This is a genomic window from Roseomonas populi, from assembly GCF_024594815.1.
Lineage (GTDB): Bacteria > Pseudomonadota > Alphaproteobacteria > Acetobacterales > Acetobacteraceae > Roseomonas > Roseomonas populi.
Genome location: NZ_JANJOU010000027.1, coordinates 1 through 57,671, shown reverse-complemented (window position 1 = coordinate 57,671; position 57,671 = coordinate 1). Strand labels below are relative to the sequence as shown.

45 protein-coding genes and 2 pseudogenes (1 of these 47 running past the window's edge) are annotated in these 57,671 nt (G+C 69.0%); 34 read left to right on the top strand and 13 right to left on the bottom strand.

What is annotated here, in order from left to right; translation table 11 throughout:
• The 8 genes in view from NRP21_RS23325 to NRP21_RS23290 are tightly spaced (at most 44 nt apart) and all read left to right on the top strand, a layout consistent with a single transcriptional unit that may run on beyond the window.
• A protein-coding gene (locus NRP21_RS23325; RefSeq protein WP_257718642.1) for a Bug family tripartite tricarboxylate transporter substrate binding protein crosses the window boundary here: on the top strand, positions 1-957 show its 3' portion. Its footprint begins 30 nt before the window's first position; the window shows 957 of its 987 coding nt (coding positions 31-987); its start codon lies beyond the left edge, outside the window; its stop codon occupies positions 955-957.
• The gene (locus tag NRP21_RS23320) at positions 954-1,592 is read left to right on the top strand and encodes a nuclear transport factor 2 family protein (protein ID WP_257718641.1); all 639 of its coding nucleotides are present in this window, start codon (positions 954-956) and stop codon (positions 1,590-1,592) included. Before NRP21_RS23325 ends, NRP21_RS23320 begins: the two co-directional genes overlap by 4 nt.
• A complete protein-coding gene (gene mhpA, locus NRP21_RS23315; RefSeq protein ID WP_257718640.1) occupies positions 1,589-3,064 on the top strand; it encodes a bifunctional 3-(3-hydroxy-phenyl)propionate/3-hydroxycinnamic acid hydroxylase MhpA in 1,476 nt (491 codons plus the stop codon). Before NRP21_RS23320 ends, mhpA begins: the two co-directional genes overlap by 4 nt.
• Positions 3,065-3,088: 24 nt before the next feature.
• A complete protein-coding gene (locus NRP21_RS23310) occupies positions 3,089-3,937 on the top strand; it encodes a fumarylacetoacetate hydrolase family protein (protein ID WP_257718639.1) in 849 nt (282 codons plus the stop codon).
• A gap of 2 nt (positions 3,938-3,939) precedes the next feature.
• Entirely contained in the window at positions 3,940-4,923 is a 984-nt protein-coding gene (locus NRP21_RS23305; RefSeq protein ID WP_257718638.1) for a VOC family protein, read from the top strand.
• Between the two features lie 36 nt (positions 4,924-4,959).
• Positions 4,960-5,916 carry a tripartite tricarboxylate transporter substrate binding protein gene (locus NRP21_RS23300; RefSeq protein WP_257718637.1) on the top strand — a complete coding sequence of 319 codons (957 nt, stop codon included), beginning with the start codon at positions 4,960-4,962 and terminating at the stop codon, positions 5,914-5,916.
• Positions 5,913-6,869: a tripartite tricarboxylate transporter substrate binding protein gene (locus NRP21_RS23295; protein WP_257718636.1), complete on the top strand. Its 957-nt coding sequence runs from the start codon at positions 5,913-5,915 to the stop codon at positions 6,867-6,869. The genes NRP21_RS23300 and NRP21_RS23295 overlap by 4 nt, the downstream gene beginning before the upstream one ends.
• 44 nt (positions 6,870-6,913) lie before the next feature.
• Complete coding sequence (locus NRP21_RS23290) at positions 6,914-7,882, top strand: tripartite tricarboxylate transporter substrate binding protein (RefSeq protein ID WP_257718635.1); 969 nt, start codon at positions 6,914-6,916, stop codon at positions 7,880-7,882.
• 84 nt (positions 7,883-7,966) lie between these two features.
• Here the strand turns inward: NRP21_RS23290 and NRP21_RS23285 are convergent, their stop codons facing one another.
• Positions 7,967-8,938, bottom strand: a complete 972-nt coding sequence (locus NRP21_RS23285) for a LysR substrate-binding domain-containing protein (protein WP_257718634.1) — start codon at positions 8,936-8,938, stop codon at positions 7,967-7,969.
• 129 nt (positions 8,939-9,067) lie between these two features.
• Between NRP21_RS23285 and NRP21_RS23280 the strand changes: the two genes are divergently transcribed.
• Entirely contained in the window at positions 9,068-10,012 is a 945-nt protein-coding gene (locus tag NRP21_RS23280) for a Bug family tripartite tricarboxylate transporter substrate binding protein (protein WP_257718633.1), read from the top strand.
• Positions 10,013-10,700: 688 nt separating this feature from the next.
• Here the strand turns inward: NRP21_RS23280 and NRP21_RS23270 are convergent.
• Positions 10,701-13,682 carry a hypothetical protein gene (locus NRP21_RS23270; protein ID WP_308219929.1) on the bottom strand — a complete coding sequence of 994 codons (2,982 nt, stop codon included), beginning with the start codon at positions 13,680-13,682 and terminating at the stop codon, positions 10,701-10,703.
• A 127-nt stretch (positions 13,683-13,809) separates the two neighbouring features.
• Positions 13,810-14,472 carry a glutathione S-transferase family protein gene (locus NRP21_RS23260; protein WP_257718632.1) on the bottom strand — a complete coding sequence of 221 codons (663 nt, stop codon included), beginning with the start codon at positions 14,470-14,472 and terminating at the stop codon, positions 13,810-13,812.
• Positions 14,473-14,594: 122 nt separating this feature from the next.
• On the opposite strand from NRP21_RS23260, the gene NRP21_RS23255 reads away from it, so the two are divergent.
• The gene (locus tag NRP21_RS23255; protein ID WP_257718631.1) at positions 14,595-15,497 is read left to right on the top strand and encodes a LysR family transcriptional regulator; all 903 of its coding nucleotides are present in this window, start codon (positions 14,595-14,597) and stop codon (positions 15,495-15,497) included.
• A gap of 121 nt (positions 15,498-15,618) precedes the next feature.
• Here NRP21_RS23255 and NRP21_RS23250 read toward each other — a convergent pair whose 3' ends face one another.
• On the bottom strand, positions 15,619-15,885 hold the full coding sequence (locus tag NRP21_RS23250; RefSeq protein WP_408639653.1) for a transposase: 267 nt from the start codon (positions 15,883-15,885) through the stop codon (positions 15,619-15,621).
• Positions 15,886-17,302: 1,417 nt separating this feature from the next.
• Here NRP21_RS23250 and NRP21_RS23245 point away from each other — a divergent pair.
• The 3 genes from NRP21_RS23245 (at position 17,303) to NRP21_RS23235 (ending at position 20,086) form a co-directional block, all read left to right on the top strand.
• Complete coding sequence (locus NRP21_RS23245) at positions 17,303-18,568, top strand: AAA family ATPase (RefSeq protein WP_257718630.1); 1,266 nt, start codon at positions 17,303-17,305, stop codon at positions 18,566-18,568.
• A gap of 13 nt (positions 18,569-18,581) precedes the next feature.
• Positions 18,582-19,766 (top strand): ParB/RepB/Spo0J family partition protein, encoded by a 1,185-nt coding sequence (locus NRP21_RS23240; RefSeq protein ID WP_257718629.1) that lies wholly within the window; start codon positions 18,582-18,584, stop codon positions 19,764-19,766.
• A gap of 113 nt (positions 19,767-19,879) precedes the next feature.
• Positions 19,880-20,086, top strand: a complete 207-nt coding sequence (locus NRP21_RS23235; RefSeq protein WP_257718628.1) for a hypothetical protein — start codon at positions 19,880-19,882, stop codon at positions 20,084-20,086.
• A 652-nt stretch (positions 20,087-20,738) separates the two neighbouring features.
• On the opposite strand, the gene NRP21_RS23230 is transcribed toward NRP21_RS23235, so the two are convergent.
• From NRP21_RS23230 to NRP21_RS23220, 3 genes are all read right to left on the bottom strand, one after another.
• Positions 20,739-21,197, bottom strand: a complete 459-nt coding sequence (locus NRP21_RS23230; RefSeq protein WP_257718627.1) for a helix-turn-helix domain-containing protein — start codon at positions 21,195-21,197, stop codon at positions 20,739-20,741.
• 1,334 nt (positions 21,198-22,531) lie between these two features.
• Positions 22,532-22,942 carry a DUF2000 domain-containing protein gene (locus NRP21_RS23225; RefSeq protein WP_257718626.1) on the bottom strand — a complete coding sequence of 137 codons (411 nt, stop codon included), beginning with the start codon at positions 22,940-22,942 and terminating at the stop codon, positions 22,532-22,534.
• A 30-nt stretch (positions 22,943-22,972) separates the two neighbouring features.
• Positions 22,973-23,848: an AraC family transcriptional regulator gene (locus NRP21_RS23220; RefSeq protein WP_257718625.1), complete on the bottom strand. Its 876-nt coding sequence runs from the start codon at positions 23,846-23,848 to the stop codon at positions 22,973-22,975.
• 2,933 nt (positions 23,849-26,781) lie between these two features.
• Here NRP21_RS23220 and NRP21_RS23215 point away from each other — a divergent pair.
• Positions 26,782-27,780, top strand: a complete 999-nt coding sequence (locus NRP21_RS23215) for a hypothetical protein (protein ID WP_257718624.1) — start codon at positions 26,782-26,784, stop codon at positions 27,778-27,780.
• Positions 27,781-28,063: 283 nt separating this feature from the next.
• Here the strand turns inward: NRP21_RS23215 and NRP21_RS23210 are convergent, their stop codons facing one another.
• Positions 28,064-29,452, bottom strand: coding sequence for a CoA transferase (locus NRP21_RS23210; RefSeq protein WP_257718623.1), 1,389 nt, complete (start codon positions 29,450-29,452; stop codon positions 28,064-28,066).
• Positions 29,453-29,507: 55 nt separating this feature from the next.
• Here NRP21_RS23210 and NRP21_RS23205 point away from each other — a divergent pair, with 55 nt between their 5' ends.
• Entirely contained in the window at positions 29,508-30,665 is a 1,158-nt protein-coding gene (locus NRP21_RS23205; RefSeq protein ID WP_257718622.1) for a citrate/2-methylcitrate synthase, read from the top strand.
• Positions 30,666-30,878: 213 nt separating this feature from the next.
• Here the strand turns inward: NRP21_RS23205 and NRP21_RS23200 are convergent, their stop codons facing one another.
• Positions 30,879-31,328: a mannitol dehydrogenase family protein gene (locus tag NRP21_RS23200; protein WP_257718621.1), complete on the bottom strand. Its 450-nt coding sequence runs from the start codon at positions 31,326-31,328 to the stop codon at positions 30,879-30,881.
• A gap of 199 nt (positions 31,329-31,527) precedes the next feature.
• Between NRP21_RS23200 and NRP21_RS23195 the strand changes: the two genes are divergently transcribed.
• Together NRP21_RS23195 and NRP21_RS23190 are read left to right on the top strand one after the other, a co-directional pair.
• Positions 31,528-33,567: a D-(-)-3-hydroxybutyrate oligomer hydrolase gene (locus NRP21_RS23195; protein ID WP_257718620.1), complete on the top strand. Its 2,040-nt coding sequence runs from the start codon at positions 31,528-31,530 to the stop codon at positions 33,565-33,567.
• Between the two features lie 80 nt (positions 33,568-33,647).
• Positions 33,648-35,294: a tannase/feruloyl esterase family alpha/beta hydrolase gene (locus tag NRP21_RS23190; protein WP_257718619.1), complete on the top strand. Its 1,647-nt coding sequence runs from the start codon at positions 33,648-33,650 to the stop codon at positions 35,292-35,294.
• Positions 35,295-35,636: 342 nt separating this feature from the next.
• Here the strand turns inward: NRP21_RS23190 and NRP21_RS23185 are convergent, their stop codons facing one another.
• Positions 35,637-36,569 (bottom strand): LysR family transcriptional regulator, encoded by a 933-nt coding sequence (locus tag NRP21_RS23185; protein ID WP_257718618.1) that lies wholly within the window; start codon positions 36,567-36,569, stop codon positions 35,637-35,639.
• Between the two features lie 88 nt (positions 36,570-36,657).
• Here NRP21_RS23185 and NRP21_RS23180 point away from each other — a divergent pair, with 88 nt between their 5' ends.
• The 5 genes and pseudogenes from NRP21_RS23180 to NRP21_RS23160 all read left to right on the top strand — a co-directional run.
• A complete protein-coding gene (locus NRP21_RS23180; RefSeq protein ID WP_257718617.1) occupies positions 36,658-37,827 on the top strand; it encodes a mandelate racemase/muconate lactonizing enzyme family protein in 1,170 nt (389 codons plus the stop codon).
• Positions 37,828-37,855: 28 nt separating this feature from the next.
• Positions 37,856-38,842: a Bug family tripartite tricarboxylate transporter substrate binding protein gene (locus NRP21_RS23175; RefSeq protein WP_257718616.1), complete on the top strand. Its 987-nt coding sequence runs from the start codon at positions 37,856-37,858 to the stop codon at positions 38,840-38,842.
• Positions 38,843-38,849: 7 nt separating this feature from the next.
• Positions 38,850-39,512 (top strand): HD domain-containing protein, encoded by a 663-nt coding sequence (locus NRP21_RS23170; protein ID WP_257718615.1) that lies wholly within the window; start codon positions 38,850-38,852, stop codon positions 39,510-39,512.
• A gap of 31 nt (positions 39,513-39,543) precedes the next feature.
• Complete coding sequence (locus NRP21_RS23165; RefSeq protein ID WP_257718614.1) at positions 39,544-40,512, top strand: Bug family tripartite tricarboxylate transporter substrate binding protein; 969 nt, start codon at positions 39,544-39,546, stop codon at positions 40,510-40,512.
• A gap of 57 nt (positions 40,513-40,569) precedes the next feature.
• Positions 40,570-41,217 (top strand): annotated as a pseudogene (locus NRP21_RS23160) (integrase core domain-containing protein); the annotation flags it as partial.
• Between the two features lie 54 nt (positions 41,218-41,271).
• On the opposite strand, the gene NRP21_RS23155 reads toward NRP21_RS23160, so the two are convergent.
• On the bottom strand, positions 41,272-42,192 hold the full coding sequence (locus NRP21_RS23155; RefSeq protein WP_257718613.1) for a LysR family transcriptional regulator: 921 nt from the start codon (positions 42,190-42,192) through the stop codon (positions 41,272-41,274).
• A gap of 121 nt (positions 42,193-42,313) precedes the next feature.
• On the opposite strand from NRP21_RS23155, the gene NRP21_RS23150 reads away from it, so the two are divergent.
• From NRP21_RS23150 to NRP21_RS23115, 8 genes are all read left to right on the top strand, one after another.
• Positions 42,314-43,264 carry a ketopantoate reductase family protein gene (locus tag NRP21_RS23150; protein WP_257718612.1) on the top strand — a complete coding sequence of 317 codons (951 nt, stop codon included), beginning with the start codon at positions 42,314-42,316 and terminating at the stop codon, positions 43,262-43,264.
• A complete protein-coding gene (locus NRP21_RS23145) occupies positions 43,261-43,647 on the top strand; it encodes a VOC family protein (protein WP_257718611.1) in 387 nt (128 codons plus the stop codon). The genes NRP21_RS23150 and NRP21_RS23145 overlap by 4 nt, the downstream gene beginning before the upstream one ends.
• 13 nt (positions 43,648-43,660) lie before the next feature.
• On the top strand, positions 43,661-44,119 hold the full coding sequence (locus NRP21_RS23140; protein WP_257718610.1) for a MaoC family dehydratase: 459 nt from the start codon (positions 43,661-43,663) through the stop codon (positions 44,117-44,119).
• Positions 44,120-44,151: 32 nt separating this feature from the next.
• Positions 44,152-45,390 (top strand): CaiB/BaiF CoA transferase family protein, encoded by a 1,239-nt coding sequence (locus NRP21_RS23135; protein ID WP_257718609.1) that lies wholly within the window; start codon positions 44,152-44,154, stop codon positions 45,388-45,390.
• A gap of 92 nt (positions 45,391-45,482) precedes the next feature.
• Complete coding sequence (locus NRP21_RS23130) at positions 45,483-46,469, top strand: Bug family tripartite tricarboxylate transporter substrate binding protein (protein ID WP_257718608.1); 987 nt, start codon at positions 45,483-45,485, stop codon at positions 46,467-46,469.
• A 47-nt stretch (positions 46,470-46,516) separates the two neighbouring features.
• Positions 46,517-47,497, top strand: a complete 981-nt coding sequence (locus NRP21_RS23125) for a Bug family tripartite tricarboxylate transporter substrate binding protein (protein WP_257718607.1) — start codon at positions 46,517-46,519, stop codon at positions 47,495-47,497.
• A gap of 121 nt (positions 47,498-47,618) precedes the next feature.
• Positions 47,619-48,464: a shikimate dehydrogenase family protein gene (locus NRP21_RS23120; protein ID WP_257718606.1), complete on the top strand. Its 846-nt coding sequence runs from the start codon at positions 47,619-47,621 to the stop codon at positions 48,462-48,464.
• A gap of 12 nt (positions 48,465-48,476) precedes the next feature.
• Positions 48,477-49,289 (top strand): 3-ketoacyl-ACP reductase, encoded by an 813-nt coding sequence (locus NRP21_RS23115; RefSeq protein ID WP_257718605.1) that lies wholly within the window; start codon positions 48,477-48,479, stop codon positions 49,287-49,289.
• Between the two features lie 157 nt (positions 49,290-49,446).
• On the opposite strand, the gene NRP21_RS23110 is transcribed toward NRP21_RS23115, so the two are convergent.
• Entirely contained in the window at positions 49,447-49,737 is a 291-nt protein-coding gene (locus NRP21_RS23110; protein WP_257718604.1) for a hypothetical protein, read from the bottom strand.
• Positions 49,738-50,237: 500 nt separating this feature from the next.
• Between NRP21_RS23110 and NRP21_RS23105 the strand changes: the two genes are divergently transcribed.
• The 4 genes from NRP21_RS23105 (at position 50,238) to NRP21_RS23090 (ending at position 56,558) form a co-directional block, all read left to right on the top strand.
• Positions 50,238-51,401: a Fic family protein gene (locus NRP21_RS23105; RefSeq protein WP_257718603.1), complete on the top strand. Its 1,164-nt coding sequence runs from the start codon at positions 50,238-50,240 to the stop codon at positions 51,399-51,401.
• Between the two features lie 966 nt (positions 51,402-52,367).
• Positions 52,368-53,861: an amidohydrolase family protein gene (locus NRP21_RS23100; RefSeq protein WP_257718602.1), complete on the top strand. Its 1,494-nt coding sequence runs from the start codon at positions 52,368-52,370 to the stop codon at positions 53,859-53,861.
• Between the two features lie 2 nt (positions 53,862-53,863).
• The gene (locus NRP21_RS23095) at positions 53,864-54,865 is read left to right on the top strand and encodes a CobW family GTP-binding protein (RefSeq protein ID WP_257718601.1); all 1,002 of its coding nucleotides are present in this window, start codon (positions 53,864-53,866) and stop codon (positions 54,863-54,865) included.
• Between the two features lie 118 nt (positions 54,866-54,983).
• The gene (locus tag NRP21_RS23090) at positions 54,984-56,558 is read left to right on the top strand and encodes an ABC transporter substrate-binding protein (protein ID WP_257718600.1); all 1,575 of its coding nucleotides are present in this window, start codon (positions 54,984-54,986) and stop codon (positions 56,556-56,558) included.
• 151 nt (positions 56,559-56,709) lie between these two features.
• On the opposite strand, the pseudogene NRP21_RS23085 reads toward NRP21_RS23090, so the two are convergent.
• Positions 56,710-57,473, bottom strand: a pseudogene (locus NRP21_RS23085) (IS5 family transposase).
• Positions 57,474-57,671: the final 198 nt, after the last annotated feature.

Sequence of the window (57,671 nt, the reverse complement as noted above, 5' to 3'; positions counted from 1 at the left end):
TGCGGGGCGGGCCTTGCCCTCGGCACGGTGCAGCGCACGGCCCGGGCCCAAACCGGCAGCTTCCCTATGCGAACCGTGCGGGTGATCGTCTCCGCCGGCGCGGGGAGCGGGCCGGACACGGCAATGCGACTGCTGGCGGACCGCCTCTCGACGATCTGGGGCCAGCCGGTGGTGGTGGACAACCGCGGCGGCGGTAGCGGCAACATCGGCGCCCAGGCGGCCGCCCGGTCCGAGCGGGACGGCCACGTCTTGCTCTTCTCGCAGGCCTCTCCTCTTGTGCTGAACGCGCACTTGATGCGGGCCATGCCCTTCGACCCGGCGCGGGACCTGACGCCGGTGACGCTGGCGATGACCACCCCCTTTGTGCTGGCGGCGCGGCCGGGTCTCGGCGTCCGCACCCTGCCGGAACTCGCCGCCCGCGCTCGGGAATCGCGGGAGGGACTGACCTTCGCCACCGGCGGCGCCACGAGCCTGCCGCGCTTCGCCGGGGAGCAGCTGGCGCGCGGCCTCGGCATCCGCCTGACGAACGTGCCCTACGGCGTCAGCCCGCAAGCCCTGCAGGACACAGTGGCCGGCCGCACTGACCTGGTAATCGACGGCACGCCCCTGATCACACCGCAGCTCCGCGCCGGGCTGCTCACCCCTGTCGCCATCACCTCCGCCGCGCGCTTCCCGGGGCTGGAGGAGGTGCCGACGGCGGCCGAGACGCTGCCGGCCTTCGAGATGGGCGGCTGGTTCGCCCTGCTCGGCCCGGGCGGAATGCCACCCGCGCTGGCGGAGCGGATCGCGGCCGACGCGGCGCGCGCGCTGGCCGCGCCGGAGCTGCGCGACCGCCTGCTGCGGGAACTCGGGGCCGTCGTCTCCGCCGACGGCCCCGCCGCCCTGGCCACGATGATGGAGCGCGAGCGCGCGACGCTCGGGCGGCTGGTGCGGGAGCTGGAGGTGCCAATCGAATGAGCGAGATCCTGACCATGGCGGCGCATCCCGGCCTGCCCGGCCCCGCCGGCGAGGAGGCGGACCGAGCTGCCATCCGCCGCGTGATCGAGGCCTGGGGCTTCGCCCGCGATTCCGGCGACTGGGACGCCCTGGCCGCCACCTTCCAGCCGGATGGCCGCATCGCCGTGAGCTGGTTCGACGGCCCCTTCGCCGTTTTCGTGGAGACCTGCCGCGCGCGGCGCAGCGTCTCCTACTCCAAGCACGTGATGTGCGGCGGTCGCGTGCTGCTGCGCGGCGGCCGCGCGCTCGCGGAGACGGACGTGCTGCTCTGCATGCGCGGCCCGGTGGAGGGCGCCGAGATGATCGGGCAGACCAATATGCGCTTCCTGGATCGGGTGGAGCGGCGGGAGGATGGCGCCTGGCGCGTCCTGCGCCGCGATGCGATCTACGACCATGACTGGATGGTGCCGGCCACCCCCGGCGCCGTGCCGCCCCTGCCCTTGCCGGATGCTGGCGACGCGCCGGGCCACCGCTTCCTCGCCTGGCGCCTGCGCCGCGCGGGCCGGACGGTGCCCGCGGACCTGCCCGGGCCGGGAAGCGAGGGCGAGGCCGCCCTGCGCGCCGGCGGCCTGGCATGGCTGGAGGCCGCGCCATGAGCGGGGAGAGCTGGGACATCGTAATCATCGGCTACGGGCCGGTGGGCGCCGCGCTGGCGAACCTGCTGGGGGCGGGCGGCGTCCGCACGCTGGTGATCGAGCGGGAAGCGACCGCCTACCACCTGCCCCGCGCCGTCCACTTCGACGACGAGGTGATGCGGATCTTCCAGTCCATGGGCCTGGCGGAGGCGATCCTGCCGATCACCCACGTCTCGCCGGGGATGCGCTTCGTGGACGCGGGGGGGCGGCTGCTGCTGGACTGGTCGCGCCCGTCGGGCGTTGGGCCGCAGGGCTGGAACGTCTCCTACCGCTTCCACCAGCCAGAGCTGGAGGCGGTGCTGCGCGGAGGCCTGGAGCGCTGGCCCTCCGTCACCGTCCGGCAGCGCGCGGATGTCTTCGCGCTGGAGCCGGGCGCGGACGCGGTCGGGCTGCGCTACGAGGACCTCACGAACGGCCGCATCGAGCGCGCCTCCGCCCGCTACGTGGTGGGCTGCGACGGCGCCCGCTCCCTCGTCCGCCGCTGGATCGGCGAGCCGATGGAGGATCTCGGCTTCCACGAGCGCTGGCTGGTGCTGGACGCGCTGCTGCGCCGCCCGCGCCCGGACCTGGGCGACCACTCCGTGCAGCACTGCGATCCCGCGCGCTCCGCCACCTATGTGCGGGGCACCGGGAACCGGCGCCGCTGGGAGATCGCGCTGCGGCCGGAGGACGACTCCGCGGCGCTGGTCCGGCCGGAGGGCGCCTGGCCGCTGCTGTCGCGCTGGATCACGCCGGAGGACGCGACGATCGAGCGGTCCGCCATCTACACCTTCCACAGCACCGTCGCCCGGCGCTGGCGCGAGGGGCGGCTGATCCTGGCCGGGGATTCCGCGCACCAGACCCCCCCCTTCCTCGGCCAGGGCATGTGCGCCGGCATCCGGGACGCCGCCAACCTCGCCTGGAAGCTCGCCCGCGTGCTGAGCGGCGAGGCGGAGGACGCGCTGCTGGACAGCTACGGCACCGAGCGCGCGCCGCACGTGGAGGGCTACATCCGCGAGGCCGTGCGGATCGGCGGTCTGATCAACACGAAGGCGATGGAGGCCGTGGTCTCCTCCGACGTGCTGCAGGGCGGCGGGGCGCAGCGGCTAGTGCCCGTGCGCCCGGCCCTCGGCCCCGGCCCCTCCGCGGGCTGGGCCGGGCCAGCCGGGCGCCTCCTCTCCCAGCCGCGCCTGTCGGACGGGACGCCCCTGGACGACCGGGTGGGGCTGCGCTTCGCGGCCGTGATGCGCCCCGGCTTTGCCGCCGCCCTGCCGAACGAGATGCTGGACCACCTCTCAGCGCGCGGCGCCGTGCTGGTGGCCGATGCCGCACCGGGCGTGGGCGCGATGCTGGACGAGGCCGGGGCGGAGGCGGTGCTGCTGCGCCCCGACCGCCACGTGCTGGGGGCCGCACGCGACGCGGCGGAGATGCGGGCGCTGGCCGATGCGCTGTGACCCGATGGCGACAGGGATGATGACATGAAGCTCGTTTCGTTCGAGGCGGATGGCGGCCAGGGTTTCGGTGCGGTGGAGGGCGACGTCGTCGCCGACCTCACCGCCGCCTTCGAAGGCCGCGCCACGGGGCTGCGCGGCCTGCTGGCCGCCGGCCTGCTGGAGGAGGCGCGCACCACCGCCGCGGGCGCCCCGCGCCGCCCGCTCTCCGGCCTGCGCCTGCTGCCGGTGATCCCCGATCCCGACAAGATCATCTGCGTGGGCCTGAACTACCGCGACCACGTGGCCGAAACCGGCCGCACGGAGACGGCGAACCCCGCCCTCTTCGGCCGCTACGCCGGCAGCCAGGTCGGGCACGGGCAGCCGCTAGTGCGCCCGAAGGTGTCGGAGCGCTTCGACTACGAGGGCGAGCTGGCCGTGGTAATCGGCACGGAGGGTCGCCACGTCGCGGAGGCCGACGCGCTGAAGCATGTCGCCGGCTACTCCTGCTATAACGAGGGCAGCGTGCGCGACTGGCAGCTGCACACCACCCAGTTCCTGGCAGGAAAGACCTTCGCCGGCACCGGCGGCTTCGGCCCCTGGCTGGTCACGACGGACGAGATCCCCGACCCCTCGAAGCTGATGCTGGAGACGCGGCTGAACGGCGAGGTGGTGCAGCACACCACGACGGACCTGCTCATCACCTCCGTCCCGCGGCTGATCGCCTACATCTCCACCATCCTGCCGCTGCTACCGGGCGACGTGATCGTCTCCGGAACGCCGGGCGGGGTGGGCGCGAAGCGGAACCCGCCGCTCTGGATGCAGCCGGGCGACGTGGCAGAGGTGGAGATCTCCGGCATCGGCACCCTGCGCAACCCCGTCGTCCAGGAGGAATAGCCATGACGATCCAATCCCTCGGCTACATGGTGATCGGCTCGGACCGGCTCGCCGACTGGGATGATTTCGCCACGCGCCTGCTCGGCATGCAGGCGGTGGACCGCGGGGGCGGCATGCGGGCCTTCCGCATGGACGACCGCACGCAGCGCCTCCTCGTCTCCGACCGCGCCGCCCCCGCCACGGTGGGGTGGGAGGTGGCGGACACCGCCGCGCTGGACGATCTGGCGGCACGGCTGGGCGCGGCGGGCACCGCCGTCGCGCGCGGGTCGCGCGCGCTCGCGGCGGAGCGGCAGGTGGCCGACCTCATCACCTTCCAGGACCCGCAGGGCACGCGGCTGGAGGCCTTTCACGGCCCGGTGCGCGCCGACAGCCCCTTCACCCCGGGCCGTGCCATCACGGGCTTCCGCACGGGGCCGCTGGGCATGGGACACGCGGTGCTGCACGTGGCGGATGCGGACGCGCTAATTCCCTTCTACCGCGACCTACTCGGCTTCAGCGTCACCGATTGGTCGCGCCATCCATACCCGCTCTACTTCTTCCACATGAACGGGCGGCACCACTCCTTCGCGATGGTGGGCTCGGGCCGCTCCGGCCTGCATCACTTCATGGTGGAGCTCGGCGCGCTCGACGACGTGGGGCAGGGCCACGACATCGCGCGGACCGAAGAAGGGCGGCTTGCCTTCGGGCTGGGGCGCCACACCAACGACCACATGACCTCCTTCTACGCCAACACGCCGTCGGGCTTCTTCGTCGAGTACGGCTGGGGCGCGCGCGTGATCGACCCGACCAGCTGGCAGCCGCACGAGACCTTCGACGGCCCGACTCTCTGGGGGCATGAGCGCTTCCACATGCCCGAGGACGGCCGGGCGCGGATGCGCGCCATCGCGATGGACGCCGCGCGCCGCGGCGTGCGCGCGCCGGACCCGAACCCCGGCCCCTTCACCTCGGGCTGCGCCTGGGCGGACGCGGTGATCGCGCAGGAATAGGCCAGCGCAACGACGCGGCGGGGGAGGAGAGCAGAGATGATCGGAAGACGAGGCCTGGCCGCAGCAGTGCTGGCGGTGCCGGCCCTGGCGCACGCGCAGGAGGTGCCGCGCACGGTGACGCTGGTAGTGCCCTTCTCCGCCGGCAGCGTGGTGGACATCATGGCCCGCCCCTTCGCGGAGGCCCTGCGCGCCGCCCTCGATCCTGGCACGGCCGTCGTGGTGCTGAACCGGGACGGCGGGGGCGGCTCTGTCGGCGCGGCCGCCGTCGCCTCGGCGAGGCCGGACGGCGCCACGCTCTTCTTCGGCCCCTCGGGCATGCTGACCACGCGGCCCTTCCTCGTCGCCGGCCTGCCCTATGCCTGGGGCGCGCTGGAACCGGTCTGCCAAACCTTCGAGAACATCTTCCTCATGGTCGTGCCCGCCAACTCGCCCTTCCGCACGGTGGCCGACGTGCTGGCGGCGGCGCGCGCGAAGGAGGAAGCGATGAGCTGGGGCGATGCCGGCATCGGCACGGTCGGCAACCTCATCGCGCTCGAACTGGGGCGGCGCGCGGGCGTCTCCATGACCCATGTACCCTACCGCAGCTCCCCCCAGCAGATCATCGACACGCAGTCCGGCGCCCTCGCCTTCTCCATGACCACCTTCGCCACCGTGCGCGGCACCGACCTGCGCGTCCTCGCCGTGGCGGCGGATGAGCGGCAGCCCGGCCTGCCCGACGTCCCGACCCTGAAGGAGCTGGGCTTCCCCGTGGACTGGCGCGGCTTCGGCGGCATCCTGGTCCCCCGCCGCACGCCGCCCGCCCTGCGCGCGCGGCTGGAGGCCGCCTGCCTGCGCGCAGCCGCCGATGCCGGCTACCGCACGATCGCGGACAACACGGGCCAGGTCGTCGCGCCCCTCGGGGCCATCCCCTTCGGCGCGCGGCTGGAGGCCGAGTACCGCAACGCCGGCACCTTCCTGCGCGAGATGGGCCTCGCCCAGGGGGATGCGCGATGAGCCCGCGCCGCGCCCTGGCCCTGGCCGCCCTGGCCCTGGCCGCCGCCCTGCCAGCCCGCGCGCAGGAAGCCTTCCCCGCCCGCCCGATCCAGGTGGTGAACCCCTATCCCGCCGGCGGCGCGACCGACCTCATGGCGCGCGCCATGGCCGCCGGCCTCCAGCAGCGCCTCGGCCAGCCCGTCGTGGTGGTGAACCGGGACGGCGCGGCGGGCGCGGTCGGCACGCTCGGCGTCGCGCGATCGGCGCCGGACGGCTACGCCCTGGCTTTCGTCCCGGCGCTGGTGCTCTCCGTCCTGCCCGTCACGCAGCCGAACTCCGGCCTGCGGCCCGATGCGCTGCGGCCGATCTGCCAGATGTTCGCCAACGCGCAGGCCATCGCGGTGCGGGCGGATTCGCCGCTGCGGAACCTGGCCGACCTCGTCGCCGCCGCGAAGGCCGCGCCGGGCGCCGTGACCTACGGATCCCTCGGCATCGCCTCCATCCCGCACCTCGCCATCCTGCAATGGGCGCGGGCCGCGGGGATCGAGGTGACGCACGTGCCCTATCGCGGCGACGGCGCGGTGATGACGGACGCGCTGGCCGGGCGGATCGACTTCGCGGCCATCGTGCTCGGCTCCGCTTCTGGCCGCACGGACATGCGGCTGCTCGCGGTATTCGACACGGCGCGCAACCCCGCCTTCCCCGAGGTGCCGACCGCCGCCGAGCAGGGCTTCGACGTGGCGCCGACTAGCTTCGGCGGGCTGATGGCGCCGGCCGGCACCCCGCCCGAGCGCCTAGCCCGGCTGGAGGCCGCCTGCGCGGAGGTGGCGGGAGACGAGGTCTATCGCGCCGCCGCCCGCCGGGCGCTGCAGCCTGCCGCTTACCACACCGGCGCCGCTGCCTTCGCCGATCGCCTGGCGCGCGACGTCGCGGAGAAGGCCGAGCTCCTGCGGGGCATCGAGCCGGCCCGCTGAACGGAGAGAACGCCCCGCCACAGGGGCGCTGATAGGAGACGAGTATGACGACCCGCAGGATCCTGGGCGCCGCGGCCATGGCCGCCATCGCTGCCCTGCCGATGGCGACGCCCCCCGCCCTGGCGCAGGACGGCGTGCCGCGCACCATCACCCTGATCGTCCCCTTCTCGGCCGGCAGCGTGGTGGACATCATGGCACGGCCCTTCGCAGAGGCGCTGAGGGCGTCGCTCGGCGGGAGCGCCAACGTGGTCGTGCTGAACCGAGACGGGGGCGGCGGGGCGGTTGGGGCCGCCGCCGCGGCCTCCGCCCGGCCGGACGGCGCGACGCTCTACTTCGGTCCCTCGGGCATGCTCACGACCTTGCCGTTCATGGTGCCAGGCCTGCCCTATGCCTGGGGCGCGCTCCAGCCAGTCTGCCAGACCTTCGAGAACATCTTCGTGGTGGCCGTTCCGGCCAAATCGCCCCACCGCACGCTCGGGGACCTGCTGGCGGCCGGCCGGGCCCGGCCAGAGCAACTTACCTGGGGCGACGCCGGCCCGGGCACTGTGGGCAACCTCGTCGCGCTCGAACTCGCCAAGCGAGCGGGCGCCCGCATGACACCGGTGCCCTACCGCAGCTCCCCCCAGATGATCCTGGACACGCAGTCGGGTGCGCTCGCCTTTTCGATGCCCACCTACGCCACCATCCGTGGCACAGACCTGCGGCCCCTGGCTGTCGTCGCCGACGACCGGCAGCCCAGCCTGCCGGAAGTTCCGACCCTCAAGGAGCTTGGCTTCCCGGTGGACTGGCGCGGCTTTGGCGGCATCATGGCGCCGAGGGGAACACCGGAGCCGGTGCTGCGGCGGCTCGAGGCTGCGTGCCTGGAAGCGATGCGGAGCGAGGCCTACCGCGCCATGGCGTCCAATACCGGCCAGATCGCGCCACCGCTCGACGCTGCGGCTTTCGGCTCCAGGCTGGAGGCGGAGCACCGCGGCGCCGCCTCGTTTTTGCGTGAGATGAACCTCGCCCGGTAGGGCTCGGCATTCGTGTCGCTTCATGGCCGTGAACGGCCTGTCTGCTCTGGGGCAAGCAGTGCACCGAAGCGGGCGCTCGCAGGTTCACGCTGAGCCCACGTCCAACCCTGATCGGGCACCAAGAGGCGGACATCCATCAGGGGCCGCTTCAATGGCGTGCTCCCTCGCCGCACGCCGGACGAGATCGGTGAAGTTCCGGATGGCAGCGGAGGCCCCACCACGGCGCAGCGCGAGGTCGAGCGGCACGGCCGGGCGGTCCTCCTCCACCAGCTCGCGGTAGGCAACTCCGTCCATCCGCACGTGCCGCATCGAGGCCGGGACGATGGCGATCCCTAGGCCCACCGCGACGAGACCGAGGGTCGAGGTGATGCGCGGAGCCTCCTGCCCGATATGCGGTGAGAACCCGGCCCGGAGGCAGGCGGCGGCGGTGGCGTCGAAGATGCCGGGGCCCTCCTGGCGGGCGAAGGCGATGAAGGTCTCGCCTGCGAAAGCGGCCAGGGGGCTGGGCGTGGACGGAGCGGCAAGGGAATGCGCCGCGGGAAGGGCGACGACCATCGGCTCCCGTATCAACCGATGCACGGTCAGCTCGGCATCCTCGATCTCGGCCCGCACGAAGGCGACGTCGAGCCGCGCATCCTTCAGGCCTGCCACGGCCTGGCGGCTGAGACACTCCTCCATCGTCAGGGTCACGCCCGGAAAGGCTTCCCGGAAGGCCCGGATGACCCGCGGCACGAAGGGGTGGAAGGGGGCGGTCGGTGCGACGCCGACGCGGAGCTGCCCCTGCTCGCCGCGGGCGGCGCTGAGGGCCGAGCGCTCCGCCTGCTCCAGCCGGGCGAGGATAATCCGGGCCTCCTCCAGGAGAGCCGCACCACCTTCGGTCAGCTCCACGCCGCGAGCCTTGCGGTGAAAGAGGCGCAGCCCTAGCCGGTCCTCGAGCGCCTTGATCTGCTGGCTCAGCGGGGGCTGGGCCATGCCGAGGCGCTCCGCCGCCCGGGTGATATGCCCCTCCTCGGCGACGGCAACGAAGTAGCGGAGTTGCCGCAGATCCAGCGTCATACGCCCAGCATATCGAAATCGTTTCCCCTACCACATGGTTCGCGGTGCGGTCCGTCCTCTATCCCTTGCCCCGGCTCCAGACACGGGAGGCAGACGATGGAGATCGGTCGGCGCTCACTGATAAGGATCTTGGGAGGGGCGGGCCTCGTTGCGGCCCTGCCGCCACGCCTGCTGGCACGGCCCTATCCCGCATCGGAGGTCCGGATCATCGTCGGCTTCCCAAGGGGCGGGCCGCTCGACATCGCGGCGCGGATCATCGCGCCACCTCTTTCGGCCCGACTCGGGGTGCCTGTCCTTGTCGAGAACCGTCCGGGGGCAAGCGGGAACAACGCCACGCGCGATGTGGTCCGTTCTGCACCCGACGGAGGGACGCTGATCCTCTGCGGGCCGGTGAACGCCATCAACACGACCCTGTTCCCCAATCTGGACTTCGACTTCGCCCGCGACATCATCCCTGTCGCTGGGATCGCGCGCGTCCCCCTCATTGTGGAGGTGCACCCCTCCTTGCCCGTGCGGTCCGTGCCGGAGCTCATCAGCCATGCCCAGGCGCGACCCGGGACGGTGCGGGTGGCCTACGCGGGCGTCGGCACGCCCCAGCACATCGCGATCGAGCTGTTCCAGCACATGGCCGGGGTGCAGCTCGCCCTCGTCCCGTACCCAGGGTCGGCACAGGCGCTCGCCGACCTGATGGAAGGGCGCGCTCAGGTGATGTTCGATCCTGCACCTTCATCCATGCCCCATGTCCGAGCCGGACGGCTGGTGCCAGTCGCGACGACGGGTCCAGCACGGGCCGAGGCGTTGCCAGAGGTCCCGACGGTGGCCGAGGCGCTGCCGGGCTACGAGGGCGGCTCCTGGTTCGGCCTCGGCGCCCCGCTGGGCACACCGGAAGAGACGGTGGCGCGGCTGAACGCGGCGGTGAACGAGGCGCTCGCCGATGACGGGGTTCGGGGAGAACTCTCCCGGCTGGGCGGCAGCCCGATGCCTGGTTCAGAAGCGGCCTTCCGCGACTTCATCATCTCGGAGACGACCCGCTATGCCGAGATCATCCGCATCGCGGCGATCCAGCCCGGATAGACTTCCCGGCGTGGGTAGGCATGGCCTAGCCCTGGTGACGATGGTCCTGCAACTGGCCTTCGCCATTCACGCCGCTGAAGCGTACCCCGAATATGAGCCGTCAGAGTTCTTCGGAACGATGGCGCTTTGCCGTCCTGAGCCGGTATCAGACTGTTCATGCTCGTTCCGTACCGTCGAGACACCGGCCACCTTCGGGGAGGCAAGCTCAGGCTGCGAGCCGCTAAACCTCTGCAGGTGGAAGCACCCACTCATTGTCGGCCTGCTGCCAGTAAGAGCTACTCACGTCTGATTTTGGCTGATCGCTACTACCATCAATGGGAAAGGATGTCGGAGGGCACGTGCGCCGGTGCTGACCTTACGGCATGGGTCAACAGCTGCTTCCGGGATGTTGACGCGCGGGGCTAGGCGTCCGGCTTGGGCGCGAAGCTGCCGACCAGTTCTATTTGAAGGCGCAGCCGCACCACTTGCTGAGAGCGGATTGGAGAGCGCCTGAGGAGGATGAGTAAGGCTAAGTCGCAGCCAATCCGACCATTGTGGCGACGTTCTCTGCCCTACCTGTCTCGCACGTCAGCACCGGATTATCGGGCCGTCTGGTTGCGGCGGCTCGTTCTCGAGCTGTCCAACAGCTTGATGGACGCAGGCTGGGAACGTCGGACGAGACGTTCCCGGCCCCTCAGACGTCGGCCAATCACGCTATGAGGTGGATGTCAGAGGCGCTAAGCGCCGGCTGGCCGGAGAGTGTGGCCAGCAGCGTCCCGGCCGACCCGCCCACGCCGTCCGCGTCCCACCAGAGGCGGCCGGTGTCGGTCTCGTAGACGAACTGCCCCACCCCGGCCGCGGAGGTCGCCCGGCCCGTGAGGTTGGCCGTGAAGTGCTCCGCGCCGAGGATGCCGGCCTCCAGCCGGCCCCCGAAGCCCGCGGCCGAGACCTCGATCGTGTCCTCGCCGGTGACGAAGCCGTATATCGTGTCGCGGCCTTCCGCGGCCGAGCCGTAGCGGATCGCATCTGCGCCGGCATTTCCGTAGAGCCGGTCGGCGCCGAGGCCGCCGATGAGCGTGTCGCCTCCCTCGCCGCCGGACAGGATGTCTATACCCTCGCCACCCTCCAGCAGGTCGTTCCCGCCGAGGCCGTTCACCGTGTCGTTGCCGCCGAGCCCGAGCACGTGGTCGCCGCCTTCGCTGCCCTGGACGATGTTGGCCTCGCCGTTGCCTATCAGCGTCACCGCGACGGTCAGGATTACCTTCTCGATGTCCGCCGAGACGGTCCAGTCGGCGCTGACGCGAGCGATGTCCGTGCCCTCGCCGGGCTTCTCCACCACCACGTCGCCCGTGTCCTCGACGTAGTAGGTGTCGTTTCCCTCGCTACCCACCATCAGGTCGTCCCCGCTGCCGCCGAAGAGGGAGTCGTTGCCCGCGCCGCCCAGCAGCGTGTCCCGGCCACCATTACCCTCCAGCTTGTCGTGGCCGCCCTCCCCGGAGAGGGTGTTGTCCAGCCCGTTGCCGATCAGCCGGTTGGCGAGGGCATTGCCCGTGCCATTGAGGGATTTGTCGCCAAAGAGGATCAGGCTCTCGACCCCGTCGGTGAGGGTGTAGGACCCGATCCAGGAGAGGACCTGATCGGTTCCCTCGCTTTCCCTCTCTATCACAACGTCGCCTGTGTCCTCGATGTTGTAGGTATCGCTGCCCTCGCCGCCCATCATCGTGTCCGCGCCGCCCCCGCCGTAGAGGGTGTCGTTGCCGACCTCGCCCAGCAGCCGGTCATTGCCGTCAAAGCCCCAGATTGTGTCGCGGCCAGCCCCGCCGCGGATCGCCTCGCCGATGTCGGTGCCATGGAGGCTGTCATTCGCCTTCGTGCCCGAGATCACCGGCAGGTAGGGCTCGCCCCGCGCCAGCACGCCCGGCGCGACCTCGTTGAAGGTCCACTGGCCCTCGATCACGATCTGGCCGGTGAGCTTGCCGGCGCCGACGACGAGAATCGTGTGCCCTTCCCTGTAGGTGGCGTGCATGGCGCCCTGCCCGAAGGCGGAGAGGTCGATCCGGTCCTCGGCGTCCAGCATGATCCGCTCGGAGGCGGCGATGGCGGTGCCGACGGGGGACATCTCCTCGTAAGCGGCGTAGCGGTAGGTGTCGGCGCCCGCCCCGCCATCCAGCAGGTCGGCGCCCTGGCCGCCGGAGAGGGTGTCGTCCCCTGCCCCGCCGATCAGCACGTCGGCGTTCGCCGAGCCCTTCAGGACATCGGCGAAGGCACTGCCGATCAGGCCCTCAATGTTCTGCAGCGTGTCGCGGCCGGCGCCCAGCGTGTCCTGCACCCGACCCTGCATGGAGAGGTCCACGGTGACGCCGGAGAGGGCGTGCTCGTAGCTCGCGAAGTCCAGGCCCGGGGCGATGCCGCCGCCCTCAGGGTAGTCGATGCCGCCGTCGATCGTGTCGTCGCCCGCGCCGCCCTCCAGCGTGTCGTCGCCCTCCTGGCCGTAGAGCGTGTCCGCCAGGGCGGTGCCGACCACTAGGTCGTCTCCCTTCCCGAGATTGACGCGGGCGCCGTAGCTGCCCTCGACGAGGGCGAGGTGCCCAAAGTCGATGGTATTGGCCCCGTCCGTGCCCCTGAGGCTCACGCCGCCATAGGAGTCGATCTTCAGCCGCTCGAAGCCCATGGAAGCATCCAGCCGGTCAAGCGTGGCGCCCCGCAGCAGCAGCGTGTCGGTCCCGTCGCCGCCCTGGAGGTTCATCGCGCCCGTGCTGTCGAGCGACACGGTGTCGTCGCCCTCGCCGGCATCCACCCTGTGGCGGTCCGGGCTGGTCCCCGCGTTGTAGATCTGGATGATGTCGTTGCCGGAGCCGCCGAGCACCGTCATGGCGGCCCCGCCATTGACGAGGATCGTGTCGTTGTCCTCGCCGCCGTCGATCGTGCCGCCCGCCGCGCCGCTGTTCACCTCGATCCGGTCGTCGCCGCGGCCGCCATAGGCGCTGTTCGTCCCGCTCTGCGACGCGTCCGTGATGCTGTCGTTGCCGTCGCCGCCGTGCAGCGTGTCGCTGCCCTCCCCGCCGTTCAGCACGTCGTCGCCCTCGCCGCCGCGCAGCAGGTCGTCACCTTCGCCGCCGTTCAGGACGTCGCGCGCGTTCGTGCCTGTCACCTCGTCGGCGCCCGCGCCGGCCTCGACCGTGATGCCGATCACGCGGCCCTGCGCGTCGCGATAGGGATTGGCCGCGGTGAGGCTGCTGAAGTCCAGATGATCCGCCGCCGCCGTGCCGGCGATGCGGAACTCGCCGTCGTAACGCTCGAACTCGTTGTAGACGGAGAACTCCGTCATGGTGGCCACGCGGATCTTCAGCGTGTCGGTGCCCGCGCCGCCCTGGAGGACCGCAGCCGGCCCGCCTTCGAAGGTCACCAGGTCGTCGCCCTCGCCGGCGTCGACCTTCGTGCCCGCGCCGGGGGAATAGACGGTGATCCGGTCGGCGCCGGCCCCGCCGAGCAGCGTGTCATTGCCTCCGGAATCCTGGATGGTGTCGGCCCCCTCCCCACCATCCACGAGATCGTCGCCCTCGCCGCCGTTGAGGGTATCGTCTCCCTTGCCCGCGAAGATCTGGTCGTTGCCGCCGAGGCCTGAGAGGGTATCGGCCAGCTCAGTGCCGGTGAGGATGTCGGGGCCGGAGGTGCCCTGCTTTGTGGCCATTTTCGTTATCTTTCAAGAACAATAAGGCGCGCGCGACGGCTGGGCCGCAGAAGGCTGCGTGCCGGCGAAAGCCTGTGGTCGGGTGGGGCGCGCCGCCCCTGGGGTCAGCCGGGCGGCACGGCGGGGATCAGGCCGCGGGCACCAGGCGGCCCGCCGCCCTCAGCCCCTCGAAGGCGGCATAGGCCGTGTCCCAGCCGGAAAGGGACTTCATGCGGGCAATCCAAGCGCACACCGCCGGCCAGGGGCCGAAGTCGAAATCGACCAACTCCGCCATGGTGACGTAGGCGACGCCCAGGAAATCGGCGATCGTCATCGCTTCCCCCGCCACGAAAGGATGGGTGGAGAGGGTACGGTCCAGCAGGTCCAGCTGCCGCGCCAGGCGCGGGGCGGCGAAGGCGGCCATTTCCGCGCATGTCTCCGCGCTGAAGGTGCCGGCGAGGAGGGTCTGGGGATAGACGGTCAGCACGTCCAGACAGAGGTGAAGGTCGGTGCTGAACCAGCTCAGCATCTCGTTTACCCGCGCCCTCTTGAGCGGTGCGCAAGGGTAGAGCTCCGGCGCGTGGTAGCAGGCCAGATATTGCAGAATGGCCGTGCACTCCGTCAGCACGATGCCCGGCTCCAGCTCCAGCGCTGGCACGAGGCCCTTCGGGTTCACCGCGAGATAGGCGGGCCGGTTCTGCTCGCCGCCGAGGATGGAGACCGTCTCCATCTCCACCGGTAGCCCCAGCGTCTCCACCAGCAGGGTAACGGGGCGCGAGGTGGTGGAAACCGGGTCGTGGTAGAGCTTCATTGCGGGCCTTCTCCGCTCCGCCGGGGGTCTATCCGCGCCGGCCGTGGGCATGGGATAGGCCAGCGGAACCGGCGGCTTCAAACTCCGTTCCTGCGCGGAGGTTATGCAGAAAGGGATAAGACTTGGAGGATTGGGACGACCTGCGCTTTGTCCTCGCCGTGGCGCGCGCTGGGACAACGCTCGGCGCCTCGAAGGTCCTCGGCACGAGCCAGAGCACGGTGGTGCGCCGCGTTGCCGCGCTGGAGTCGCGGCTGGGCGTGCCGCTCTTCGACAAGCGCCCTTCCGGATATGTTCCGACGGACCATCTCGCCGCGCTTCTCCCGGCGGCGGAGGCCGCGGCGGAGAGTATCGCGCGCGTGTCGGCCCTGGCCGAGGCACGGCGGCGCGTGGTGAGGGGTACGGTGCGCTTCAGCGCGCCGGAGGTGCTGGTCGCCTACGTCTTGCCGCAGGTGCTGCCGCGCTTCCGCGCGCGCTACCCGGCCGTCCAGTTGGAGCTCGTCACCACCGACCGCGCGGTGAACCTGGAGGAGGGGGAGGCGGACGTGGCGCTTCGCGGCGGCCCGATGCCGACGGGGGCCGGCCTATTCGGCCGGCGCCTCGCCTATGACCGGCCGGTCCTGGTGGCCAGCCGCGACTACGCCGCGCAGCACGGCCTGCCGCAGGCGCCGGGGGAGATCGGAGTACACTCTGTGATCTGGTCCTCTAACGTGCCGGACGGCCACCCGCTGACGCGGTGGTTCCAAGCCACGGTACCGTCGGACGCCGTGGTGCTGCGGCCGGACACCGCGGTCGCCTCTCTTGCTGCCATCCGCAGTGGCGTGGGACTCGGCTTAGCCCCACGCTTTTTCGCGGACCGGGATCCCGAGCTGGTGCGGGCGCCGATCGAGGTGCCGATCGAGCCACTGGAACTGTGGATCCTTGCCCACGAGAGGTCGCGCGGCATCGGGCCTGTACGACAGCTCATGGACTTCGTCTCGGCTTATGTCCTGGCCAGCGGAAGAGAGGGCACCACGGCTGTAGTCTAGAAATTCGCTTCGGGTGATCTTTCTGAGACACAAACACCAGAGCATTCTCACCTTGTTCGGACGTGTGCCCTGAGTTGTTGAGCGAGCTTTAGCAGTCGGTTGGTGAGAAGGTGCCGAGCAGTTAACCGATGACGCCCCAGAGCGTTTCACGGGTGCGGGTCGCGGCTCTTCTGAGCACCGCCTTCAGCTTGGCGAAGGCCTGCTCAATCGGGTTCAGGTCCGTTGAGCAAGATGGCAGGCACATAAGGCTTGCGCCCACGGCCTTAATAGCCTGCTCGACGCCGGCTACCTTACGGGCGGCGAGGTTGTCGACTACGACGGCCCTGCCGAGCGACAGGGCGGGCGCGAGCAGCTGCACGACATAGGCCAGCAAGGTCTGGCCGGTCACGGGCCCATTCTGCATGAGGGGGGACGGTGTCCGAGATGCGGAACCCTGCAATGAAGGTCGTGGTGCGCCAGAGTCCATGTGGGGCGACATAGACCGGTCGCTCGCCTTTGAGAGCCCAGTTGTGCCGGTAGACCATGTTGGACGCGGCCCCGATTTTGGCAAAATGTGAAGCGCTCCCGGGCGCATCCAGATGCTTGGGCGGCGGTCCCGTTCAACGACACTTCATTGGCGTCGTAGGGATAATCGCCACTCTTACGCCCTAAGAGCTGTATGATCGGCAATGTTCCGAAAGATCGCCCGACGGCCGGACGCTGGCTAGCCAATCCTTCGCTGAGGCGAGTTGAACGCGTTCAACCAGCAAGCGCAGGAAAGTCTACCGACGCGTTCAGGTAAGTCACGAAGCCTTATCTTGCCCCAAGCTTCTAGCGAGCGGTGGCACAGCAGAGCCGTAGAAAGGATGAGCGATCATGATCGTGCGCGACTATCCGCGGAGGGCTTGAACTGCGAACCTGCATCCAGGCTGGGCCACGCCAGATGCGGGCAGTCGCAAACCCTATGTTGGTGTCATGGCCGCAGGTTGAGTTCAGCGGCCTCGTTGAGCACGCGGGAGGCGGAGGCAAATAGGTGAAAGTCCCCGATGGCGCAACTTGCCGCTCAAAGTTCTCGTCCGTTCACCAGGGCGGCACTCGGACTGTCCGACGCATTCGAGCGGCCACGTCAGGAAGAGCATAGCCAGGGCCCAATGCTCATCAGACAGGTTAAACGGAGCAAGCTAGCGGGCGGACATCCGCTCCAGATTACAATTCATAAGTGCTGGCAACATCCCGGCCAGCCGTCAGTTCACAAGTCGGAAGAACGTGGCGTGAGAGAACAACCCGGTTGCTAAAGGTCACCGCTATTGTTGTTATCATAATGGCCTGTAGCTTAACGTCGTCACGCTGTCGGACCGGCACTGGGCATATCCGCTGAGTTGGGACTACTGTTGAACACGTTCAACTTCTCTTTACGGTCTCTGAGAAGGTGGGCTCGCTCGCAGCAGTTGTCGCTCTAGCGTGACATCGTTCGCACCAATGGATGTGCCAAACGCCGCCTCAATTGGAGCTTATGGAACATTCCAAGAACAATATCGCCCGTAGGAGTCCCAGCGGCTGGGGCGGTTGAACGCGTTCAACCGGAGAACCCCCGGCGAACCAGACGTGCGCAGTGATGCTCTAGTGCCACAGTACCTAAGCACAGTCCCGACCACCGCTGAACACTCCCACTCTTATCCAGCGCAGCCTTGCCAAGAACTCTCAAGATACATCATGGTCTGAACACACGCACCAGCGGACGCTGCCCTTCCATAAGCGCATATTTCACCAAGGTCGGGCAAATTGCGCTTTCAGTTCCGGCGGTGAGGCAAGACGGAGAAGACCCGATGGCTTGGCATGGCACGCTCGAAGGCATCGCGAAGCGCCTGCGGAGCCAGCAGTCCGCTATTATCGCCGACCAGAATAACAACAAGCGCGAGAAGTCCCTGCGCAGCTTCACCTCCAGAGAGGTGTCGTCTCTCCTCGGCATAACGGAAAGCCATCTCCGTAATCGTGTCAGCAGCGCGAACGGCTTCCCGCAAGGAACTCTCCTCGGAAAGACCCGTGTTTTCACTCTGGACGAGATCATCGCGGCCCGCCGCTGGCTCCACGAGAACACGGGAAACCAGAAGTACAGGCCGGGCCGCCGAACTGGCGAAGACCTTTGCGTCGTCGCGAACACGAACTTCAAGGGCGGCGTAGGCAAGTCCACCTCCACGGTGCACCTCGCTCAATTTTTGGCTCTAAAAGGCTATCGCGTGCTCATCGTCGATCTCGACGCACAAGCCTCATCGACGGCCCTGTTCGGGATCGACCCGGCCCGCCACGTCGGCCGTGACTCGAACGGCAACATCCTTGCGGCGGGAACCTCGATACACGGCTGGGTCGCTCGCTCGCCGGGCGAGGAGGATGCGGCCGCAGCCGGCGCAGTACGGCGCACCTACTGGCCGAACATCGATCTCGTCGCGGCGAGCGCGGTCCTTCACAGTTCAGAAGACATCCTGAAGCAGCGATCCATGCCGAACATGCACGCGCCGATGACGGAGGTTGAATGGCACCGTGAGGTGCGAGCTTTCCTCGATCACGTCGGCGGCGCTTATGACGTGGCGATCCTCGACTGCCGCCCGGACATCAACATGCTTTCCGTCAACGCCTTCAGTGCGGCGGACGGCCTCATCGTCCCCGTGCTTGCGACGAACATGGACCTGCAGTCTATGACGGAGTTCATGGCCTTCCTCGCAGTAACGGAGCGTCGACTCCTCAAGATGTACGGCCAGGAGGTCTGGCGCGGCTGGGCCTTTCTTCGGGTACTCGTCAACCGCTATGTCGGGACCAGCCGTCCGCAGACTGAAGTGGTGGACAGCATGAACCTCGTCCTCGGGCCACTGATGATCCGGCAGCCCATGGTCGAGACAAGCGCGCTCGGTTCCGCCGGCAACATGAAGTGGACACTTTACGAATATGTCCCAGCGAAGAGCGAGGATCGCTCCTACAAGCGCGCCGTTGCTGCCATGGACGCGGTAGGGAGCGTGATCGAGGCAGAGGTTCTGAGCTTCTGGGGCCGCAAGCCTCAGGAAGCCTCCGACGAGTCCTATGGCGTGGCCGCTGAGTAGGGGAGGGGAGGGCATGGCACAGCGTCCACAGCGCGCCACGCGCCGCAGTATGGCAGAGATCACCAGTCAGCTTACCGAGGACGAGATCGCGGAGGGCATGGCGCCCGACCAACCCTTCGCGCCGCTTGCCGCCTTCGACAGGGTAGAGATGTCGCTGCAGGAGAAGCTCTCCCGCGCACAGGCCGAGCTGCAGCGTGCCGAGGCGGCTCTGGCTGCAGCCATGGCCAGTGGTTCGCAGGGGACGCAAATTGCCAGCGCGCAGCTTGAAGCGGCCCTCGCCGAGAATGACCGCCTGAAGGCCGTGATCGCCAGCGCCGCACCTGGGCAGGGCTTGGCCGAGTTTCGGTACATTGACACTTCGCGCATCGAAGATACCCTCCCGGCGGACCGGTTCGAGGTCGCCTACTCTCCGGACGAGGTCGCCGGCCTCGCGGAGAATATCCGGCAACGCGGGCAGGATCTCGCAATCCTCGTCCGCCCGAAGCCCGGTTCTGCCCCCGGTGAGGCTTATGAGATCGCCGCGGGAAAGCGGCGACTAGCCGCTTGCCGACTGCTCGGGATTACCGTCCTGGCCCGCGTGCGAGACCTCTCCGACGAGGGCATGCTCGCAGCTCGATTCAGCGAGAACCATCACAGAGAGGATCTGAGCGCCTTTGAACGCGCGCGCTACTTCGCACACACCATGGAGCGCACCGGACTCAACGGCACCGAGCTGGCAGCAATCTATGGGGTGGACAAATCTCTCATCTCGCACCTGCTGAAGCTCACACTGGTCCCCGATGCGGTGGTCCGCAGCTTCCGTAATCCCCGTGCCGTCAGCTTCCGCAAGGCGCGGGAACTTCTCGAAGTCCTCACTGCGGATCCCAGTGCCGAAGAGCGCATTGTCCGCTCACTGCAGGACCTGGCGCATAGGGCCTCCCGCGGCGACGCCTCCGCACAGGAGGCAGAGGAGGTCTCGACTGCCCTGGCCGCCGCGCGGCGCCAGATTGCTCCGCCCCGCGCCAGGAAACGTGCCACGGCGCGCCCCATCTTCCTTGGCCGTCGCCAGATCGCCACGATGATCCTCCGCGAAGGACGCTGGCAAGTGCGCTTCGACAACCTCGTCAACGAGGACCTGATCGAGCGACTGAGTGACCGCCTGCCCTCGATCATTGAGGAACTGCAGAAGGAGTTGGATGGCTCTACCACCGCGGCCTAGGCCATCGCCGCCCTTCGAAAGAGGAAGGGGCCACGCTTCGCTGTGCAGTCCAGTGAGCCTCCCCTCCGCGGGCGGCAGCGGTGAGGCGGGGTGCTACCGGCGCACGGGAACGGATGAGCCTTCGCACCCTTGCCCTCGCCGCCGCCCTGATCGGCTCTGTCGCCGTCCCGGCCTTCGCTGACCAGGACCGCGTGCCTGAGGGCGCCACCGCTTCCGGCGCCTGGACCCAGACCGCCAGCCGCACCCCGCTGGCCGGCAGCATTGCCGATGCGCAGCAGACCTTCTTGGAGCGGAGCGGCGCGACGGGCGGCGACGGCTAGCACTCGTAGCCAGCCGGGTCAGCGATGGCCCAGGCGCTTGTCCTGGGGTCTGGGCTTTTATGGCCCGAGAGGGGCTGCCAAGGACGCCTGACAGCCCCTTCTTTCGATCAGGTCGATTCCTGCTCTGTAGGGGCGCGCAAGCCCGCCACGGCCTTACTTCTTCAGCTCGAACGCGACCAGGGTAGGGCCATCACCAGCAACTGCGCCAGGCGTTGGTGCCTGAGAGACACGACCGCGCTTCCGCCTGAATGGCTGGAGACGTATATGCGATCGCCCCATACCCAACTTGTTTCCGGTGCCTGTTTTCCCTGGCATCGGCATGAGCACTCGGGAAGAGTGCCGGCTGAGGTTGCCAACACCGTCCGCCTTTCCCACGAGTTCGTTGAACAGTCGCAGAAGCTACTAGCCGAGACGGAGCGTCATGTCTGGCCGAAGGATACGGCCACTGCAGCCCTGCCGTGAATTGCATCCTCCGTGCAAGCGCTCGTAGGCGCGAGATGGGCTTCGCCCGCGCTGTCATCTCCCCAAATCCTGCCCCAGCACCTCCACCACAACGATCGGGCCAGTCTCCGCCGCCGCCAGCATGGCGCAGTCCAGTGCTTGGGCCGTGGCGTGCCGGGGCGGCGGTGAATACGCCGCCTCGCGCTGCTGCTTATCCAGCCATCATCCTGGCTACCGCGATCAACGCGCTACGCCGCTTCGGATCGGTGATCGTGCAGAAGACCTGAAGCAACTCGGCGATGTCGTCGCCGGCGCTGGCCGGCAGCGCCACTGCGGGCGGTGTCGGAACATCCTGGCTGGAGCCCGCCGCGATCAGCACGTCTGGCCGAATGTCCAGAGCATTCGCGATCGTGATCAGGCGGCTGGCCGCGATACGGGTGGTCCCCATCTCGTAGCGATGCAATTGAGCCCCGGTCACGCCCACTACCCTCGCCAGCTCCTTTTGCGTCCTCCCCTGCGAACGGCGGAGTTCCCGGATTTCGCGCCCCACGGCAATGTCGGACGACATAGGGGAACGCGGGGCACCGGCGGTCTGAGCGCGGTGCTGCTGGAGTTCCAGGCTGCCCGTCAGCTTGGCCGCGCGATCTTCCTGCTCAGCGATCCGGGCCAAGATCCTCGTCCCAGAAGAGCTGGGCAGGCCAACCGCGTCCGATATAAGTGCTGCGCCAGACTTGCTGGGGAAAAAATTCATAGACTGGGCCCACTCTCAATTCATGGACGCTACTGGAAAATCAGACAGCGACAATTTTCTTGTGCTGCACATTCGCATTTAGTGCCAAGCAACAGATGGTGATCTGTGCAAATTTCTAGATACCTGGTTACAAAGTGTTGACGAATGATACGAAACGCCGTGTGGCTTCGGCCTGGGTCTCTGTAACAAGATGCGCCTACCCGAAATCCCATTCCAAAGTAGGCAGTTTGGGCAAGCCGCTCGCCAACAACTGACGCGGGAGCCGATCGGTTTGAAGTCTGTCGTGTGCAGGCGGCCCCGGAGATAGGGCCAGTGATCCGGTCCCCCTAAGGTCGCTCACCTTACGAGCAGCCCGCCGCTACTCAGCCTGCATGGCCAAGGCCTCCGACGCCATCACTCCGGCCTCCAGCGTCAGCCGCGCTGTCTCCTCTGCGGCCCGGTCGCGGATGTGCCGCTTCACAGCCCCCTGAACCCCGAGCACCTCCGCCTTTTTGGAGACCCAGCCGCAGTTCCTCCCACAGCCTCTCCGGGTAGGTATCGAACTGGTCGTGGAAAATGTGCAGTTCCACCTGCGCTACCTCTGCTGAGGTGGCGCCCAGCTCATCGTGGATGGTCAGCAGCCGGTTCCGAAACGCTTCCAGCAGCTTCGCTGCCAACTCCGGCTCCCGCAGTTCAAGGTACGCGTCCAAGCGATCCACCAGCACACAGCCTGCCTCACGCCCCATCCGAAACGCGGTTCAGCGCTGACGCCGCGCCCAGAATCATTCCAGCACCGCGGCGCCTTTTGTTTGTTGCCGGCAGGAAACGTGCGAGCGCGCCTTCGAAACGGTCCACGATGCCATGGATTCCGTCGGGGCAATGCTGTCGTTGGCCGTCGTCGCGCGGGCGAGCCTGGGAGAGGGGAGCCGCCCCGAACGCAAGAAGCCCCATGGCCTCGGGCTGAGGTCTTGGGGCTTTGTGGGCCTGTCAGGATGGAGGGGCAGGGGGATGCCACAGCCTTCGGCCTCCTGGACCGGGCCCGGAGCCGGAGCCGGGTGAGCTGCGCGAGGGCCGCCGCCTGGAAGCTGCGGATTTCGTGCATCTGCTCGAAGCGGATGAGGTAGCCGGCCCCGCCGCAAAACTCCGGAAAATCCTACGCCAAACGGCTAAAATCCTCCACGCTGACCCGGGCTGATCCCCTTAACCGTGCCAGCCCCGAGAAGCGGCTGTTAGGGGGCGAGCCGTCCTTGGCTGCATTCGGCCTGGGACGGGCTCTAAGAATGCAGGACGGCGCCTTTCGTAGCCTTGTCTACATCCTTCTTGGGGCCGCGAATGGCGAGGCCAACGAGTTCCGGCGCGTCCGGCGGTTCGGCCCTAAAAGCATCGCGGTTCGCCACGTCGTGCCCGGTCGAGAACATGGCCCGGACGTAGACGGCACGCGTCAAGTTGCGGTCGATTGCTTGCTTGAAGGCACGCTGAAGCACCTCAGGGCCAGCCGCGAAGATCAACATCGGCTGGCCTAGCATGCGGGCATGTTGACGGCCCGCCGCATCCTCGTATGGCTCCCCCATCGCTTCAGGCGCGGCCGCGGCGATCCCGGTGGCCAGGAACGCGGTCACGTTGAGCTTCTGCCAGACGGCGAGATCGTCCAGCACCAGAATGGCCACCTTCGTATCGAACAGCATGTCGCCTGCTTCGCGGGTTGAGCGGGCATATCAGGCATTCCCGGCTACCCTGTCTGGAACGCCCGTGCACAAAGCGCGGTAGGCGGCGGGGGTAAGGCCGTAGGCACGGCGAAACCGGCGGCCAAGATGGCTCTGATCCGCGAATCCGCATGCCGCGGCGACATCTGCCGGCCGCTCCCCACTGGCCAGGAGGTGGCGCGCCCTCAAGAGACGGATCTGCACGAGGTAGGCGTGAGGCGAGGTGCCGTAGGCTGCTCGGAACGAGCGGGCGAGGTGGAAGCGGTCCGAGGCGCCGGCCGATCGCGCCAGGGCATCCGCGCCGGGGTTCGCCGTAAGGCCGTCGTGCAGGTACTCCCTTGCACGACGCGCCACCCGGTCGTCACGACGCACCGCCGTGGTCCGCACCGGGCGACTGAGATGGGGACGGAGCCGTTGCAGCACCGCGTCCAGCGCAGCGTCGCTCGCCAGCCGCTCGCCCCGCTGAAACAAGGCGGCGCTGGCGGAGTGAATGGCGACCCCAAGGGCTGGATCGTCGTGGAGGCAGGTCGCGAAGCCAGGATCGCCGCCACCTACATCGGCCAGTCCGCTCCGTAACCAGCGCTGGGGCAGGTACAGCATTCGGTAAGCGAAGCCGCCCGGCGCCCCGGCCTGCCCGTCATGGGCCTCGTCGGGCTCAATCAGGATGATCCGCCCGGCGGTGCTTCGCTGGCGGGCACCGCGGCAGAAGAAGTCCTGCACCCCGCGCTCCGTGACGCCGACCAGCCAGTCGTCGTGACGATGGGAGTCGTAAGCATGGGCGGCAAAGCGGGCCCGGACCGCCTCCACCCCGGTCCCCTCGTCGCGCACCATATGCACCTGATCGGGCGGCTCAAGCCTCGGGGAGGTCGCGCTGGGTATCTTGGTCATTACGCCGGTCATGTGACGGTGCAGAATAGCCGAGTTCCCGCCGGTCGATGGTGCCCATCGACATCCGACGTGGGCACCAGGCGACCTCGGCCTTGCGCCGACCGGGCGATCACGTCCTCTGTGGACGGCTTCCGCGTTGCAAGTAAGCTTTGAAGGTTCGGCGTGTTGGTCGGGTGCAATCTTCTGCTCGGCCTATTGGTGCAGTCGGCAGGGGACTGCTGGCCCTGACGGAGTCCGCGAACCGGGCCCCATGCTGCTCTGCAGGTTATCAAGCCTTGGACGTAACACGGGCTGTCCCCGTTCCCGGTCTGACCGGTCTCGCCATCACCTCGCGTCGGTCCCCGCAACTTTCTGAAGCTGATCCGTTCAGCTAGCCCCCGGAGCTCTGGGCCGTCAGCGTAGAGGCGTGGGATTTCTGGTAGACCTTACCACGCGTCATGACCGCCCAGACGATCCGGGCCATCTTGTCCACCATGACGACTGTGGCCAAGCACACGGGCCTTCGTGCGAGCAGGTCGGCCAAGTGTTCCCTCCACCACGTGCCAGGCCGGATCTGGAGACATCCAGACCGTCAGGTCACCACGCGCGACCAGAGCCCGGTCGAACTCCCGCCAGTTCCGCGTCCGGTACCGATGCCGCAGCCGACCACCAGCCGCTCCACCCTCGACCATGTCTCCCTCCAGCGCTGAGTACTGCAACAACGCCCCTATCACCGACACTTCGCCCGGACCTCCGGCCGAGGTTCTTGGATGGAGTTGTAGGCGAGCGATCAGTCCTGCGAGTGGGTGACCCAGCGGTCGCGTTCCATGGCGCTGGAGATTGTTCCCGACGAGAGCCATTCTGGCACCGGCCGGCGGGCGTCCGTGCCCGCGCCCGTAGCCAACAGCCTACCCTGCCACGAGATTACTGCACCTGGACCATGCGACAGGCACGACCCGGCCGACAACTCGCTGGGACAATGAGCGCACCCTCCGGCGATGTACCGCCAGTGCGCTGCGGGTAGGGCCAAGCACTACGAGGCCCTGTACAGTCGTGGGAAGCGGCATCTGGCGCGGCCGAGGGCAAAGGTAGGTCTCACCTCGCATGGGTGCTTGGGCAAGCTCGGCCACCTTGCACGGCAACTCTTCTCTGGATCCGGCAGTGATCGGCTGCGGCCGACTTGGCACAGCTCGGGCTCGAGAAGAACTGGGAATCGAGGGGTCGGTTTCTGAGCGATAGGTGCGTTCCCAGATGCCCCAGGTGCATTAAAGCTGCAGGGGCAGATGGCCCCGTGCCCTGGGAAGCAGGCCTTAGGGAATAGGCGGTTCCGACCAGGGACGGGCCTGCCGGCCCGGACACCGGGCCTCACGGCGGAGTGGGCTGGAAAACGCGGAATCCAGGGGTCGGTCTGGAGCACTGGGCCCGCTGAGAGCGGACATGCTCCTCCACGCCGGCAGGATGAAGCCGAAGGGGAGGCTGGACCAGGGGCCGGAGCGTGGTAGCCCGCGCGAGCTCGGGGAGCTTAAAACGCGGAATCGAGAGGTCGCTTCGAGCACTCGCTCACCTCTGCTGCTCCACCCCAGTGGAGACGTGCGCCAGCGCACCCGATTAAACATGGTCCAAGGCGCCAGGTTTGTATTGCTTCAGTTCGACCCGCGTTTGCTCGGTCCGGATCTCTGGGCGGTTCCTTCGTCTCGTCGTCGAGACCTCTCGGCGTAAGTGGTGAGTCTCGGCGGGCGGAAGCCGGTGCAGCTCCGTGCGAAGGCGTCCAGGGCAGGTCGGAATGCAGGGGTCGCTTTCAGACCCAGCGCCTACTGCAGGCAGTCCTGATCAAGCTCTAGGAGGGAGCGAAGCTTCCCGAGAGGCTGCCCGGAGGGGTGGGGCGCCAACCGCGGGCCAGGCGCAGGTGTCCGCACTACGAGGGATGGCAGCCAGCTTAGGAGGCCCGGAATGCACGGGTCGTTTTGGGAAGCTTGGGGCGCCCAGCGAACCTCAGGGCGTCCACTGAGGCCGGCGATGCTGCCGGACCCGAGGCATGGGACGATACTGGTCAGAGGGCGCCGGATCATCGAGAGTACGACCTTCGGCGCACGGAATTGACGGGTCGCTTTCAGCAGCGGTGCTGGCTACCAGGGCACCCGGACTACACCCGTTACTCGGCGTCAGCGTGTCCATGCCGTCGCAGCGGGCGAGGAAGGACCTGCCAACTCTCGCCTGCCGGTGTCTGGGACGGGGGGCGGTCGGGCGGTACCACTCCGGGAAACAAGAAGGCCGCCAAGCCGGTATCGCGGAACGCTCAGCGACAAGTGGGGCTTCGCTGTGGAAGCGGGCAGTCCGAGGCCTCTTCGATGGAGTACCTTGCTCCTGCCCCACGCAAACGGCTTGCCTCTATGCCCTCGTGGATCCCATGCCTGAGCGCGATGCATCGTCGCCCCCCACACGGGCCGAGCTGTGCCTGGAGCTCTCGGCAGCCAGTCTCCCGAGGCCTCGGTGTGTTCCCGGCGAAGGCTGCTGGCCTCGACGCTAAAGCTTGGCGCTCGGCGCCTCCGGTCTGCTCAGCTCGTCGATGGGGGGCAGCAAGAGCTATCCACAGCCCAACGTCCATAAGAATCAGTAGACATCAGTGATTCGTCAGTACGCGATTTCAGTTGAGCTTTCATCGACTTGCGGCCGATTCCCGACCCCTTCACTCCCGGCAGCGACCCTTCCCCTCCCGAATCCCAACCTTACCCTCCCGATTTCGACCCCTCGCCTCCGGATCCAGCGGCAGTTATCCACAGGCGCGGTGGCAGCAAGACCCCTCGCGTTGCTTTCGCCAGCCCGGCCGTTTCCGACCCCTTCGCTACGAGGCTCAGGGCGGTCGACCCGGTGCTGTTGCTGCTGCGACTCCAGGGAAACCGACCCTTCCATTCCGCAAGGTTGAGAATCGCGGGAGGAGAAGCCTAAATCCCCGCATGGCTAAGACGCCCACTGCTCCCGTTGTAGGTGAGCTCGACGCGAAGGAGGCTGCGCGGCTTGCGCGGTTCGAGCGGACCAAGGCCAATCGCCGGGGGCGGAGGGCCCCTGCCGTCCTGCCCGCGAAGCTCACACGCACAAGCGCGTTCGCGCCGCGCCGCAAGGGCCTTGTCACGGACAGCAATTTCGTCCGCGTCTACGCCGTGAGGCCGCACTCCGTGATCGAGGTCCGGGGCAGGGAGCTCGGCTCGCAGCACCGCGATGCCATCGTCGCCCTCTTCAGGACACGCGCCGCGCGCTTCGAGATTCGCAACCCGGAGTGGCGGGAGGCGGCTGACTTTCGTGTGCCCCAGAGAGTCGTCTACTACGAGACCTCGACGACCTGGCGCGCGCTCCTCCAGGCGACAGGCCGCACTGCGCACGTCAACAATCTTGCGACGCTCTTGCGCTCCCTCGAGGAGCTGCGCGCCGTGTCGTTCCGTGTCTACGCGGGGAGTTTCGAGCAGTACGAGGCCGGCGTGAAGCGCGGCAGACTTCCCAGCGCCGGGTTCTCCGACACGCTGATCTCGCGGATTAGCTGGGAGGGCGTGGGTCTCGATGGCCGGGTGACCGTGCGCTACGGCGAGTGGCTGAAGGACGTGTTCGAGTCGAAGAGCCTCGTGTCCCTCGACGCCGACGTCTACTTCAAGCTTCGCTCCGACTACGCCAAGGCGCTCTGGCCCTATATCGACGGTAAGCCCAGCCACAGCTGGATCGACGCTCCGGACGCGGTGGCGCTCTGCGGCGAGGACTACGCGGCGGTGACCACAAGGCGGCGCCTCAAGCTCAGGGAGGAGCTCCGACAAGCCTTCGACGACCTCGTCACAGCCGGCGGACTTGCCTCGTGGAGCTGCGAGGCGATCGGACAGGGGCGCGGGAAGACCTATCGTTATCGCTACGTCCACGCGAAGCCCAGGCAGGGCGAGCTCATCCTGCAGAGCACGGCATCCGAGCCCTGACCATGCGACGGCTCGTTCCTCGCGAGCCGGCAGTCGCCGGTGCTGGCCCGGGACAGGGGTGCTGACAGTGTCGGTCATCGTGGCTTCGGCCGGTAGGGCAGAGCTCTGCTTCAGCCTCGGGGGCTCGGCGCCTCCGGGAACTCGGAGAGGCGAGCATGGCATAGAACGCGCCGTTCTCGGCCGCTTCTGACCCTGGGCGGACTCCCATCGCCATCCAGTTCATGACTGACAGATCACAGAAGGCATCGCCGACGTCACCCATCGGTTGAGGGGTGGGCTGGGTTCACTCGACCATCCCGCCATCCCAGGAGGCCTCCGCCGAGCCCAGCTTCGAGGCGGGGCAGTTCCAGTGCAGTGGCGTACCACCGACAAGCAGGGGCGAGCGCAAGCGCAGGGCGGGTCCCCAGGCCGTTTCCTCCGTCTCAGGGGCGAAATCCTCGTCCCGCCGCCCGGTGGAGTCCGAACCCTGGGCAAGGCCAGCGACCGCGGTCAGCGTGCAGGCGGTGCGCGCGAGAGAGAGACGGGCGGTGAGGGCACGGCCGTTCCGAAGCCGGGCGGTCAGGCCGCGCAGGGCGGCGGCGCCCATGAGGTAGCCCGTGGCGTGATCGAGCGCCTGAGCGGGGAGAGGCACGGGCTGGCTCGTGCCCTTCCAGACCATACCTGCTGCGGCGATGCCGGATGACATCTGCACGAGGCTGTCAAAGCCGCGCCGGCCGGCCCAGGGACCTGTCCAACCATAGGCACAAAGCGATACGTCGATGAGCCCGGGATTGATCCGCCGCCGCTCTGCCGCGCCGAGGCCGAGCGCGTCGAGCGCGCCCGGGCGGTAGCCGTGCACGAGGATGTGGGCTCCGGCGAGCAGGGCCTCGAAACGCCGCCTGTCTTCCGCCTGGCGCAGGTCAAGTCTCGCGCAGCGCTTGCCAGGAGTGACATCGGGCGCGAGGGAGGGCTCCTCCCAGCCCGGCGGGTCGATCCGCAGGACGGCGGCCCCCAACCCGGCGAGGAAGCGCGTAGCGACAGGGCCGGCGAGGATGCGGGTGAGGTCGAGGACGCGGATGCCCGCCAGCGGCCGGGTGGGATCGGGGCGCCAGGAGAGGGGCGGAGCAGTCGTCTCCTCCAACGCGATCAGCGGCTCGGCGCGGACGGCCTGTCCCTGGGGGTGGGCCTGCCAAGCCAGCATGTCCCGCATGGTGGCGGCGCAGCCACCGGCGCGCAGGACGGCGGCCTCCAGATCGTCGGCAGCGAGGCGAGAGACGGCGGCAGCGACGGCTTCCCGTTCCCCGGCGCAGCCAAGCACGGAGAGGGCCGCCTCGCGGTGGTGTGAGGCGTTGGTATGGAGCCGGATCCACCCGTCGGCGGCGCGGTAATCACCGGCGATGGGATCCCAAGGGGCGGGGATGTTCCAGCCCTGCGGACGCAGGGAGGAGAGGAACCAAGCGGATGCCAGGTGCCGATCCACTGCGACGGGCAGGGCCGGGCCGTCGGCGCCCAGTAGGTCGGACACGGCGATGCCCGCCGCACCGATCGCGGCCGCGGCGAGGTCCGTGACGAGGAAGCAGGAGGGCAAGCTCTCCTCGCCTGCGAGGGTCAGCCGGTCTGCGAGGATCGTGGGCAGGGACAGGGAAGCCACCGCCTCAGAAAGGATGGCGCGGAGAGGTGAAGAAGAGGACATGTCGGGCGTTCCCATAGCCGGGCCACGCTGCGGGCCCTCTCGCCGCCGATCAATCTTGATACACCTCGTCAACATGCAGGAATGGCTCGACCGCGCCGACGCGCTCCGTGTTCTCGGCGTGAAGGCGCAGACCCTCTACGCCTATGTCAGCCGCGGGATGATCGAAGCTAGGCGCGATCCCGGGGGGCGGCACAGCCTCTACCGGTCCGAGGACGTGGCGGCCCTGACCGGAAAGCGGCAGCGTAGCCGCAAGCCCTCGATGATCGCCGAGGGCTCCATGGCGTGGGGCGAGCCGTCGGTCACGACCACGATCTGCACCGTCGATCGGGGGCGCCTGATCTACCGCGGGGCCGATGCCGTGGCCCTGTCGCGGGATGCCACGCTGGAAGAGATCGCGGACCTGCTCTGGGAGAGTAGCGACGGAGGCACCTTCGACGTTCCCTCCCTTACCCCCACCACACCCTTCCTGGCACTGGCCGCCTTGATGCCGGGCAGCGAGGCCTCGGCAGGCCGGGTCAGGGAGCTGCTGTGCCGTGACGCACGTGTTGCCGTCTCGCACCTCGCCGCCGCATGCGGCGTGCCGCCGGGCACGGCAGCACTGCACGAGGGTCTGGCCCACCTGTGGTCGCTGGACGCGGGGCAGGCCGACCTGGTCCGGCAGGCGCTCGTCCTCCTGGCCGACCACGAACTGAACGCCTCGACCTTCGCGACCCGCGTCGCTGCGTCCACGGGCGCACCCATCGCGGCCTGCATGTTGGCTGGCCTCAGCGCCCTCTCGGGCCCAAGGCACGGCGGCGCCTCCACTGCATTGCTGCGGCTGATCGACGAGGCCGCCCGCGCCGGGCCGCGGGAGGCCGTGCAGAGAAGGCTGGACCGCGACGGCTTCCTTCCGGGCTTCGGACACCCGCTCTACCCGAACGGGGACGTCCGTGCATTGGCCTTGATTGGGCGGCAGCCCCTCGACCCGCTGATGAGAGAGTTGCAGGACTGCGCCCTGGACGCGACCGGAACCCTGCCCAACATCGACTTCGCACTGACGGTCCTGGCCCGTGCGGCGGGCCTGCCGCGGAACGCCCCTTTCACGGTTTTCCTGCTTGGCCGGAGCGTTGGCTGGGCGGCGCACGCCATGGAGCAGGCGCGCCACGAACGGCTGATCCGGCCACGTGCCCGGTACGAGGGACGCAAGCTTCCAGATGCAGGCCAGCCCTCGTGAAGTCTCTTTGGCCTGGGTCGTGGCCCGCCATCGGCGCAGCCGCCTCCTTTACAGCCGCTTGGGATGGCATATCCGCTTTCTGGAAGTCGACAACGCCAGGCAACCTGCCGGGACCTGCGCTAAGCGGAAGGGCGAAGCTGGCCGGAAGCAGTAAGACCGTGCTCAGGGCAGCGCTTCAAAGTGCGGTCGCTCATGGACGAACGTTCAGCCGATCTAGCCAGCGCTGCTCCTAGGAAGCCGCATCGGACGTGACCACCACCCCTTCCGCGCAGAGGACGTCGAGCACCCGCCGCCCCACCCCGAGGCGCCGGCATCCCCCTTCGTCATCAATACTCGGGCCATCCCAGCGTTGGTGGTGCTTCCCCTAACTCGGGGCACCTCTACCATCAGCGCAGCCATGTACGCGCTCAGCTTCGGGTCCGCCACGGTCTCGTGCACGTAGGTGTAGCCAATCAGCCGGCCGAGGGCCGCGATCGCCAGGTGGCTACCGTTCAGCAGCCGCAGCTTCATCATCTGATAGGGCGCTACATCCGGCACGAACTGCGCGCCCACCCGTTCCCACTGCGGGCGGCCGGAAACGAAATCGTCCTCGATCACCCACCGGGTGAAGCCCTCGCAGAAGACCGGCCAGCGGTCCCCGACATGGGCGCAAAGCTGCAGCAAGAGATGGTCGCCGCTGACCGTAGATCAGCGCGCTGCACTGGAATGCCATGAGCGAGTGCATTCTCATAGAGTGTACTTATGAAAGCCATCAGGAACTTTCGATTGCCTGATGGCTCGTTCCATGCGGGACTTCGCACGGCCAGCGGCTGCCTGCCGCGGTAAGACGCCCATAAGGGTGCGCGGGGGTGAGGAAGCGCTGATGAGCCCTGTAAAGTTCGTGAGATTCTTGCTGCTGGCTGGTGCGGCGCTGGTGCCAGTCGGCCCGGCTGTGGCCGAGGTGGCGCCGCGCCCCGAATGGCTCCGCGTGGAGAGCCACCGCGCGGTGGACGGCCGCTCGGACGATCTCGTGACGGCGGGTCTGGGTGTCGCGCGCCTCCTCTCGGGCCCCGCACCCGGCTACGCCGACCCGCGCGCCCCGACCATGGATGAGCTCCGCCGCGCTTCCATGTTCCGCCGGGGCGATCCGGGCTTCGGCTTCGGGCGTCTCTTCGGGCCGAACGTGGACACCTCCACGGGCCAGGTGATGGAGGACGACGGGCGGATCGCGGGTGAGGAGTTCCTCGCCTTCGCGGACGATTCGACGGGGCGCGGATCGCGCAACGTGGCCATGCTGCTTCAGGTACCGCGGGACCTGTCGCGGGAACGGAACTGCATCCTCGCTGTGCCGGTGAACGGCTCCTCGGCGCTGTTCCGCGACATTGTCGATTTCGGCTTCTGGGGCCTGCGGCGAGGCTGCGCCGTCGTCTACACGGACAAGGGCGCGGGCAATGGCGTCCACGACCTCGAGAGCGACACCGTACACCGGATCAACGGCACGCGCACCACGGCCGCCGGAGCGGGTGAGCACGCGCAGTTCGCGGCGGAGCTGACGCCGGAGGCACGGCAGCGATTGCTGGCCGAGGCACCGCACCGGATCGCCTTCAAGCACGCCCATTCCCGCCGCAACGCCGAGGCGGGCTGGGGGCAGGACGTGCTCCGGTCCATCCGCTTCGCCTTCTGGCAACTGAACGAGCGCGCTGGAGCGGAGCGGTTCACCCGCGCTAACACCCTGGTCATCGTGGCCGGGAACTCGAACGGCGGCGGTGCGGCCCTTTACGCCGGGGAGGCTGATGATGGGGGACTGGTGGACGCGGTTCTCGCGGGCGAGCCCCAGGTGCAGGTCCGGCCCGACGACCGCACGGTGGTAACCTATCTCGGGCGGGAGCGGCGCAATCCTGGCAGGACGCTGCTGGACTACTTCACCTTCGGCAACCTGTACCTGCCCTGTGCCGTGCTCGCGCTGCCGGAGGACGCCCCCGCCCGCGCCGGGATCACGCGCGCCGCCGATCGCTGCGCCTCACTGCGCGAGAAGGGGCTGCTGGAGGCAAACGACACGGCGGCGCAGGCGCGGGAGGCGCTGGAGCGGGTCTACGCCTACGGCTACGACCGGGCGGTCGAGATCCTGCACGCCCACAACTACTCCGTCGTGCCCGATGCGACCGCCGCGAAGTATGTCTCCGCCCATGGCCGCTTCGGGGTGGAGGACCGCATCTGCGGCTTCAGCTTTGCCGCGGTGAACGCGGAGGGGCGCCCGGTCTCCGCTCCGCCCGAAGTGCTGGCCCAGAGCTTTGCCACCGCCCCGGGCGGGGCGCCCTTCGGTCCGGTGGACATCGTGAACGACCACGACCCGACCGGCCCACGGCGGAACGGCATGTCCGCCTCGCCCTCGACCGGGCGCCAGGACTACAACCTCGACGGCGCGCTCTGCCTGCGGGAGATGGCGGTCGGGAGCAGCCCGGAGGCGCGGCGGGTCCAGGCAGGCATCGCCGAGTTCCTCGCGGACGGGAACCTGCGCGCTCGCCCGGTGATCATCGTGCACGGCCGGATGGACGACCGCGTGCCGGTGGCCTTCTCCTCACGGCCCTACCTCGCGCTCAACAGCCTCGCCGAAGGCGACCGCGGCAACCTCCGCTACTGGGAGGTCGAGAATGCCGAGCATTTCGGCCTGTCCGGGCCGGGCTTCGACACCCGCTTCATTCCCCTGAACCTCTACCTGCTGCGAGGGCTGGACGCACTCTGGGCGCATCTGACCACCCGCGCGTCGCTGCCGCCCAGCCAGGTTGTGCGGACCGTGCCCCGCGGCGGCAGCGTTGGTTCGGCACCGCCTCTCCAAGCCTCGGCGGTGCCGCCGCCCGCTTTGGAGCCCGCGGCCGCGGACCGGATCGCTGTCAGCGCGGGCCGCGTAGCGATCCCGGACTGATCGAATGGCCGCCTCGCGGCGGAGCCGCGGCCGGCATCCAATGGCAAGCGGGCCGGGGCGCCCGCAGGGAGGACGAGCCGATGAGGCGTCACTGGACCAGGGCCGCAGCGGCTGCACTGCCTGCGCTCGCCTTGCTGGCAGTCCTGCCGAAGCAGGCCCGCGGGGCCGATTGCGCCGCGCTCGCCTCCCTGGCGCTGCCGCAGGCGAAGGTGGAAGCCGCCGAGGAGGTCGCCGCTGGCAGCTACAAGCCGCCGACAGGCCCTGCCCAGGCATCCCTCCCGGCCTTCTGCCGCGTCCAGGGCGTCGTCACGCCGGTGCCGGGCTCGCGGATCGGCTTTGAGCTCTGGATGCCGAAGGAGGGCTGGAACGGCCGCCTGCAGATGTTCGGCAATGGCGGCTACAGCTCCGCCATCTCCTATGGCGAGATGGCCGGCCTTCTGCGGCGCGGCTACGCCACGCTCGGCACCGATACCGGACACCAGGGCGACGATCCCGCCTTCGCCGAGGGGCGCCCGGAGGCGATCGTGGACTGGGGCCAGCGCGCGGTGCACGAATCCGTTGTCCGGGCCAAGCAGGTCGTCGCGGGCTTCTATGGTCTGCCCGCCCGACACACCTTCTTCGCGGGCTGCTCGACCGGCGGGCACCAAGCCATGAGCTCGGCCCAGCGCTACCCGGAGGATTTCGACGGCATCATCGCCGGGGCCTCGGGCGGCAACCGCACCCATCTGAATGCGGGCTTCCTATGGCAGTATTTGCGGAACCATCGCACCGGCGACGACGCCGCCCAGATCATCCCTGCCGTAAAGCTGCGCCTGGTTGGCGACGCCGTGCTGGCGGCCTGCCGGCCCGCCAACGGCGCCCGCGGCGGCGGCCATCCTGGCGACACCTGGCTGAACGACCCGCTGGCCTGCGGCTTCGACCCGGCGAGTCTGCGCTGCACCGGGGTGGACGCCGCGAGCTGCCTGACGGACCCGCAGGTGGACGCCCTCCGCTCCATGTATGACGGCCCGCGGAACCCGCGCACCGGCGAGCTGATCCACTTGCCTTTCCCGCGTGGCAGCGAGAGCAGCGGCGGTCCGCCGAACCTGCCGGGCTGGAGCCTCTACTGGGCGGATCCGGGCAATGCCGGGGCACCCGCCCGGGTGAACTACTGGCGCCACTGGGCAGGGTTCGGCGCGGGCTGGAACTGGTGGCGCTTCGACTTCGACCGCGACATGGCCGCCGTCAACGAGCGCCTCGCGCCCGTCATCAACGCGGTGAATCCGGACCTCTCGGCCTTCCGGCAGCGCGGCGGCAAGCTCATCGCCTATCACGGCATGTCTGACCCCGTAGTGCCCTTCGCGGAATCCATCGCCTACCACGAGCGCGTGGTGGCGGCGCGGGAGGGAGAGCCGGCGGTAGCGAGGCGCGAGGTGGGCTCCTTCTACCGGCTCTTCCTGGTGCCGGGGATGGAGCACTGCCGCGCCGGTCCCGGCGCTAACCAGCCCGAGCTCCAGGCCGCGCTGGAGCGCTGGGTGGATGAGGGAACGGCGCCCGACGCGATCCTGACGCATAACCGCGAGGGCAACCGCCCGGATGGCGCGGTGCGCTTCAGCCGCCCGCTCTGCGCCTATCCGCAGCGGGCGATCCACGACGGGGCAGGGGACCCGTCCCGGGCGGAGAGCTACCGCTGCGCCGAGTTCCCCCTGATGTCCCTGCCGGCGATCGGGGCGTCCTACCAGCGGTAGCGGCCAGCTTTGCGTCCCGGATCGGACCGGCGCCAGATCGGTGGAACGGGTTCGTCGGCGCGTGACCCGCGCCGGCGGCAGAGACCGGGAGGGGAGGATGCGACGGTCGGAGTGGGCCGGATCAGGTTTGCGCTGCTCGCGGCCGTGATGCTGGCCGGGAGTGGTCAGTCTGCTTGTGGGCGAACTCTGCCGCAGAGCGGACAGGGTAACCCCTGTCCGCCCAATCATCTCAGAGAGCGGACGAGCGTTGATGCAGACTGTCGTCCACCGCTACCGCGTAAACGTTTGCTGATTCGGGAGGCCCAGGCCGATCGGGGGTGGTGGACCGCCGGGCAAGCCACGTCAGATCCGATCCGCACGGGACCGGCTGATTCGCCTGGAACGGTCGATCCTCACGGGATCCTGATCCAGCGCGCCGATGAAGTCCTGCGCCAGCCTTGAGGCCGGGCGCAGGCGGGCGGTGACCAGGCGGGCGGTGCTGAGGAGGGTTGGCCGGAAGGGACGGCTGACCAAGTCGTCGGCCCGCGCGCCCATCAGCCCGAAGCCGTCCATCAGCGCGACGCCCACACCAGCCCGGACGAGGGCGCAGGCTGCATGGGTGTGGGACACCTCGACCGCGATGCGGAAAGGCACGTTTCGCTCCGCGAAGGCGCGGGCCAGCTGCTCGCTCAGCACCAGGTTGCGGCTCGGGCAGATGAGCGGGTACTCGGCCAGCGCCTCCGGCCCGATGCTGCGCTGGCCCGCCAGGGGATGATCCGGCGGCATCACGCAGGCCAGCCCCGTGCTCTGCAGGTCCTGCACGACCAGCGCCTCGTGGCCCACCGGTCCGATGATGAAGCCGAGATCGTCCCGATGGGATGCGATGCGCTGGATGATCTCGTGGGCGCTGAAGGTCTGGAGGGTGATGGCGCTCTCCGGCCGCTTCTCCCGAAAGCGCCGGATTGCGGCCGGCAGGATGGAGCTCGCGAGCGAGGGGATGGCGGCGATGGCGAGAATGCCGGCCCGCCCCTCCCGTAACTCCCCGGCCAGGCGCTGCACGAGTTCGATCGCGGTGAAGGCGCCGAGCGCGCCGGGAAACATGACCTGGGCCTCCGCCGTCGGCCGCAGGCGTCGGCGCTCCCGCACGAAGAGGGCGAAGCCGAGCCGTGCCTCGGCCTTCTGCAGCATCCGCGTGACGGCGGGCTGGGAGATATTCAACGCCGCCGCGGCCGCGGTGACGCTGCCGAGCTCCATGACGCGGCGGAAGACCTCCATCTCCCGCAGGTCAAAGGTCATAACCACCGGACATGATCTCTGCGCATATCGGCATTTGCGCACATCATCCCCGGCGCGACAAACTGCCCCGCCGGGCCGCCGAGAGCCCGTGCGGGGACGGAGGGACGTTGCGTTGAAGGTGGTGGAGATCCGCGCCTACCTGCTGGGCTTCGCGCCCGAGCCCGCCATCGGCAACGCGTCGCGCATGATCCGCCGGCGGGACTTCCTGCTGCTGGAACTGGTGGCCGATACCGGCGCGCGCGGCTGGGGGGAGGTCTTCGCATCGCCGGCCGCGGCCGCCGCCCTGGTCCGCACGCGGCTCGCGCCGATCGTCCTTGGCGCCTCGCCGCACCACCATGGCCGGCTCTACGACCGGATGCTCGGCACGCTCGGCTACGACCGCCGGGGGCCGGGGATGATGGCGATCTCGGCCGTGGACATGGCGTTGCACGACCTGGCCGCGCAGGACCGCGGTCTCAGTGTGGCGGAGGCCCTCGGCGGCGCGCTGCGGGCGCGGCTGCCCGCCTATGCCAGCGCGCCCTTCATCACCACGGACGCTGCCGAGCCCTACGGCCACTACGGGGCCGAGATCGACAGGATTCTCCGCCGCAACTTCCGCGCTCTCAAGCCGCGCGCCGGCGTCTCACCCCGGGCGGATGGGATCATGGCGATGGCGGTGCGCCGGCAGGTCGGGCCGGATGTTTCGGTGATGGTGGACATCAACCAGGGCTATACCGCCCGCGCGGCAATCGAATCCGCGCGTCGTATGGAGGAGGCAGGACTCCTCTGGATGGAGGAGCCGGTCGGGCCCGAGGACGTGGCGGGCTACGCCGCGGTCTCTGCTGCCGTACCGGTCGCGGTCGCGGGCGGGGAGGCACTGGCGAGCCTCGCGGCTTTCCGAGACTTCCTGGCTGCGGGCGCGATGTCCGTGCTGCAGCCGGACCTCACCGTCTGCGGCGGCTACACGGGCTTCCTTCGCATTGCGGCGCTCGCCGCGGCCCACGACGTGCCGGTCATGCCGCACGTCTTCGGGACGGTGGTGAACATGCGCGCGGCGCTGCAGGCCGCGGCGCTCGTCACCCCGCGCCGCGGCGCGCCGGGCGAGTACCCGTGGATCGAGTACGACGCCTCCGCCAATCCGCTGCTGGAGGTCGCGGGGACGCTTCCTGTGGGGGCTGACGGCACCATGGCCGTGCCCGACGCGCCCGGGACAGGGCTGGACCTGCAGGGTGAGCGGCTGGCGCCCTGGACCGGCGAGACCTGGCGCCTGGCCGCCTGAGCGCGTGGCCCTGAACGGAGGAAACGACATGCAGAAGCTGACCCGCCGATCTGCCCTCGGCGCGCTCGCCCTGGCCGCGCCCGCCCTCGCGCTGCCCCGTGCCGGCCGCGCCGCCGCCTGGCCAGAGCGTCCCGTCACCCTCGTCGTGCCCTTCCCGCCGGGCGGCAGCAACGACGTGGTGACGCGGATGGTGGCCCAGCCCCTCTCCCACGCGCTGGGCCAGCCCTTCGTCGTGGACAATCGCCCCGGCGCCAACGGCAACATCGGTGCGGCGCAGGTCGCCCGCGCGGCGCCGGACGGCTACACCGTGCTCGTCTCCGGCAACGGCCAGAACGCGATGAACCACGGGCTGTACCGCAACATGCCCTATGATTCCCGCACGGGTTTCACCCATGTCGCGCAGCTCGCCTCCCTGCCGAACGCCCTGGTCGTCGCCGAGGGCTTCCCGGCCCGCACGCTGGCGGACCTGATCCGCATGGCGAAGGAGAAGCCGGGCGACATCACCTTCGCCAGCCCGGGCAGCGGCTCCTCCGGCCATCTTGCCATGGCGATGCTGATGCGCGCGGCGGGTATCGAGATGCTGCACATTCCCTACCGTGGCGCCGCGCCCGCCATCACGGACGTCATCGCGGGGCAAGTGCCGATGGTGATGATCAACGTGGACATTCCCCTGCCGCACGTGCGCGCCGGCCGCCTGCGCGTGCTCGCCGTGACGAGCGAGGCGCGCAGCCCACTCTACCCGGAGGCGCCGACGATCGCCGAGAGCGGTTACCCCGGCTTCTCCGCGACTGGCTGGCTCGGCCTCTCCCTTCCGGCCGGCGCGCCGCCCGATATCGTGGCCCGCTTGCACGACGCAGCTGCCAAAGCGCTGCAGGATCCGGGGATCCGGGATCGCTTCGCGGCCAGCGGATACATCCCCGGCGAGGGCTCCTCCGCCGACTACGCCCGCTTTATCGATTCCGAGATCACCAAGTGGGGGAGCGTGACGCGCGACCTCAACCTCGTGCTGGAGTAGGCGCGCCATGAACTTTCTCGACCGCCGCCCGCGCCGCGAGATCACCGACGCAATGCGAGCGCAGGTGATGGAGGACCTGCCCGAGCTGGCGCAGGTCGTGAACGAGGAGCTGCGGCGGAAATGCGTGGAGGTCTGGTGCCTCTCCCTGGCCGAGAGCAGCTTCGCCCGCGTTTCCGACATCCCCGGCGAGTCCAACCCCGGCCAGTTCGCCCTGCGGCGCGGCGACCAGGCCACGCATCTGCGCGGCGTGACCCGGATCGCCCTCTCCATCGCCGACGAGTTCGCGGCCATGGACCCCGCCGTGCAGATCGACCGCGACATCGTCATCGCCGGCGGCCTGACGCACGACGTCGGCAAGCCCTGGGAGTTCGACGCGGCCAACCGCGCGCGCTGGACGGGCGATCCCTCCGCCGCGGGTCTGCCCTCGCTTCGGCACCCTGTCTACGGGGCGCATCTCTGCATCACGGCGGGGCTGCCGGAGGAGCTGGCGCACATCGCCCTCGCCCATTCCTTCGAGGGGGAGCACCTGATCCGCAGTTTGGAATGCATCATCGTCCAGCGGGCGGACCACCTCTGGTGGTCGATCGCCGGCGGCTGCGGGCTGCTGCAGCCCTCGGGCGATCCCATCCTTGAGGCCCGGAAGATCGTGCCCCGCCCGCTCCGCGACTGACCTCCCCCGACGTCCAGGAAAGGAAGCCGACATGAGATCGGTCCGCCGCCGCACCGCCCTACTCCTTCCGGCCCTTCTCGCCGCCGCCCCGGCCCGCGCGGATTGGCCGGACCGGCCGGTCCGCATCATCGTGCCCTTCGCACCGGGAGGCAGCTCCGACCTCATCGCGCGGCTGATCGGGACGGAGCTCGGGACGCGGCTGGGCCAGCCCGTGGTGGTGGAGAACCGCGGCGGCGCCAATGGCGCCATCGGCATGGCGGCCGCGGCGCAGGCGCCCGCTGACGGCTACACGCTGGTGGAAGGCCATATCGGCACCCACGCGATCACGCCGGCCATCATGCGCAGCCCCGGCTACGACACGCTGCGCGACTTCACGACTGTCGCTGTCCCCGCCACCTCCTCGTCCGTGCTCGTGGTGCCGCAGGCCAGCCCGGCGCGGGATCTGAAAGGGCTGCTGGACTTGGCGCGCGCCAGGCCGGGCGCGCTGAGCTACGGCTCCCCCGGCGTCGGCTCCCCTTCCCACGTCACCGTCGTCCTGCTCTCGAAGATGACGGGGATCAGCGCGCAGCACGTGCCCTATCGCGGCGGCGGCCCGGCGGTAACGGACCTGGTGAGCGGCACGCTGGACTTCATGTTCGCCGGTCCTTCCGAAGTGATGGGGCAGATCGCGTCCGGCCGGCTTCGCGCCCTGGCCACGACCGGCGAGAGCCGTTCCCCCGGCAGTCCGGACCTGCCGACGGTAGCGGAGGCCGGGGTCCCGGGGTTCCGCTTCACCGTCTGGCATGCGCTCTCAGCCCGTTCAGGCACGCCGCCCGCGCTTCTCGACCGGTTGCGCCAGGAGGTCGCGGCCATTCTTGCGACGGAGACGATCCAGGGTCGCCTCCGCGACGTGGGCCTGGAACGCGGACCTACCGATGCCGTGGCCGGGGACGCCATGCTACGAGCCGAGGTGACGAAATGGGGCACCCTGGTCCATGAGGCCGGCATCCAGGCGGACTGAACCACGTCCGCCCGGGTCGAAATCAGCAGCGGCAAGCAATCGTGGATGTGGCAATTCGGACTGAAGATGCCTGCCCGGCAGCCTAAGCGTGGGCGCTTGTGGCTGAACGAGGGCTCCTGTGTGCGGTTCCGCCCCGAGCGGCCGAAGCATGTCTGGGCTTATGACTTCGTCGAGGGTCGCACCCCGGATGGGCGCAAGTTCCGGATGCTGAACGTGGCCGAACCGAGAGGTTCGCCCGAGGTGGACGAGTTCACCCGCGAGTGCCTGGCCATCCGCGTAGGGCACTAGCTCAAGGCTGCCGACGTCATGGACGTGCTGTCCGATCTGTTCATCCTGCGCGGCGTGCCCGGCCACGTTCGTTCAAACAGCGGGCCCGAGTTCGCCGCGACGGCCGTGAAAGGCTGGATCACTGGCGTGGGTGCCAGGACGACATTCATCGTGCCCGGTAGCCCCTGGGAAAGTGGCTATGTGGAGAGCTTCAACGGCAGGCTGCCCGACGAGCTGCTGAATGTCGAGGTGTTCAACACGTTGGCAGGAGCCAAGGTCCTGATCGAGCATTGGCGACGGCACCACAACACCGTCCGTCTGCGTTCCTCGCTGCGCTACTGCCCGCCGGCACCCGAGGTGCTCCTGGCATCAAGTCCGCCGATTTCCGCTGGCCCACCATCCACCAGCTCAGGCCATGCCGCAGCCATGCTCCACTAAAAATCCGCCCGGACCCCCTCGTGGGGGCTGGTAAGCCGAATTTCGCACCAACCCTCAGGCCGGGCTACGTCCTTGGAAGAGGCCTGCACATTGCCCGCGTAGCCATTTGTTCGCAGCATCCTGATGGTAACGCGCATGCCAGTGTAGCTTCACCGTGAAGCCCACGATGTCCATCGGGCACGGGTAGAGCCGCAGGCCGTTGAGACCGGCCAGTGTCGTCCCGATGTGACGTGGAAGGGTAACGATGAGGTCTGTGGTCGAGAGGATCGCCCCAAGGCCAAGGAAGCCGGGTAGTTCCAGCACCATGCGGCGGGTAATCCGATGATGCTGGAGGGCTTCCTGCTGCAGGGCATGGCCGGTTCCGGAGACAATGCCGACATGACCCTCGGCCGCGAATTCGTGCAACGTCAGCTCCGCGCCAAGCCGCGGATGCCTGCCGTTCGCCAGGCAGACCCAGTCCTGCTCGTAGAGGGCCATCTGGTAAAAGCCTGCCTCGAGTTCCGGGATGAACCCGAGTGCCAAGTCGACTTCCCCTGACTGCAGGCGGTGCCCGGTATCCGGGCCGATCCTGACCACCTCGAGCTGCGCGAGGGGCGCGGCAGCCCGGAGGTGGGCAAGGATCCGGGGCAGCAAGGTGATGTGGCTCGCATCGGTCATGCAGATGCGGAACTGCCGCTTCGTCGTCGCCGGATTGAACGCGGGTTCCGGCGCCGAGACCTGACGTAGTGCTTCCAGCGCAGCTCGCGCCGGACCGGCGAGGGCTTCCGCACGTGGGGTGGGGAGCATCCCCTCCGCAGTCCGCACGAAAAGGGGGTCGTTCAAAGCGCGGCGGAGGTGACCAAGCCAGATGCTGATGGTCGGCTGGCTCTGGCCGAGCTGCTCTGCAGCACGGGTAACACTGCCGCCCTGATAGATCAGCAGAAAGAGCCGAAGCAGCTTCGTGTCGAGTAACGGCTCAAGCTCCTCACCAGCCATGCTAACCCGCACCCAATATTGCCCAGCGTAATAGAGCCTATTGGGGCGTTTGGATACGCAATACAGGGCCGACTTGCCAGGATTGCTCATCAGAACGGCGGATGGCCCGGAGGAGTGAGCCTTGAGGATCTGTGTCCTGGGTGCCGGAGCCCTCGGGAGTGCCCTGGGCGGCGTGCTGGCAGAGGCCGGGGCAGATGTCCGCCTTCTCGGGCGCCCCGTCCATATGGAGGCCGTTGAGCAGAGCGGCCTGACGCTCCGGGACGGTCAGCGTGACCGGAAGGTTCGCCTGCGGGCGCATACGGATCCGGCTGCCGTCGGTCCGGTCGACCTCGTGATCGTACTGGTGAAGTCTTTCCACACCCGAGAGGCCGTGTCGGCGGCCGGAGCGCTGGTTGGCCCGGAAACGACGGTCCTCTCCCTTCAGAACGGGCTGGGGCACGAGGACGTGCTTGCGGAGGTCTTCGGCCGCGACAGGGTCATCGCCGGTAAGACCTATGTCGGCGGCGTGATGCTCGCGCCCGGCCATGTCAGGGTCGGGACGCGCGGCAAGGAGACCCTGATCGGCGAGCTGGACGGCACGGACAGCGCGCGGGTGAGGGGGATCGCCGCCGTCTTCGAAGCCGCCGGCCTTGCCGTCACCGTGAGCCGCAACATCCTCGGCGTGATCTGGGACAAGCTGCTGGTCAATGTCGCGACGGGCGCGCTGAGCGGCATCACGCGCCTTCCCTACGGGCCACTCTACGCCGTGCCGGAGGTGGAGGACTGCGCGGTCTCCGCGGTGGCGGAGGCCATGGCCGTGGCGCGCGCCCACGGCGTTGTCCTGGCGACCCGGGACGCGCGGGAGGCCTGGGTGAAGGCGGCCGAGGGGCTGCCGCCCGAGTTCAAGACATCGATGTTGCAGAGCCTGGAGAAGGGCTCCGCGACCGAGATCGACTTCATCAACGGCGCGGTGGTGCGCTGGGGCGAGCGGAGCGGGGTTCCGACGCCGGTGAACCGGGCCCTGGTAGCCTGCATCAAGGGCATCGAGGCAGGGCTGGGCGGGGACGCCGCCGTCCTGGGAAGGGCCGCATGAGCGCCCCGGCCCGCAGCTATGTCGAGCACGTCGCCATCCGCGTGCGCGACCTGGACTGGCATCTCCGCTTCTTTCGCGAGGCGCTCGGAATGGAGATCCGGGACGTTGACGGGGACTTGGCGTCGCCGCGCCAGGTCTGGCTGCGCGGTGGGCCTCAGCTCGTTGCCGACCCGGAGTTCAAGGGGCCGGAAGGCCGCTTCTACCACCTCGGTGTCATGACGGCCGACCTGGAGGCCTCCATCGCCGCCGCGCAGGGCTGGGGAGTGCGGGAGCTGCCGCAGGGCCGCAACTGGCTGGCCCTGCCGGACGGCCTCGTCGTCGAACTGCTGCAGGCCAGCCCCGGTGCCGTCGAGGCCGCTCTTGCCGTCGATCCCCGTGCCTGAGGAGAGGAAGCTGATGCCCGAGGACCGCTACTACGAGGACGTCCAGGTCGGTGACGCCTCGGTCAGCCCGGAGGTGACCGTCACGGAGGCCATGGTCATGGCCTATGCCGAGCTGACCGGCGACTTCACCCCTGTCCATACGGACGAGGAATACGCCCGCACCACGCCCTTCGGCACGCGTGTGGCGCACGGCCTATTCGGCCTCTCGCTGGCCGATGGCCTCAAGACCCGCTCCGACCTGCGCTTCCATCCCGGCATGTCGCTCGGCTGGACCTGGGATTTCGTCGCGCCGATCAAGCTCGGCGACACGCTCCGCGTCCGGTTCCACGTCGCGAGCATGCGCACGACCAGGAAGCCGGACTGGGGCATCGTCATCCTGCCGTCCGAGCTGATCAACCAGCACGACGAGGTGGTCCAGCGCGGCGAGCACCGCCTGATGATCCCGCGCCGTCCCGTGGCTGAAGCCGCCTGAACCGCACGACCTCTCGAACCGGAGCTTCCCTCATGGCCGCCCAGCCACGCCCTCTCTCGGGCCTCAAGGTCATCGACTACAGCCACTTCCTTGCCGGGCCGTTCATGTCGCGGGCCCTCTCGGCGCTCGGCGCTGACGTCATCAAGGTCGAGCGCCCGACCGAGGGCGATGCGGGCCGCGCGCACCCGTACCTGATCAACGGCCAGAGCGGGTACTTCCTGCAGCAGAACATGGGCAAGAAAGGCCTGTGCATCAATCTGCGGGACCCGCGCGGTCTCGAGCTGCTGCACAAGTTGGTTGAGACGTCCGACATCTTCGTGGAGAACTATCGTCCCGGCGCACTCGACCGGCTGGGCCTGGGCTACGCCCAGCTCTCCGCGCTGAATCCCAGGCTGATCTACTGCTCGGTCTCCGCCTACGGCCACACGGGGCCGGATTCCGAGCGCCCGGGCTTCGGCCTGATCGCCGAGGCAAAGTCCGGAGCCATGGCGCAGCTCGGCGTGCCCGGGGAGCCGCCGCCGCTGCTGCGGATGCCGCTAGCCGACATGTACACAGGCATCCATGGTGTCGCGGCCATCTGCGCCGCACTGGTCGGCCGCGCGACGTCGGGCAAGGGCCAGCATATCGACATGGCGCTCTACGACTGCATGGTCTCCATGCACGACTTCGCCATCCAGCGCTACACGCTGAGCGGCGGCCGGGAAGTCCCCGTGCAGACCGGGCACGACCAGCCGGAGTCCACCGTCTACGGCGTGTTCGAGGCGCGCGACGGCTATCTGGTGATCGCCGCCCAGGTCGACGAGGCCTGGAAGCGTCTTGCCCGCCTGATCGGGGGCGAGGAGCTGGCGGCGGACCGCCGCTTCCTGGATCCTGATAGCCGCAACGCCAACCGCCTTGCTGCCTTGGCCTATGTGCGGACCTGGACCCAGGCGCAGCCCTCAAGGCAGGCCTGCATCGCGGCCCTCGACGCGGCGGGGGTGCCCTGCGCCCCTGTCCAGACCATCGGCGAGGTGCTGGACGATCCGCAAGTGAAGGCTCGCGGCATGATCGTCGAGCAGGACCACCCGGTGCTCGGCCGTATCCGCCTGCCGAACCTGCCCTTCCGCTTCTCCGATTGCGACACCTCGCCCACCGGCATCGCGCCAGGCCTGGGGCAGCACAATGCCGAGGTCGCGGCGTCGCTCGGCTACTCGGATGCTGCCATCGAGGCGCTGGAGCGCGACGGCGTCCTCTACGCCGAGACCGCCGCCCAGCGAGCCGCGGCCGAATAGGTCGGGACGGAGCCGACGCAAGCAACCGCAGACCACCAGTGCCCGGAACGGATGGCGCAAAGCCACCGAGACAACGAGGAAAGTCCAGGACCATGCATCGTCGTCACCTCATGCAGGCCGCACTCGGCGTGACCGCCACCGCCGGCCTTGCGGCAGTACCGGCGGCCACGCGGGCGCAGTCCGCCTATCCCAGCCGCACCGTCACGCTGGTGGTGCCCTGGGCGCCCGGTGGATCCCAGGACACGCTGGCGCGCGTCCTGGCAGAACCGCTCTCGGCCCAGCTCGGACAGGCGGTGGTGGTGGATAACCGCCCCGGTGCCAGCGGCACCGTCGGTTCGGGCACCGTGGCGCGGTCGCGTCCTGACGGGCACACGCTACTGATGGGGTCCAGCAGCACCTTCGCCATGGCACCGCATCTCTACCAGCTGCCCTACGATAACGACCGTGCCTTCAGCCCGGCCGGGCTCATTGCCTCCATGCCGATCCTCATGCTGGTACCGAGCGCGTTCCCGGCCAGGAGCGTGAAGGAGTTCATCGAGCTGGCCCGGAAGCCGGAGAACCGGATCTCCTACGCTTCGTCAGGGGTCGGCAGCTCCACCCATCTGGCGACCGAGATGTTCCTCCAGATGGCCCAGCTCGAGGTGCAGGACGTCACCTACCGGGGTGGCGGCCCGGCCGTGCAGGGCATGCTGACGGGCGAGACCCAGATGACCTTCCAGACGGCCGCGACCGTCCTGGGCTTCATGAAGGCGGGTGACCTGCGCGCCCTGGCGGTGGCCAGCCCTGCGCGCATCTCGTTCCTCCCGGACATCCCCACCTTCGCGGAATCCGGCCTGACCGATTTCGAGGTGGTCGAGAACATCGCCCTGCTGGCGCCGGAGGGGACGCCGGCGCCGATCCTCCAGCAGGTGAACGCGGCCGTGGCCAAGGTCATGGCCCTGCCGCAGGTGCAGGCGAAGCTGACCGAACTCGCCATCACGCCGACTGTGCAGCCGCCCGCCGAGTTCGCCGCCTTCGCGAGGGCGGAGAGCGCGAGGTGGCGGGACCTCATCCGCGCCCGGAACATCCGCGTCCAGTAGGAACCGGCGCCATTCATCGAAGGAACGGGTCGCGGGAGGAACAGGGAATGTTCAAACGACGCAGCTTCGGGGTAACGGTGCTCGGCCTTGTGGCGGGCCTGACAAGGGCCGGGAATGCCGCCGCCCAGGAGAGCTGGCCGGCGCGGCCGGTGACGGTGGTGGTGCCCTGGGGACCGGGTGGATCGACCGACACCTTCGCGCGCCTGCTGGCCGCCAGGCTCGCCGCGGATCTCGGCAAGCCTTTTCCGATCGATAACCGCTTCGGAGCGAACGGGACCATCGGCTTCGCGTCGGTCGCCCGCGCCCGGCCGGACGGCTACACGGTGATGGTGGCGACCGTCAGCACCTACGCCATGGCGCCGCACCTGCTGCAACTGCCCTACGACAATGCGACGGCCTTCTCCGGCGTCGGGCAGCTGGCGCAGATGCCGATGTTCATGGTTGTCCCGAGATCGTCTCCCATCCGGACGCTGGCCGACTACGTGGCCCAGGCGAAGCGGAACCCTGGCCGGGAGACCTACGCCAACTCGGGCGCCGGATCGTCGACCCATCTCGCCACCGAGCTGTTCCTGCAGCAGGCCGGTATTCAGGTCACCGAAGTGGGGTACCGCGGCGGCGGCCCGGCGACCCAGGCGGTGATCAACGGCGAGGCTGGCATGGTCTTCGTGGTCAGCTCGGGGGTTATGCCGTTCCTCCAGTCGGGAGGCCTCCGTGCGCTGGCGGTCACCACGCGGGAACGCACGCCTCTCGCGCCAGAAGTTCCGACCTTCGCGGAACTGGGCTTCCCCGAATACGAGGTGGTCGAGGATCTCGCGATGCTCGCGCCCGCCGGAACGCCGGTGCCCACCCTGGAGCGCCTCAATGCGGCCTGTGCGGCCGCCATGCAGGCACCGGACGTCGCGGAGCGCCTGACCGCACTCGCGGTCACCCCCAAGGTGCGCCCCGCTTCCGAGTGGCCGGCCTATCTGGCGGCGGAGAATGCGAAGTGGCGGGATCTGATCCGGTCGCGGGAGATCCGCATCCAGTAGGACCTCTTTTCCGGGGCGCAGGACCTGCGCCAGGATCATCGCCGGCGCAGGCCGTTGTCCTCCACCCTTCGGGCCCCTTGCGCAGCGATGGTGGCCCAGCTCAGTCGGAAAGCGCATCAGCATGCCGAATCAGATGATCTCCTCACCCGAGGGCGGGACGCGCCTCTACGCCGTCCTCGGGGATCCGGTCGCCCAGGTGCTTGCGCCGGGGCTGATGAACCGCCTCTTCGCGGAGGAGGGCATCGACGCCGTGATGGTGCCTGTCCAGGTCTCCGCCGAGAGGCTGGGTGCTGTCGTGGCGGGCCTGAAATCCATGGGGAACTGTGATGGGATCCTTGTGACCATTCCCCACAAGTTCGCGGTGGCCCATCTGGTAGAGCGTCGGAGCGGGATGGTCGAACTGACGGGCGCCGCGAACGCGCTCCGGCGTGATCCGGACGGAGCCTGGTCGGCCGACAACTTCGATGGCCGCGGCTTCGTCACGGGCCTCCTCAAAGCGGGGCAGGATCTGCGGAGCGGGCCTGTCGTGCTGTTCGGCGCTGGCGGCGCCGGCGTCTCCATCGCGGCCGCGCTGCTGGAACAGGGCGTGCGGGAGCTGCACGTGGTCGACCCGGTGCCGGGCAAGGCGGCGGCCCTTGCGGAGCGGCTTTCCGGGCGCTGGCCCGGCGCCGTTCGGACCACGGCCCGGCCACCCCTGGAGGACGCCTCGGTCGCGATCAACGCGACGCCGCTCGGCCTCCGCCCCGAGGACCCGCTGCCCTTCGAGCCCTCGGTGCTGAGCCCCGGCACCCGGGTGGCCGACATCATCATGAAGCCCGCCGAGACGAGGCTGCTGCGCGAGGCCGCCTCTCTCGGTTATCCGGTCCAGCCGGGCATCTACATGCTGGCTGAGCAGATCGGCCTCTACCGGGAGTTCTTCCGCCTGGGCGAGGGGGTGCAGGCCGCCGCTCTCGCGCCTGTACTCTGAACGGGGCCGCTGATGTCCTCGACCAGTGAAGCGGACCCCGCCGCACCGGGCGCGCCGCGCCGGGTCGCGCTGGTGACGGGCGGGGCGGGCGGAATCGGCGGTGGCATCGTCGCCGCCCTGACGCGGCGTGGATTCGACGTCGTCGTCGGTGACCGGACCTTCCGCCCCGGGCGCGAGGCCGATCTCCGGGAGAAGGCGGATCCGGCAGCCCGGATCGCCCTCGTGGAAGGCGACATCGCCGACCTGGAGGATCACCCCCGGTTCGTGGACGAGGCGTTCACCGCGTTCGGGCGCCTGGACTGCCTGGTCAACAACGCCGGGGTCTCCGTGGCCTCGCGCGGTGACCTGCTCGACGTGTCCGTTGCGAGCTACGACACGAACTTCGCCGTCAACACCCGTGCGGCCTTCTTCCTGACCCAGAGGGTGTGCCGCCGCATGCTGGCGGCGGAGCCGCATGGGGCGGAAGGTGCCCGCTCGGTGGTCTTCATCTCTTCGTCCAATGCCGCGATCGCCGCGCCGGAGCGGGGAGAGTACGCCATGTCGAAGGCAGCGGTGTCGATGATGGCGAAGCTGTTCGCGGTCCGGCTCGCGGCACATGGGATCTGCGTCTACGAGGTCCGGCCAGGATTGATTCGGACACCGATGACGGCCGTAGCGCGCGACCGCTTCGATGCGCTTCTGGCCCAAGGCTTCACGCCTATCAACCGCTGGGGAACACCAGAGGATGTCGGGCGAGCCGTCTCCAGCCTGGCCGCTGGTGAGGTGCCGTTCGCGACCGGGATGGCTGTCCAGGTAGATGGCGGTATGCACATCCACCAGTATTAGTGGAGTAACCTGACGTCGCTTAGCCTTCCGCCTGCTGGGGCGGCTAGATGCCGACCTGATTGTAGAAGGCCAAAGCTACCAAGGCCGCATTTGGCCGGACGCTTTATGTCCGCTTCCAGCGAGGTGGCGGCGCTAGCAGGATGACCGAAATAGGCGCTCAACGGAAGTCTCGGCTCGGCGGCAGCTTGGTCGCAGTCGTTCGGTGGCTCCCCGGGTCCGGGCGCTTCACCTCATCGGCCCGGCCCAGCGACCGCTCTGCCCTGTTGCCACCCTGGTCGGCCACGGAAAGCCGATCCAGCAAATCGGTGCGGTCCTCCGGGCGCGTGACGATGAGGTTATTGACGTGTACCTCGACGTTCTCGGCCAGCCGCTCCACTCGACCCTCGCCGACGACTAGGCAAGCGCCGACCAGCGCCCGGCGGTTCTCCTTGGCCACCTTGCTGAACACCACGAGGTTCCCCACCCCGTGCTCGTCCTCGACCGTGATGAAATTAAACTCCCTTCGATGTCACGGGCCGCTGTCGAGCATGGTGCCGGCAGCTTGAAGAGATCCTTCTCACCGAGACAGGGATAGCATGCGACGCCTCGCCGAGCCTGCACGAAGAGCTTGCGCGCCGGGCGCGGTGGTCGGCTCGGGCGGCGACCGGGGCGTGCGGCAGACGAAGCCCTGGCGAGCATGAGCACCGACACAAAAGGCATCTTACGCGCCGCAGATCGGAGCCCGGAACCGGAATCTGACCGTCCACCGGGTCGGCGCGGGCCCATGTCGCCAGGCCGGTCGGCGGGCATCTGTGCGTCAGCTGGGCAGCAACGCGGGCGTTCGCCGCCCCGCGATGCTTGACCACGCCCCGGCATCTCCATCTATATTCAAGGAAGTATCGCGACCATTGACCATAGGTGGACCGCATGCAGCGTGATCAGCTTTGTTCGGCGGTTCGGGATCGCCTGGTGCGCCTCCCGCCTCCCTACGATGCTCACTACGGCGTCCACGTCGCGCCGCCCGCGACCGAGCTGGCGCTGCCTCCCGAAGCGATCCGCAGCATACAGGCCGCAGCCGCGGCCCTCGCGGGGCTGAACGCGGTCGTGGCCGCGCGCCCGTCCGCGTACCACGTCACCCGGGTTCTCGTCCGGGACGAGGCTACGCGATCCTCGGCGATCGAGGGGACGCAGGCCACCCTTGACGAGCTCCTGAGCGCAGACGCGGTCCTGGAAGGGACCGGGGATCTCGAGCACGGCGCCGGCACCCGCGACGAGCTCGAGACCGTGCGGGCCTACGCGGTCGCCCTCGAGAGGTTCCTCGCCCGGCCCCACCCGATCGATGCCGCGGTTATCTCCGGCCTCCACCGGGCGGTCTTCACGGGCTCGGCGGAGTTCGCGGACGGGCGCCATGGGAGGCCGGGCGCCTGGCGCGAGAAGACCGTTTGGATCGGCAGTGGGCGCGACATCTCGCGGTCCACCTTCAACCCGCCTCCCCATCCGCTCGTCCCCGGGCTGATCGAGGAGCACGTCGGCTGGCTCCGGGACACGGAGGAGGGGACCATGGCGCCGGCGACGCCGATCCGCCTCGCGCTCGCGCACGCGCACTTCGAGGCTATCCACCCCTTCGCCGAGGGAAACGGGCGCGTCGGACGGATGCTCCTCTCGCTCATGCTCGCGGCCGAGGGACACGTCGCCGTCCCGCTGTCGCGCGTGCTGGATCGCCGGAGGTCCGACTACTACGAGGCGCTGAAGCTGGCGCAGCAGAAGCTCGACTTCGTGCCCTTATCGCTCCTCATGTGCGACGCGATCCAGGAGAGCGCCGAGCAAGCGCGGGACCTGGACGAGCGCCTCTCTCTGATGCCCGCATCGTGGCGCGACCCCGCGCGCTGGCCCGCCGGGCGGCCACCCCGTCGCGACGGTGCGGCCAGCCGAATGCTGGATGTCCTGCCCTACCACCCCGTGGTTACGACGGGGCTGGTGGAGCGCGAGCTGGAGGTCAGCGGGCAGGCGGCGAACTTGGCGGTAGCGGCGCTCGCCGCGGCCGGAATCCTCGTTGAGCGAACGGGCTATCGGCGGAATCGGGTGTTCGTTTGTCCGGAGGCCCTGGCCGCCATCGTCGGGGGCGAGGCGTAGCGACCAGGAACCACGGCTGGATGGGCCGGGGCTACTGGCGATCTCGCGCAGCGCTTTCGGGATCGCTCCTGGCGTCACGCCGGGCCTGATCTCTGATGCCGCGCCTTTGGCCACCGTACAGGTGGGCGTGCTGCTCTAGGACAACGCCGGTGGTGGTGCGGGCGGGCTCTATCGGGACGCGGATGGCGCGGGTGAAGAAGCGGCGATCCAGATCGCCCGCTTGTCCAACGCCGCGCCCCTTTCCCCGAGCGACCTCCTCTTCGTAGCGTGACGGGGGAGAGGGGCCGGGGAATGGCAATCTTCGGGTACTGGCTTCTCCGCAAAACAGGACGGCCCAGCCGCCCCTGTAGGAAGCTGTCTCCGCCGCAGGCCCGGCCACCAGTTTCCAAAATTCTCAAGCGATGAAGGAAAGCTTACGGGAAGCTCATCTTGGTGTCGGAGTTTCCGGGTGGGCGCTGAACCGCCATAACTCCCTATCACCGTGCCTATGTTGAGTAGAGCACCTGACTGCCATCAGATGGCTCACCTGCCACACTGACGGTGGTCGGAGCGACGGGCGCGGAGCCTCCTAAACGGCGGGCCCAAGAGGGCAGGGGGCTCAGGGGGGAGCGCGACAGAGGTACGGAACCCAGCAGAACCTGGAATTTCCCGGCACGCGTCGAGAAGGGTCGGTCGGTAACGCTGCACGAGCCACTGACCGTACTCCTAGGCTCGGCGGTAAGGTCGTGGCCCGCTGCAGCCGATGCCGGGCGGACTCTGGCCGTTGACACCCGCGGACCTTTCGATCGAGGCTTCCGGGCAGGGCCGGAGGAGTTCGGCGGCGACGGCATCATTGAGCGCTTCCCAATGGTGTCGGAGGCACTGACCTGCCTCTTACTCTTGCCTGGATCCTCTACGACCGGGAATGTGCACTGCCAGCCCGCCGTCGTGCGGCGTGGCACCCGATCAGGCAAGCAAGGTGGCGGTATGGGCTCGTTGGTAATCAGTGGCGGCCGCGTGGTGGATCCGGCGAGCGGGGTGGATGCCGTCGCGGATGTGGCCATCCAGGACGGCCGGATCACCGCGGTCGGCACGAACCTGGGCGGCGCAGAGCGAATGATCGACGCCTCCGGCCTGGTCGTCTCCCCCGGCTTCATCGACCTGCACGCGCACGGCCAATCCATCCCAGCGGACCGGATGCAGGCCTTTGATGGCGTGACGACGACGCTGGACCTGGAGGCGGGTGTGATGCCGGTCGCCTCCTGGTACCGCCGACAGGCGGAGGGCGGGCGGGTGCTGAACTACGGCGCCGCTACCAACTGGGCCTTCGCCCGCATCGGCGCGATGGTCGGCAGCAACGAGGAATCCTCGCTGGAGGCTTTCGGCCGCGCCATGCGTGACCGGCGCTGGATGGACAACATCGCCACCGAGGCTGAGACGGCCGGAATCCTGGACCGCATCGCAAGGGGGCTCGACGAGGGCGGGATCGGGATCGGTATCCTCAACGCCTACGCGCCCGGCGCCGGTGTGCAGGAGCTGACGGCGGTATGTCAGCTCGCCGCCGCGCGGAACGTGCCGACCTTCACCCATGTCGCCTACATGGCGCGCATCGATCCGCAGAGCGCGGCCGAGGCTTATATCCGCCTCATCGGCTACGCGGGCGCGACAGGCGCGCACATGCACATCTGCCACTTCAACTCATCCAGCAAGACGGACATCGCGCGCTGCTACGAGCTGGTGCGCAAGGCGCAGCTCCAGGGCCTTCCCATCACGGTGGAGGCCTATCCTTACGGCACCGGTTCCACGGTGCTGGCGGCCGCCTTCTTCAGCGATCCCGAGTTCGAGGCGCGCAATGGTCTCGGCTACGATTCCGTGCAGCGCGTGACGGATGGGCACCGCTTCAGCAGCCGCGGCGAGTTGCTGGCGGCGCAGGCCGAGGACCCCTCCCAGCTCGTGCTATGGCACGTGCTGGACACGGAGCACAACGACCGACACCGAGAGCTGCTCGACATGGCCGTGCTCTACCCCGACGGCGCGATCGCCTCGGACGCGATGCCCTGGAGCATGCCGGACGGCAGCACCTATACGGGCGATGCCTGGCCCCTGCCGGAGGAGGCGACCTCCCATCCCAGATCGGCCGGCTGCTTCACGCGCTTCATCCGCCACTGGGTGCGGGAGCGGGGGGCGGTCTCCCTGCTGGAGGGCATTCGCAAGTGCTCCCTCATTCCCGCGCAAATTCTGGAGGCGAGCACGCCGGCTATGCTCGGCAAGGGCCGGCTGGCGGCAGGGGCGGATGCCGACGTCGTGGTGTTCGACCTCGACGCGCTGACCGACCGCGCCGAGTTCACCGCGATGAACCGTCCCTCTGAGGGCGTGCGCCACCTCATCGTCAGCGGCGAGCCGGTGATCGCCGAAGGGGTGCTGGACGTGGCGGCGCGGCCCGGGCGGCCGGTACGCCGGCCCTCCGTGCGGCAGGCCTGACGATGGCGGGCGCCCCCGTTCCGGTCCTGCTCGTCACCGGCTTTCTGGGGGCGGGCAAGACCACGGTGGTGAACCACCTCCTGGCCCATGCCGGGGGGCGCCGGATCGCCGCCGTGGTGAACGACTTCGGCGCCATCAACATCGATGCGGAACTCATCGCCGGAGCGAGCGACGGGGTGGTCAGCCTCGCCAATGGCTGCATCTGCTGCACGCTGGAAGGTGACCTTCTCCGCACCCTGGCGACGCTGCTGCGCCGCGACCCGCGGCCGGAAGCCATCCTGATCGAGACGAGCGGCGTGGCCGATCCCGCCGATATCGTCCGGAACCTGATGGATCCCTTGATCCTGCGTGAGGCACCGCTGGAGACGGTGCTCTGCGTGGTGGACGCCGCCGCGCCGCCAGGGACGATGGAGGACCCGCTGCTGCGCGCGCAGCTTCGCCTCGCTGACGTGGTGGCGCTGAGCAAGACAGACCTGGCGGACGAGGCGGGGTGCGCGCGCATCCGCGCGGCCGTGGCAGCGCTCCGCCCGGCAGCGACGGTGATTGAAGCGCCGCAGGGAGAGGTGCCGCTGCTACTGGTACTGCCGGACGATCCTGCCCGTCTGCCCACTCCGCGCAATCCGGCGCGGCGCGACCCAGGAAGGAGCGGCCCCCGCGCCGAGCGGTTCGAGACACTCAGCTGGACGGCCGAGGCGCCACTCTCCATCCCGCTGGTCCAGGCGGCCATTGGCCGGCTGGCGCCGCGCCTTGCGCGGGCCAAAGGCGTGTTCGAGGCGGTGCAGCAACCGGGGCGGCCGCTGCTCTTCCAACTCGCCGGCGGGCGCGCGACGCTCGTTCCGATGGGGGAAGGGGCGGTCCGGGAAGGGCTGCCGTGCGCGCGGATCGTGTTCATCGCGGAGGTCGGGCGGATATCCCCTGAAGAGATTCGCGCGGAAATGGAAAGGTCGATCGCCGAACCTTCAGATACGCGGAACGCCGGAACAGCGCGCGGATGGTCGCCGTGATGTCCTCTCACCCCCCCTGCGCCGGCTACGTGCCCATCGCGCGCGAGTTTCGCAACGCCGCGTACATCCCCGATCGCAGCTTCGCACGGCCCCGCTGCTCCAAATTGGAGAACCCGTCATGACCATCAGCCGACGCCAGTTCCTCGCCGGGGCCGCGGCCGGTGCCCTGGCCGGGCCAGCTGCGGCCCAGCCCGCGCGCCTGCTGCGCTTCGTGCCGCATGCCAACCTCACCAGCCTCGATCCCGTTTGGACCTCCGCTTGGATTACGCGCGACCACGGCTACATGGTCTACGACACCCTCTACGGTCAGGGCGCGGACCTCACCCCCAGGCCGCAGATGGCCGCCGGGCATGTCTGGGACGCGGAGCACCGCGGCATCACCATCAGCCTGCGCGAGGGGCTGCGCTTCCATGACGGCGAGCCGGTGCTGGCGCGGGATTGCCTGGCCTCCCTCCGGAGATGGGCGCGGCGCGACAGCTTCGGCCAGTTCGTCGCGGCCGCCCTCGACGAGGCCACCGCCCCGGACGACCGCCGCCTCGTGCTCCGCTTCAGCCGCCCCTTCCCCTTCTTCCTCGACAGCATCGCCAAGACCGCGCCGATGTTCGTCATGCCCGAGCGCCTCGCGCGGACCGACGCCTTCACGCAACTGACCGAGGTGGTGGGCAGCGGCCCCTTCCGATTCCTGCGCGGCGAATGGGTGCCCGGAGACCGGGTGGTGTACGAGCGCCACACCGCCTACCAGCCGCGGCAGGAGCCGGCGGACATGCTGGCCGGCGGCAAGGCCGCGCATTTCGACCGTGTAGAGTGGCGGATCATCCCCGACGCGGCAACGGCGGCGGCCGCCCTGCAATCGGGCGAGGTGGACTGGTGGGAGGCGCCGAGCTTCGATCTGCTGCCACTCCTTGGCCGCAACCGCGCGCTGCGCGTCGAGCAGGTCGAACTGTTCGGCTCGATCGCCAACCTGCGCGTGAACCACCTCGTTCCACCCTTCGACAACCCGGCCTTCCGGCGCGCCATCTGGCTCGCCCTCTCCCAGGCCGACATCATGACCGCCGTGGCGGGCGCCGATCCCGCGCGCTGGACCACGCCGGTCGGCTTTTTCACCCCTGGCACGCCGCTGGCGAGCAATGCGGGCATGGATGTGCTGCGCGGCCAGCGCGACCTCGACGCCGCGCGGCGCGCCATCGCGGCCTCCGGCTACCGCGGGGAGCGACTGACCTTCCTGCACGCGGCGGATGTCGGCACGGTGGACGCGATGAGCCACGTGCTGGCCGACATGTTTCGCCGGCTCGGGGTCAACCTCGACCACGTCGTGACGGACTGGGGCAGCATCGTGCAGCGCCGCGCCAAGAAGGAGGCGCCGGAGCAGGGCGGGTGGAGCGCGTTCTGCACCAACACGACTGGCGCCGACGGGCTGACGCCGCCTACCCACCCCCTACTACGGAGCAACGGTGCTGGGGCCTGGTTCGGGTGGCCCGACATCCCGGCCATCGAGGGCGGCATTCAGAGGTGGTTCGGCGCCGGCTCCCCCGCCGAGGCCGGGGCGGTGGCGCGGGAAATCCAGGAGGCCGCCTTCCGGGAGGTTCCCCACTACCCCCTGGGCCAGTTCCGCCAGCCCTACGCCTTCCGGCAGGAGATCACGGGGATGGTGCGCGCGCCGATCCCGGTCCAGTGGAACGTCCGAAGGGCGTGATAATGCGCCAGGAAGCCAGGGGCGATAGGAGGAGCTTCTCGAGGCGCTCTCAGGCGCCTGCGGTCATACCGTGTACGCCGCTTGAGAGCTTTTTCGCGCTGATGTGCTTTCGACAGCCAGTGAGCTTGATCGCAGTCAAACTCCGCTAGGTTCAGGCCTCATTGATCCGGAAGAGGACGACGGCCGCGAGGATGATGGCGGAGAAGAAGGTGTGGGCGCATCGGTCGTAGCGCATGGCGATGCGCCGTCAGTCCTTTAGGCGCCCGAACATGTTCTCGATGCGGTGCCGCTGGCGATAGAGGGCTTTGTCGTGGGCGATTGGGACCTTGCGGCTTTTGGATGAGGGTATGCAGGGCATGATGCCGCGGGCAGCAAGGGCTTGGCGGAAGCGGTTGCTGTCGTAGCCCCTGTCGCCGAGGAGGTCCTTGGCGCGTGGCAAGCTCGGCAGCATCAGTGCCGCACCCTTGTGGTCACTCATCTGCCCTTCCGAGAGCAGCGAGACCACGGGGCGGCCCTGACCGTAGCAGACGGCGTGAAGCTTGGAATTCAGGCCGCCTTTGGTGCGCCCGATACGGCGGGGAACAGCCCCTTTTGAAGGAGGCTGGCCGCGGTCCGGTGCGCCTCGAGGTGGGTGGCATCGATCATCAGCCGGTCCGGCTCGCCTTTGCGCCCTGCCAGCCCCGCGAAGATGCGGTTGAAGACGCCAAGGCGGCTCCAACGGGTGAAACGGTTGTAGAGCGTCTTGTGTGGACTGTACTCGGCCGGGGCGTCGCGCCAGCGCAGGCCGTTGCGGATGACGTGGATGATGCCGCTGACCACCCGCTGGTCGTCGACCCGCGGCACCCCGTGCGAGAGCGGGAAGTAGGGCGCGATCCGCCTCACCTGCGCCCTCGTCAGCCAGAACAGATCAGCCATGGCAGCACCTCCGGCCGCCATGGAATCAGCCAATCAGATCAGCCGCTACCCCCAATTAACGGGTCCTGAGCCTAGGCCGGACGGCACCACCTTGCTTTTCGCGACCGGCAGCGAGCTCTCACTGAAGCCGCTCCTCGAGACCGGCCTCCCCTATGACCCCGCCCGGGACTTCGCGCCCGTCGCGCTGCTTGGCATCAC

What these genes read in the sequence shown, in the direction of transcription:
- NRP21_RS23320 (WP_257718641.1), top strand. Translation starts at nt 954, where the DNA reads ATGAGCGAGATCCTGACCATGGCGGCGCATCCCGGCCTGCCCGGCCCC.
- mhpA (WP_257718640.1), top strand. Translation starts at nt 1,589, where the DNA reads ATGAGCGGGGAGAGCTGGGACATCGTAATCATCGGCTACGGGCCGGTG.
- NRP21_RS23310 (WP_257718639.1), top strand. Translation starts at nt 3,089, where the DNA reads ATGAAGCTCGTTTCGTTCGAGGCGGATGGCGGCCAGGGTTTCGGTGCG.
- NRP21_RS23305 (WP_257718638.1), top strand. Translation starts at nt 3,940, where the DNA reads ATGACGATCCAATCCCTCGGCTACATGGTGATCGGCTCGGACCGGCTC.
- NRP21_RS23300 (WP_257718637.1), top strand. Translation starts at nt 4,960, where the DNA reads ATGATCGGAAGACGAGGCCTGGCCGCAGCAGTGCTGGCGGTGCCGGCC.
- NRP21_RS23295 (WP_257718636.1), top strand. Translation starts at nt 5,913, where the DNA reads ATGAGCCCGCGCCGCGCCCTGGCCCTGGCCGCCCTGGCCCTGGCCGCC.
- NRP21_RS23290 (WP_257718635.1), top strand. Translation starts at nt 6,914, where the DNA reads ATGACGACCCGCAGGATCCTGGGCGCCGCGGCCATGGCCGCCATCGCT.
- NRP21_RS23285 (WP_257718634.1), bottom strand. Translation starts at nt 8,938, where the DNA reads ATGACGCTGGATCTGCGGCAACTCCGCTACTTCGTTGCCGTCGCCGAG.
- NRP21_RS23270 (WP_308219929.1), bottom strand. Translation starts at nt 13,682, where the DNA reads ATGGCCACAAAGCAGGGCACCTCCGGCCCCGACATCCTCACCGGCACT.
- NRP21_RS23260 (WP_257718632.1), bottom strand. Translation starts at nt 14,472, where the DNA reads ATGAAGCTCTACCACGACCCGGTTTCCACCACCTCGCGCCCCGTTACC.
- NRP21_RS23245 (WP_257718630.1), top strand. Translation starts at nt 17,303, where the DNA reads ATGGCTTGGCATGGCACGCTCGAAGGCATCGCGAAGCGCCTGCGGAGC.
- NRP21_RS23240 (WP_257718629.1), top strand. Translation starts at nt 18,582, where the DNA reads ATGGCACAGCGTCCACAGCGCGCCACGCGCCGCAGTATGGCAGAGATC.
- NRP21_RS23235 (WP_257718628.1), top strand. Translation starts at nt 19,880, where the DNA reads ATGAGCCTTCGCACCCTTGCCCTCGCCGCCGCCCTGATCGGCTCTGTC.
- NRP21_RS23225 (WP_257718626.1), bottom strand. Translation starts at nt 22,942, where the DNA reads ATGCTGTTCGATACGAAGGTGGCCATTCTGGTGCTGGACGATCTCGCC.
- NRP21_RS23220 (WP_257718625.1), bottom strand. Translation starts at nt 23,848, where the DNA reads ATGACCAAGATACCCAGCGCGACCTCCCCGAGGCTTGAGCCGCCCGAT.
- NRP21_RS23215 (WP_257718624.1), top strand. Translation starts at nt 26,782, where the DNA reads ATGGCTAAGACGCCCACTGCTCCCGTTGTAGGTGAGCTCGACGCGAAG.
- NRP21_RS23210 (WP_257718623.1), bottom strand. Translation starts at nt 29,452, where the DNA reads ATGTCCTCTTCTTCACCTCTCCGCGCCATCCTTTCTGAGGCGGTGGCT.
- NRP21_RS23195 (WP_257718620.1), top strand. Translation starts at nt 31,528, where the DNA reads ATGAGCCCTGTAAAGTTCGTGAGATTCTTGCTGCTGGCTGGTGCGGCG.
- NRP21_RS23190 (WP_257718619.1), top strand. Translation starts at nt 33,648, where the DNA reads ATGAGGCGTCACTGGACCAGGGCCGCAGCGGCTGCACTGCCTGCGCTC.
- NRP21_RS23185 (WP_257718618.1), bottom strand. Translation starts at nt 36,569, where the DNA reads ATGACCTTTGACCTGCGGGAGATGGAGGTCTTCCGCCGCGTCATGGAG.
- NRP21_RS23175 (WP_257718616.1), top strand. Translation starts at nt 37,856, where the DNA reads ATGCAGAAGCTGACCCGCCGATCTGCCCTCGGCGCGCTCGCCCTGGCC.
- NRP21_RS23170 (WP_257718615.1), top strand. Translation starts at nt 38,850, where the DNA reads ATGAACTTTCTCGACCGCCGCCCGCGCCGCGAGATCACCGACGCAATG.
- NRP21_RS23165 (WP_257718614.1), top strand. Translation starts at nt 39,544, where the DNA reads ATGAGATCGGTCCGCCGCCGCACCGCCCTACTCCTTCCGGCCCTTCTC.
- NRP21_RS23155 (WP_257718613.1), bottom strand. Translation starts at nt 42,192, where the DNA reads ATGGCTGGTGAGGAGCTTGAGCCGTTACTCGACACGAAGCTGCTTCGG.
- NRP21_RS23145 (WP_257718611.1), top strand. Translation starts at nt 43,261, where the DNA reads ATGAGCGCCCCGGCCCGCAGCTATGTCGAGCACGTCGCCATCCGCGTG.
- NRP21_RS23140 (WP_257718610.1), top strand. Translation starts at nt 43,661, where the DNA reads ATGCCCGAGGACCGCTACTACGAGGACGTCCAGGTCGGTGACGCCTCG.
- NRP21_RS23135 (WP_257718609.1), top strand. Translation starts at nt 44,152, where the DNA reads ATGGCCGCCCAGCCACGCCCTCTCTCGGGCCTCAAGGTCATCGACTAC.
- NRP21_RS23130 (WP_257718608.1), top strand. Translation starts at nt 45,483, where the DNA reads ATGCATCGTCGTCACCTCATGCAGGCCGCACTCGGCGTGACCGCCACC.
- NRP21_RS23125 (WP_257718607.1), top strand. Translation starts at nt 46,517, where the DNA reads ATGTTCAAACGACGCAGCTTCGGGGTAACGGTGCTCGGCCTTGTGGCG.
- NRP21_RS23120 (WP_257718606.1), top strand. Translation starts at nt 47,619, where the DNA reads ATGCCGAATCAGATGATCTCCTCACCCGAGGGCGGGACGCGCCTCTAC.
- NRP21_RS23115 (WP_257718605.1), top strand. Translation starts at nt 48,477, where the DNA reads ATGTCCTCGACCAGTGAAGCGGACCCCGCCGCACCGGGCGCGCCGCGC.
- NRP21_RS23100 (WP_257718602.1), top strand. Translation starts at nt 52,368, where the DNA reads ATGGGCTCGTTGGTAATCAGTGGCGGCCGCGTGGTGGATCCGGCGAGC.
- NRP21_RS23095 (WP_257718601.1), top strand. Translation starts at nt 53,864, where the DNA reads ATGGCGGGCGCCCCCGTTCCGGTCCTGCTCGTCACCGGCTTTCTGGGG.
- NRP21_RS23090 (WP_257718600.1), top strand. Translation starts at nt 54,984, where the DNA reads ATGACCATCAGCCGACGCCAGTTCCTCGCCGGGGCCGCGGCCGGTGCC.